Source organism: Pseudomonas marginalis (assembly GCF_001645105.1).
Taxonomy (GTDB): domain Bacteria; phylum Pseudomonadota; class Gammaproteobacteria; order Pseudomonadales; family Pseudomonadaceae; genus Aquipseudomonas; species Aquipseudomonas petroselini.
Window position 1 is genome coordinate 57,672 of the sequence record NZ_LKEG01000049.1, and the last position, 49,212, is coordinate 106,883.

General features: G+C 59.4%; 48 protein-coding genes, 1 tRNA gene and 1 pseudogene (1 of these 50 cut by a window edge). 34 read left to right on the forward strand and 16 right to left on the reverse strand.

Annotated features, from left to right (window positions below):
• A protein-coding gene (locus AO064_RS21525; protein ID WP_064054602.1) for an enoyl-CoA hydratase-related protein crosses the window boundary here: on the forward strand, positions 1-392 show its 3' portion. 358 nt of this gene lie to the left of the window's left edge; only the last 392 of its 750 coding nucleotides appear in the window; the start codon falls outside the window, past its left edge; its stop codon occupies positions 390-392.
• 180 nt (positions 393-572) lie between these two features.
• Here AO064_RS21525 and pyk read toward each other — a convergent pair whose 3' ends face one another.
• Positions 573-2,024, reverse strand: coding sequence for a pyruvate kinase (gene pyk / locus AO064_RS21530; RefSeq protein ID WP_015885642.1), 1,452 nt, complete (start codon positions 2,022-2,024; stop codon positions 573-575).
• A gap of 173 nt (positions 2,025-2,197) precedes the next feature.
• Here pyk and AO064_RS21535 point away from each other — a divergent pair, with 173 nt between their 5' ends.
• On the forward strand, positions 2,198-2,572 hold the full coding sequence (locus AO064_RS21535) for a tol-pal system YbgF family protein (RefSeq protein WP_015885641.1): 375 nt from the start codon (positions 2,198-2,200) through the stop codon (positions 2,570-2,572).
• Positions 2,573-2,798: 226 nt separating this feature from the next.
• Positions 2,799-3,158, forward strand: a complete 360-nt coding sequence (locus AO064_RS21540) for a PilZ domain-containing protein (RefSeq protein ID WP_015885640.1) — start codon at positions 2,799-2,801, stop codon at positions 3,156-3,158.
• Between the two features lie 77 nt (positions 3,159-3,235).
• Here AO064_RS21540 and AO064_RS21545 read toward each other — a convergent pair whose 3' ends face one another.
• Genes AO064_RS21545 through AO064_RS21570 form a run of 6 tightly spaced genes read right to left on the reverse strand, consistent with a single transcriptional unit; the run spans position 3,236 to position 9,918 of the window.
• The gene (locus AO064_RS21545; RefSeq protein ID WP_064054603.1) at positions 3,236-4,567 is read right to left on the reverse strand and encodes a DUF58 domain-containing protein; all 1,332 of its coding nucleotides are present in this window, start codon (positions 4,565-4,567) and stop codon (positions 3,236-3,238) included.
• Between the two features lie 7 nt (positions 4,568-4,574).
• Complete coding sequence (locus tag AO064_RS21550) at positions 4,575-5,570, reverse strand: AAA family ATPase (protein ID WP_064054604.1); 996 nt, start codon at positions 5,568-5,570, stop codon at positions 4,575-4,577.
• Positions 5,567-6,736: a DUF4350 domain-containing protein gene (locus AO064_RS21555; RefSeq protein WP_064054605.1), complete on the reverse strand. Its 1,170-nt coding sequence runs from the start codon at positions 6,734-6,736 to the stop codon at positions 5,567-5,569. The genes AO064_RS21550 and AO064_RS21555 overlap by 4 nt, the downstream gene beginning before the upstream one ends.
• The gene (locus AO064_RS21560; RefSeq protein WP_064054606.1) at positions 6,733-8,262 is read right to left on the reverse strand and encodes a DUF4129 domain-containing protein; all 1,530 of its coding nucleotides are present in this window, start codon (positions 8,260-8,262) and stop codon (positions 6,733-6,735) included. The genes AO064_RS21555 and AO064_RS21560 overlap by 4 nt, the downstream gene beginning before the upstream one ends.
• A complete protein-coding gene (locus AO064_RS21565) occupies positions 8,249-9,229 on the reverse strand; it encodes a stage II sporulation protein M (RefSeq protein WP_064054607.1) in 981 nt (326 codons plus the stop codon). The genes AO064_RS21560 and AO064_RS21565 overlap by 14 nt, the downstream gene beginning before the upstream one ends.
• Complete coding sequence (locus AO064_RS21570; protein WP_043205827.1) at positions 9,226-9,918, reverse strand: RDD family protein; 693 nt, start codon at positions 9,916-9,918, stop codon at positions 9,226-9,228. Before AO064_RS21570 ends, AO064_RS21565 begins: the two co-directional genes overlap by 4 nt.
• 167 nt (positions 9,919-10,085) lie before the next feature.
• Here AO064_RS21570 and sbcB point away from each other — a divergent pair, with 167 nt between their 5' ends.
• Positions 10,086-11,513 carry an exodeoxyribonuclease I gene (sbcB, locus tag AO064_RS21575; protein WP_064054608.1) on the forward strand — a complete coding sequence of 476 codons (1,428 nt, stop codon included), beginning with the start codon at positions 10,086-10,088 and terminating at the stop codon, positions 11,511-11,513.
• 90 nt (positions 11,514-11,603) lie between these two features.
• Here the strand turns inward: sbcB and mvaT are convergent, their stop codons facing one another.
• Complete coding sequence (mvaT, locus tag AO064_RS21580) at positions 11,604-11,978, reverse strand: histone-like nucleoid-structuring protein MvaT (RefSeq protein ID WP_005790963.1); 375 nt, start codon at positions 11,976-11,978, stop codon at positions 11,604-11,606.
• A gap of 350 nt (positions 11,979-12,328) precedes the next feature.
• Between mvaT and purU the strand changes: the two genes are divergently transcribed.
• Together purU and AO064_RS30990 are read left to right on the forward strand one after the other, a co-directional pair.
• On the forward strand, positions 12,329-13,177 hold the full coding sequence (gene purU / locus AO064_RS21585; protein WP_015885632.1) for a formyltetrahydrofolate deformylase: 849 nt from the start codon (positions 12,329-12,331) through the stop codon (positions 13,175-13,177).
• An 86-nt stretch (positions 13,178-13,263) separates the two neighbouring features.
• Entirely contained in the window at positions 13,264-13,434 is a 171-nt protein-coding gene (locus AO064_RS30990; protein WP_015885631.1) for a hypothetical protein, read from the forward strand.
• 13 nt (positions 13,435-13,447) lie between these two features.
• Here AO064_RS30990 and AO064_RS31890 read toward each other — a convergent pair whose 3' ends face one another.
• Positions 13,448-14,212: a methyl-accepting chemotaxis protein gene (locus AO064_RS31890; RefSeq protein WP_370636119.1), complete on the reverse strand. Its 765-nt coding sequence runs from the start codon at positions 14,210-14,212 to the stop codon at positions 13,448-13,450.
• A 93-nt stretch (positions 14,213-14,305) separates the two neighbouring features.
• Positions 14,306-15,337: pseudogene (locus AO064_RS31895) on the reverse strand (HAMP domain-containing protein); the annotation flags it as partial.
• A gap of 204 nt (positions 15,338-15,541) precedes the next feature.
• Between AO064_RS31895 and AO064_RS21595 the strand changes: the two are divergent.
• A complete protein-coding gene (locus tag AO064_RS21595; RefSeq protein WP_064054621.1) occupies positions 15,542-17,020 on the forward strand; it encodes a helicase HerA-like domain-containing protein in 1,479 nt (492 codons plus the stop codon).
• A gap of 4 nt (positions 17,021-17,024) precedes the next feature.
• On the opposite strand, the gene AO064_RS21600 is transcribed toward AO064_RS21595, so the two are convergent.
• Entirely contained in the window at positions 17,025-17,480 is a 456-nt protein-coding gene (locus AO064_RS21600; protein WP_015885628.1) for a DUF721 domain-containing protein, read from the reverse strand.
• Positions 17,481-17,785: 305 nt separating this feature from the next.
• Here AO064_RS21600 and secA point away from each other — a divergent pair, with 305 nt between their 5' ends.
• From secA to AO064_RS21615, 3 genes are all read left to right on the forward strand, one after another.
• Positions 17,786-20,521 carry a preprotein translocase subunit SecA gene (gene secA / locus AO064_RS21605; protein ID WP_043205822.1) on the forward strand — a complete coding sequence of 912 codons (2,736 nt, stop codon included), beginning with the start codon at positions 17,786-17,788 and terminating at the stop codon, positions 20,519-20,521.
• A 123-nt stretch (positions 20,522-20,644) separates the two neighbouring features.
• On the forward strand, positions 20,645-21,862 hold the full coding sequence (argJ, locus tag AO064_RS21610) for a bifunctional glutamate N-acetyltransferase/amino-acid acetyltransferase ArgJ (protein WP_064054609.1): 1,218 nt from the start codon (positions 20,645-20,647) through the stop codon (positions 21,860-21,862).
• Between the two features lie 20 nt (positions 21,863-21,882).
• Positions 21,883-22,827 (forward strand): Nudix family hydrolase, encoded by a 945-nt coding sequence (locus AO064_RS21615; protein ID WP_046035280.1) that lies wholly within the window; start codon positions 21,883-21,885, stop codon positions 22,825-22,827.
• A gap of 162 nt (positions 22,828-22,989) precedes the next feature.
• On the opposite strand, the gene AO064_RS21620 is transcribed toward AO064_RS21615, so the two are convergent.
• The 3 genes from AO064_RS21620 to AO064_RS21630 are packed head-to-tail and all read right to left on the reverse strand — an operon-like array spanning position 22,990 to position 26,571.
• The gene (locus AO064_RS21620; RefSeq protein WP_015885624.1) at positions 22,990-23,568 is read right to left on the reverse strand and encodes a cob(I)yrinic acid a,c-diamide adenosyltransferase; all 579 of its coding nucleotides are present in this window, start codon (positions 23,566-23,568) and stop codon (positions 22,990-22,992) included.
• 2 nt (positions 23,569-23,570) lie between these two features.
• Positions 23,571-25,607 (reverse strand): sensor histidine kinase, encoded by a 2,037-nt coding sequence (locus AO064_RS21625; protein ID WP_064054610.1) that lies wholly within the window; start codon positions 25,605-25,607, stop codon positions 23,571-23,573.
• A gap of 46 nt (positions 25,608-25,653) precedes the next feature.
• Entirely contained in the window at positions 25,654-26,571 is a 918-nt protein-coding gene (locus AO064_RS21630; RefSeq protein ID WP_064054611.1) for a putative 2-dehydropantoate 2-reductase, read from the reverse strand.
• A gap of 123 nt (positions 26,572-26,694) precedes the next feature.
• Between AO064_RS21630 and AO064_RS21635 the strand changes: the two genes are divergently transcribed.
• Together AO064_RS21635 and AO064_RS21640 are read left to right on the forward strand one after the other, a co-directional pair.
• Positions 26,695-27,180 carry a YajQ family cyclic di-GMP-binding protein gene (locus AO064_RS21635; protein WP_003209785.1) on the forward strand — a complete coding sequence of 162 codons (486 nt, stop codon included), beginning with the start codon at positions 26,695-26,697 and terminating at the stop codon, positions 27,178-27,180.
• A gap of 135 nt (positions 27,181-27,315) precedes the next feature.
• Positions 27,316-28,158 carry a mechanosensitive ion channel family protein gene (locus AO064_RS21640; protein ID WP_064054612.1) on the forward strand — a complete coding sequence of 281 codons (843 nt, stop codon included), beginning with the start codon at positions 27,316-27,318 and terminating at the stop codon, positions 28,156-28,158.
• A 192-nt stretch (positions 28,159-28,350) separates the two neighbouring features.
• On the opposite strand, the gene AO064_RS21645 is transcribed toward AO064_RS21640, so the two are convergent.
• Complete coding sequence (locus tag AO064_RS21645; protein WP_015885620.1) at positions 28,351-29,643, reverse strand: OprD family porin; 1,293 nt, start codon at positions 29,641-29,643, stop codon at positions 28,351-28,353.
• Between the two features lie 872 nt (positions 29,644-30,515).
• Here AO064_RS21645 and AO064_RS21650 point away from each other — a divergent pair.
• Both AO064_RS21650 and AO064_RS21655 read left to right on the forward strand, forming a co-directional pair.
• Entirely contained in the window at positions 30,516-30,941 is a 426-nt protein-coding gene (locus AO064_RS21650) for an HIT domain-containing protein (RefSeq protein ID WP_064054613.1), read from the forward strand.
• Positions 30,942-30,944: 3 nt separating this feature from the next.
• Positions 30,945-31,151, forward strand: a complete 207-nt coding sequence (locus AO064_RS21655; protein ID WP_015885618.1) for a SlyX family protein — start codon at positions 30,945-30,947, stop codon at positions 31,149-31,151.
• Between the two features lie 69 nt (positions 31,152-31,220).
• Here AO064_RS21655 and AO064_RS31520 read toward each other — a convergent pair whose 3' ends face one another.
• Entirely contained in the window at positions 31,221-31,823 is a 603-nt protein-coding gene (locus AO064_RS31520; RefSeq protein WP_025854767.1) for a cold-shock protein, read from the reverse strand.
• 413 nt (positions 31,824-32,236) lie between these two features.
• Here AO064_RS31520 and AO064_RS21665 point away from each other — a divergent pair, with 413 nt between their 5' ends.
• The 20 genes from AO064_RS21665 to nadA all read left to right on the forward strand — a co-directional run bounded on the left by AO064_RS21665 (position 32,237) and on the right by nadA (position 49,093).
• Positions 32,237-32,710: a Dps family protein gene (locus AO064_RS21665; RefSeq protein ID WP_003193874.1), complete on the forward strand. Its 474-nt coding sequence runs from the start codon at positions 32,237-32,239 to the stop codon at positions 32,708-32,710.
• A gap of 180 nt (positions 32,711-32,890) precedes the next feature.
• A complete protein-coding gene (locus AO064_RS21670) occupies positions 32,891-33,235 on the forward strand; it encodes a ribbon-helix-helix domain-containing protein (protein WP_064054614.1) in 345 nt (114 codons plus the stop codon).
• Positions 33,236-33,558: 323 nt separating this feature from the next.
• Complete coding sequence (locus tag AO064_RS21675) at positions 33,559-33,780, forward strand: FmdB family zinc ribbon protein (RefSeq protein WP_003193872.1); 222 nt, start codon at positions 33,559-33,561, stop codon at positions 33,778-33,780.
• 107 nt (positions 33,781-33,887) lie between these two features.
• A complete protein-coding gene (gene aspS / locus AO064_RS21680) occupies positions 33,888-35,663 on the forward strand; it encodes an aspartate--tRNA ligase (RefSeq protein ID WP_064054615.1) in 1,776 nt (591 codons plus the stop codon).
• 150 nt (positions 35,664-35,813) lie between these two features.
• A complete protein-coding gene (locus AO064_RS21685; protein ID WP_064054616.1) occupies positions 35,814-36,560 on the forward strand; it encodes a YebC/PmpR family DNA-binding transcriptional regulator in 747 nt (248 codons plus the stop codon).
• A gap of 157 nt (positions 36,561-36,717) precedes the next feature.
• The gene (gene ruvC, locus AO064_RS21690; RefSeq protein WP_015885612.1) at positions 36,718-37,242 is read left to right on the forward strand and encodes a crossover junction endodeoxyribonuclease RuvC; all 525 of its coding nucleotides are present in this window, start codon (positions 36,718-36,720) and stop codon (positions 37,240-37,242) included.
• A gap of 67 nt (positions 37,243-37,309) precedes the next feature.
• The gene (gene ruvA, locus AO064_RS21695) at positions 37,310-37,921 is read left to right on the forward strand and encodes a Holliday junction branch migration protein RuvA (protein WP_003175802.1); all 612 of its coding nucleotides are present in this window, start codon (positions 37,310-37,312) and stop codon (positions 37,919-37,921) included.
• Positions 37,922-38,980: a Holliday junction branch migration DNA helicase RuvB gene (gene ruvB, locus AO064_RS21700; protein WP_015885611.1), complete on the forward strand. Its 1,059-nt coding sequence runs from the start codon at positions 37,922-37,924 to the stop codon at positions 38,978-38,980.
• 151 nt (positions 38,981-39,131) lie between these two features.
• Positions 39,132-39,587 carry a tol-pal system-associated acyl-CoA thioesterase gene (gene ybgC / locus AO064_RS21705; RefSeq protein WP_015885610.1) on the forward strand — a complete coding sequence of 152 codons (456 nt, stop codon included), beginning with the start codon at positions 39,132-39,134 and terminating at the stop codon, positions 39,585-39,587.
• A 1-nt stretch (position 39,588) separates the two neighbouring features.
• On the forward strand, positions 39,589-40,284 hold the full coding sequence (tolQ, locus tag AO064_RS21710; protein ID WP_015885609.1) for a protein TolQ: 696 nt from the start codon (positions 39,589-39,591) through the stop codon (positions 40,282-40,284).
• 23 nt (positions 40,285-40,307) lie between these two features.
• Positions 40,308-40,760 carry a protein TolR gene (gene tolR, locus AO064_RS21715; RefSeq protein WP_162276129.1) on the forward strand — a complete coding sequence of 151 codons (453 nt, stop codon included), beginning with the start codon at positions 40,308-40,310 and terminating at the stop codon, positions 40,758-40,760.
• Complete coding sequence (gene tolA / locus AO064_RS21720) at positions 40,760-41,833, forward strand: cell envelope integrity protein TolA (protein ID WP_015885608.1); 1,074 nt, start codon at positions 40,760-40,762, stop codon at positions 41,831-41,833. Before tolR ends, tolA begins: the two co-directional genes overlap by 1 nt.
• 17 nt (positions 41,834-41,850) lie before the next feature.
• A complete protein-coding gene (gene tolB, locus AO064_RS21725; RefSeq protein ID WP_043205819.1) occupies positions 41,851-43,131 on the forward strand; it encodes a Tol-Pal system beta propeller repeat protein TolB in 1,281 nt (426 codons plus the stop codon).
• A 57-nt stretch (positions 43,132-43,188) separates the two neighbouring features.
• Positions 43,189-43,689 carry a peptidoglycan-associated lipoprotein Pal gene (gene pal / locus AO064_RS21730; RefSeq protein WP_003193861.1) on the forward strand — a complete coding sequence of 167 codons (501 nt, stop codon included), beginning with the start codon at positions 43,189-43,191 and terminating at the stop codon, positions 43,687-43,689.
• A gap of 6 nt (positions 43,690-43,695) precedes the next feature.
• A complete protein-coding gene (gene ybgF / locus AO064_RS21735) occupies positions 43,696-44,532 on the forward strand; it encodes a tol-pal system protein YbgF (RefSeq protein ID WP_046035282.1) in 837 nt (278 codons plus the stop codon).
• Positions 44,533-44,696: 164 nt separating this feature from the next.
• A complete protein-coding gene (queE, locus tag AO064_RS21740; RefSeq protein ID WP_064054617.1) occupies positions 44,697-45,344 on the forward strand; it encodes a 7-carboxy-7-deazaguanine synthase QueE in 648 nt (215 codons plus the stop codon).
• A 16-nt stretch (positions 45,345-45,360) separates the two neighbouring features.
• On the forward strand, positions 45,361-46,035 hold the full coding sequence (queC, locus tag AO064_RS21745) for a 7-cyano-7-deazaguanine synthase QueC (RefSeq protein ID WP_015885604.1): 675 nt from the start codon (positions 45,361-45,363) through the stop codon (positions 46,033-46,035).
• A 63-nt stretch (positions 46,036-46,098) separates the two neighbouring features.
• Positions 46,099-46,174 (forward strand) — tRNA-Lys (locus AO064_RS21750).
• Between the two features lie 316 nt (positions 46,175-46,490).
• Positions 46,491-47,777, forward strand: coding sequence for an OmpP1/FadL family transporter (locus tag AO064_RS21755; RefSeq protein ID WP_064054618.1), 1,287 nt, complete (start codon positions 46,491-46,493; stop codon positions 47,775-47,777).
• Between the two features lie 257 nt (positions 47,778-48,034).
• Positions 48,035-49,093 carry a quinolinate synthase NadA gene (gene nadA / locus AO064_RS21760; protein ID WP_064054619.1) on the forward strand — a complete coding sequence of 353 codons (1,059 nt, stop codon included), beginning with the start codon at positions 48,035-48,037 and terminating at the stop codon, positions 49,091-49,093.
• The last annotated feature ends 119 nt before the right edge of the window (positions 49,094-49,212 follow it).

A 49,212-nucleotide genomic window follows, 5' to 3' on the forward strand; every position in this document is an offset into this window, starting at 1 on the left:
GCCACGATGCGCGGTTGCGCATGCCGTTCGTCAATTTGGGACTGTGTCCCGAATTTGGCTCGAGTTTGATCCTGCCGCGCTTGTTGGGGCATGCCAAGGCGGCTGAGTTGCTATTGCTGGGTGAGGGGTTCACCGGTGAACAGGCGGCTGCCTGGGGCATTGCCACCGAGGCGTTGGGCAGTGGTGAGGCGGCGCTGGCCAAGGCGCGGGAAGTGGCCGAGCGTTTTGAAACCCTGGCGCCGGGGGCGGTGCAGGTGACCAAGCAGTTGATGAAAAGCGTGGACCGCGAACAGTTGCGGCAGGTGATCGAGGAGGAGGGGGCATTGTTTACCCAGCGGTTGAGGTCGCCTGAGGCGATTGCGGCGTTGTCGGGGTTTATCAGCAGTCGCTGAAGGTAAGTCGATTGGTCTGGCCTCATCGCGGGCAAGCCCGGCTCCCACAGTTGACCGCGTTCCAATGTGGGAGCCGGGCTTGCCCGCGATGAGGCCCTGAGAGCCAGCAGGTCACTCTGATCTGAAATGCAAAAAGCCCCGCCATTCACAGGGCGGGGCTTTTGTTTTTCAGCGTGTCACTCAGACCATTGGGTCGCCAACGTGCAGAATCTTCATGCCGTTGGTACCGCCGATGGTGTGGTAGCTGTCGCCCTTGGTCAGGATGACCCAGTCGCCTTTCTCTACAACGCCACGCTTGATCAGCTCATCAATGGCAGCCTGGCTGACTTCGTGCGGCGGCAACGAGGCCGGGTCGAACGGGACGGTGTACACGCCACGGAACATGGCCGCGCGGGCCTGGGTTTCGCGGTGCGGGGAGAACGCGTAGATCGGCACCGACGAACGGATGCGCGACATGATCAATGGCGTGTAGCCACTTTCGGTCAACGCAATGATCGCCTTCACACCTGGGAAGTGGTTGGCGGTGTACATGGCCGCCAGGGCGATACTCTGGTCGCAGCTTTCGAACTCTTTGCCGATACGGTGGCTGGAGGTCTTGCTGGTCGGGTGCTTTTCAGCGCCGATGCAGATACGCGCCATGGCTTGCACGGCTTCCAGCGGATACGGGCCGGCGGCACTTTCAGCCGAGAGCATCACGGCGTCGGTGTAGTCGAGCACGGCGTTGGCCACGTCGGACACTTCGGCGCGGGTCGGCATCGGGTTCTGGATCATCGACTCCATCATCTGGGTCGCCACGATCACCGCTTTGTTGTGGCGGCGTGCGTGCAGGATGATCTTCTTCTGGATACCGATCAGCTCGGCATCACCGATTTCCACGCCGAGGTCGCCACGGGCAACCATCACCGCGTCGGAAGCCTTGATCAGGCCGTCGAGGGTTTCGTCGTCGGCCACGGCTTCGGCGCGTTCGATCTTCGCGACCAGCCAGGCGGTGCCGCCGGCTTCGTCGCGCAGTTTACGGGCGTATTCCATGTCGGCGGCGTCGCGCGGGAAGGACACGGCGAGGTAGTCCACTTCCATTTCGGCGGCGAGCTTGATGTCAGCCTTGTCTTTTTCCGTCAATGCCGGCGCCGTCAGGCCGCCGCCACGACGGTTGATGCCTTTGTGGTCGGACAGTGGGCCGCCGATGGTCACGGTGCAGATCAGCTCGGTGCCGGTGGCGGTGTCGACGCGCATGACCACGCGGCCATCGTCCAGCAGCAACTCGTCACCGACGCCGCAGTCCTTGACCAGGTCCGGGTAGTCGATACCCACGACGTGCTGGTTGCCCTCGGTCAGCGGGTGGCTGGTGGAAAAGGTGAAGGTGTCACCGATTTTCAGCTCGATCCGCTTGTTGGCGAATTTGGCGATACGGATCTTCGGGCCTTGCAGGTCACCCAGCAGGGCCACGAAGCGGCCGTGCTTGGCAGCCAGTTCACGCACCAGCTTGGCGCGAGCCTTGTGCTCGTCCGGGGTGCCGTGGGAGAAGTTCAGACGGGCAACGTCCAAACCAGCCAGAATCAGCTGTTCGAGGACTTCCGGCGAGTTGCTGGCCGGGCCAAGGGTGGCGACGATTTTGGTACGACGGACGGACATGCACAGACTCCTGAGTTCAAGCGCTGAGGAAGGCTACTATGCTCTTTCGTTGTAGTCATTGTTCGTTTGCACTACTTATCGATGATTGACTTGTTTTCGCTGCGGTGGAATACGAACATCCTTGAAGATTTTCGACGAGGGGTCGATACACTGCACAAGACAGGAGAACCCTCATGCGAATTTTGCTCATTGCTGCCCTGGCCGTCAGTGTTGTCGGCTGCACCCGTTGGTCGATGGACCACCATTTGAACAACGCCTACCGCGCCTACAAGGTCGGTGATTGTGAGCGTGTCACCCTGGAGTTGTCCCAGGTCGACCGCGAAAGTCGCACCCGACGTTATGTGCAGCCAGAGGTTTCGATGTTGCGCGGGCAATGCCTGGAGCGGCAAAAGCTGTTCGTCGATGCGGTGCAGACCTACCAATTCATCATCAATCAGTACCCCTCGAGTGAGTACGCCTATCGTGCGCGTGCGCGGCTCGACACCCTGCAACAACTGGGGCATTACCCTGGCGCAAGCGTCGCTCGGCCGCGTCCAGCTTCGTTATGATGATATTCGTCATTTCATAACTGGCCCGTTGCCAGTCTTGGGCTATCCTTTAGATGTTCGTTTGTACAAGTTTCAAGCGCAAACGGATGTGGGGCCCGGACTCGGCCGCTGTTTAGCGGCAAAATATTGCCTGTTATCACACCGAGATCCAGGGAGAGCGGGCGTTTTGGCCTGTTCCGAATCACTGGCACGGCCGCAGTAATGGCCATTGGATGGCGATCTCACCATGTTTACCGACCGACGGATCGAGCGGCATCAGCTACCTTATTTTCTGCAAGTGTTTAACCGCCTCACCGATAAGCCCATCGGTTTTCTAGGCAATGTCTCGGAAGACGGACTGATGTTAATCAGCCAATTGCCCATGATGGTCGACGTGGATTTCGAGCTGCGCCTGAAAATTCCCGGTGCTGACGGCACCTTCCATCCGATTGATCTCACGGCAACCTGTTTGTGGAGCCACGAAGATATCAACCCGCAGCATTATGATTCCGGATTCAGCGTGCTCAAGGCCTCCGAGGAATATGGGCAGTTGATCAGCGTCTTATTGCACTACTTCAGTTTTGATCCCTTACAGGCGTCGGCCTGAATCACAGCGCCTGGTCGACCCGTTCCGGGGTAGTGCAGCCCCTGTTGTGGCCGTGCGCTGTTTAAAGGGGGCTTTTGTCAGAAAGCCCCGGCTTTCTTCCAGCCCAGGTAACGTGTCACCAGGGCCGGTCCCAGTTCAGACGGCAAGGTGTCCAATACGGATAACCCTTGGGCGCCGAGGCGGTCGTGCAGCTCATCGCGGGTATTGAGGTAGTCGATGGTGCCGCTGTAGGCCAAGGCTTCGGACAAGGTTTGCACGGGAGCCTGGCGCAATTGATCGAGCACTTCCTCGCGTAAACTGGCCACCATCACCCTATGCTGTCGGCTGATGCGCTTGACGGCCGTCAGCAGCGCCTCATCGTCCTCATCCCGCAGGTTAGTCACCACGACCACCAATGCACGGCGCTTTTGCCGAGCCAGCAGTTGGCTGGCCGCAGCCTGATAATCGGCAGTCCGTCGAGTGGTGTCCAGGTCGTATACCGCGTTGAGCAACAGGTTCAACTGGCTACTGCCCTTCACTGGCGCGAGGTAGCGCGGCTGGTCACTGGCAAAGGTGCACAGTCCCACCGCATCACCCTCACGCAAGGCGACGTAGCTGAGCAACAGGCAGGCATTGAGGGCATGGTCAAAATGCGACAGCTCGTCATCCTGGCTGCGCATGCGTCGGCCACAATCAAGCATGAACACGATCTGTTGGTCGCGTTCATCCTGGTATTCACGGGCGATGGGGGTGCGCTGCCGCGCGGTGGCCTTCCAGTCGATTTGCCGCAGGCTGTCGCCGTCGCGAAACTCGCGCAACTGATGAAAGTCCAGCCCCAACCCTCGGCGTTGACGTTGACGCACACCCAGTTGGCTCAGCCAGTTGTCCACGCCCAGCAGCTGTGCGCCGTAGAGTCGGGCGAAATCCGGGTAGACGCGGGTGGCATCGCTCACCTCGATAAAGCGCCGCGCTGACCACAGCCCCATTGGGCTGGGCAGCAGAATTTCACAGCGGCTGAAACTGAAGTGTCCCCGCCGCAGTGGGCGCAGACGATAACCCAGCTCACTGCGTTCACCGGGGCGCAGGGTTATGGACTGGGGCATGTTTTCCACGGTCAACCCGTCGGGGACATGATCGAATACCTGCACTGTCAGCGGCTGTGGGAAGTCATGCTCCAAGGCCAGGCGTACCTCGCCCCACCGTCCAAGTGCCAGGCTTGTGGGCATCTGTCGGTGTACGCGGGGAGATGGGCGACGACGCAGGCGCATCGCATCCAGCATGGCCAGCAGCAACAGCGCCAGGAGCAATCCCCACGTCACGGAGTGCAAGGTGTCGGGCACTTTGAACTGCAATGCTGCTGCAGTGCCCAGCAGGATGCCCAGGCCCAGCAATACGCCGAGCCAGTTCAACAGCAGACGGGTCGGTTTCATGGGCGAGTCATTGCCGGGGAGCCGGGATCTGATCGAGCAGTTGCTTGAGCACCTGGTCGACCTCCAGCCCCTCTATATCCAGCTCGGGCGCGATACGCACCCGATGGCGCAGTACTGCCAGTGCACATCCCTTGATATCGTCCGGGGTGACGAATTCACCGCCGCGCAACAACGCACGGGCGCGGGCGCCGCGTACCAGGTCGATCGAGGCACGAGGCCCGGCGCCGATCGCCAGCCCCGGCCAGCTACGGGTGGCCCGTGCCAGGCGTACGGCATAATCGAGCACGTGTTCGTCCAGGGCCAGGTCACTGGCAATCTGCTGCAACTGCAGCACGTCCTCGGCCTGCAACACCGTGCGCAATGGGTGTACGTCCAGCATGTCGGCCCGCGACGAGCGCGTGACTTCGCGCACCATGTCCAATTCCTGCTGCGCGTCGGGGTAATCCATGCGCACCTTGAGCATGAAACGATCCAGTTCCGCTTCCGGCAGGGGGTAGGTGCCTTCCTGTTCGATGGGGTTCTGGGTCGCCAGCACCATGAACGGTTGGCCGATGGGCAGCGGCTCGCCTTCGAGGGTGACCTGCCGCTCCTGCATGGCCTCGAGCAAGGCTGCCTGGGTCTTCGCCGGCGCGCGGTTGATTTCGTCGGCCAGCAACAAGTGGGTGAACACCGGTCCCTTGCGTAGCTTGAACTGTTCGGTGTGAAGGTCGTACACGGCGTGGCCGGTGACATCGCTGGGCATCAGGTCCGGGGTGAACTGGATACGCGCGAAATCGCCATCAAAGCAACGCGCCAGGGCTCGTACCAACAAGGTTTTGCCCAGCCCTGGCACACCTTCCAGCAGCACATGGCCGCCGGCGATCAGTGCGGTCAAGACATCGTCGATCACCGCGTCCTGGCCAATCACCGCCTTGCGTAACTCAGTGCGTAGGGCCTGGGCTTGTCCGCTGGCGCGTTGCAAGGTTTCGCGGGGCAAGGCGGTGGCGCTTGGAAATTCGCTCATAGGGCATTCCTGAGGGTTTGCAGGCATGCCACCTGCCGGCTGAAATCGGCGCTGGAGAGCCGTTTTGCCGGGAGTGGGCCAAGGGCCTGGCCGATCACGTGAGAAGGTTGACGCGTCAGGTGTTCAAGCACCCGCCACTGTTCTGCGTTGTCGAGGTGTTCAAAACCTGGGTGACGGCGCCGTGCGGTGCGCAAGATATCGCGCTGTAGGGCATGCAGCAGCGTGCCATGGCCGCTACGGCGCAACAGGAAGTCGGCGCTGGCTTTCAGGTGTTCCTGCAATTGGCGACGGGCGTTGGAGGCGGGTGGTTGGACCGGGCCATGACGCATACCGGCCCGCCAAAGTGCCAGGGCAACCAGGGCAATGAGTGCCACCAGGGCTTGGGGGAAATACCGTAGCAATAAGGTGAACAGGTCGTCGAAGTCACTGTTGAACAGCAAGGTCACGGCGGTGCCCTGGTTCAGGTACCACAGCAGCCAGGCATTATCGTGCTTGCCTATGTTCGGGGTTTTCCACAGGTCGCTGTCGGTGATGACCGTGACGCTGCCTTCCCCGAGGTGGAGTTGCATCAGGTGAGTCGACTTTGCGCTATTGGCGGAAAATTGCGCCAGATGCTTGGGGTCGGTGAGGTTGAAGTCCGTGTCGAAACTGAAATACACCGGTGAGGTTTCATTGTCGACATAGAGCTTGGTCAGGTCCGGGGCTTTCTTTTTAGGCGGCTTTTCACGGGTGGGGGCGAGCTCGTCAGGCTCGTCACTCAAGGTCTGGTGGATAGGCAGACGATCGAGCAGCAGGTCGCCGCTTTTGCCGGTCTCTTCATCCCAGAGTGCCTCGGCCACCAATAGCAGGTGGCCGCCGGATTTTGCCCATCCCAGCAGTTGCTCCACCTGGCGGGGCGACATGTTACTGCGTTCGCTGAGCAGCAATAGGCTGTTGCCCTTGGCCGGCAGGGCCGTCAGCCGTTCCAGGCTATTGGCCTGTTCAACTGTCAGGCCTTGTTGGCGCAGAAAGTGTTCGGCCGCCAGGTAGGGGTTGGCCAAGGCTTCCGGGGAAGGGCCACGGTCCACGACTTCATCGTAGGGAATCGCCTTGCTCCAGGCGTAGTAACCACCCGCTCCAAGCAGGCACGCCAGCAATAACCCAACCCACAGTAATGGCCGGTTCATGGCTGGCTCCCTGAGTTGAACAGGGTGCGCCAGTCACTGCACAGTTTTTGCTGGGCGGTGAGGGGGGGAAGGCGATGGCCATAGGCGAGGTTTTGCCAGTGCCGAGTCAGCTCATCGCTGAAAGCCAGCAATTGCGGCTGCTGCAATTGGTTTACACGTGCCAGGACCTGACCTTCGGTGTCAGCGCTTTTCAGCGGCAGGCTGAAGTCATGCAGCAGTCGGCTGAGAAGGCCCCGATACAGCAGGCCGAGGGCTTCCCTGGGTTGGGTGGCCCACAGCTGTTCCGCAGCGCTGGCGACATCGTCGGGCAGGGTCTCGACGCCCAGTTCAAGGCCGAACAGTTGCGCAGGTAGGGGGGCGACGGTTTTCGGTTTGCGAGGCCCCCGCCGAGTGACGAAGGTGCGCAACCATTCGCGATACCGCCACGCGAGCATGATCAGGCTACCGATCAGAAGCCCCCACAACAGGACTTCCAAACCTTGGGCGATGTGTTTGAAGGTATTGCTGTTGAGGTTGTCCAGCAGCGCCTTCAGCCAGGCCGGAAGTCTGCCATCACTGTGAGCCTTGTTTTTAGTGGCGGGTTGTTCTTCGCCGAAGCGATAGCGGGTGACGGTTTCCGGGTTTTTGAAGGGCGGCTTGTCCAGTATCACCTTTACGGACTGGCTCGCACTCTGGGTGCTCAGCGGCTTGGGTGGACTGGAAGGATCGGCCATGACGGGCTGACTGAATGGCAGCAACGTTAACCCGATCATCAGTAATAGCAACGGCACCACACTGCTCAGGCGTTGGCGAAGACGTCGGAAGACCAACTCCAAGTCCCAGGCTTCCAGTGCGGTGCGGCGGTTAAGGTAGAGGCTGAAACCGCAGGCGACGTAGATCGGCTCCCAAAACACCAGGATCAAGGCATAGAAGGCGTTGCCCAGGTGTTCCAACCAAAGCCCTTCCGCGCTTGTCGCCAGTGCCAGGCGTTGCCAGTCCCAATCCGTCTCGATGTTTTGGGGAATAAAGAAATAGAACAGCGCCATGCAACCAAACCACAGGCCGATTTCCAGGTGCACCCCGACGGTGGTCAGCCAACGTGCGGCGCCGGCGTTGCGTTGCTGCAGTACGCCCAGGCGTTTTTGGCGTGCTGGGCCATCCAGGCCTTCGAGTTGGCTCACAGGCATTAAAAAGCTTCGGCTCAGGCTGAGCCGTCGCCAGGTCAGGCTGGCCAGCAGCTGGCCTTTGAGCAGGCTTGGCCACTGGCGCACCGCCTGCTTGACGCTGGGCGTTTCGCCAAACAAGGCCTTGGACAGGATGTACAGCGGCAAGCGGTCAAAGGCGGGCTTGAGCCACCAGAACAGGAATATCGCCGTAGACGGGTACTGCCACAGCAGGGCAGTGAGTAAGGCAAACACTGGCAGGGTGACCAACGCCCAACTGCTCATCAATAGCAGGCGGTGTTCCCGTGCCATTAGTACGCCAAGGTCCATGGCCTCCCAGGCAGTACGGGGGCGGATTACCACGCTGGCATCACTCAGGCGCATGGTGGGTCCTTCCGGCAACGCTCAGGTAAACGATCACCAGCAGCCACAGGACAGCGCCCACCAGGTATTTGACCCAAGGGGTTATCGCAGTGGTGGATGACCAGTAGGCCTCGATGAAGGCAGCGATCAGTAGGAAGATCATGACGCCGCACAACATTTGCACGCTCTTGCGCGCCGCCAGCCGTAAGGATTCACCACGGGTCAACTGTCGCGGAGCGATCAGCGCCCAGCCCAACTGCAAACCGGCGGCACCGGCGAGGGCGATCGCGGTCAGTTCGAATGCGCCATGGCCGATGACGAATGACCAGAAGGTCTGGCCATAGCCGATTTCGGTCAGGTGCCCGGAGACTGCACCGATGACCAGACCGTTGAAAATCAGAAAGAACACGCTGCCCAGGCCGAACAATAAGCCGGCGGCAAATGTCTGGAACGCGATACCGATGTTGTGCATCACGTAGTAGCCGAACATCATCCAGTCTTCGCTCGATGCTCGCTTGGCGGCGCGGCCCAGGCGGCTGGCGTCGGGGTCATACATGCCCTGCATCTCGGCCACTTGCTGGGGGCTGACGATGCTGTAGATCAGGTCCGGAAACAGGTACACCAGCAGCGCGATACCGATCAGGCTGCCAAAGAACAGCAGGCTTGCTATCAGCACGAAACGCCACTGTTCCCGCACTAACCGAGGAAAATCGGCGAGTACGAACCCCAGTACATTGGCCGCCAATTGGCTGCGATGGCGGTAAAGTTGTTGATGGCCGCGCAGGGCCAGTTGCTGCAGTGGGTCTACCAGATAGCTGCTGTAGCCACGCTCCTGGGCCAGGGCCAGGTGCTGGCACAGGCGTCGGTACTGATGGGGGAAGTCAGCCACGTCGTCGGGCTTGGCCTTACCTTGCTCCAACTGTTTCAGGTGTTCGGCAAAGGCTTGCCATTGGGGCTGGTGGCGGCTTTCGAAAAGGCTCTGCTTCATGTTGGCCCCAACAGGCCACGGGCCACGCCGTTGAGTTGCTCTACAGCGCGAGCCGGGGATACCTGCAAAGGGGTGGCGAGAATCGAAGCCAGCTCGTGAACGCGCTCGGTGGACAGTTCAGTCTGGCGTTCCGCGAAGGCAAGGATGGCCCGTTGTTCGCTCAAGTCCAGGGCAAAGGGCAGGCGCAAGGCTGCAGCTTGAGGTATCTGGGGGCGCTCCAACGGCTGCTCTCGGTAAATCACCAGTGTGCCGGCGGCCAGGTCGCCCAGGCGCTTGAAGTGGACATGCTGCAGGCAACTGATAGCGCCGAGGAAATAGCCGAATGGCAGCATGTCGACAAATCGCAGCAGGTTACGGATCAGTGACGCGGACCAGCTAATCGGGGTGCCGTCATCTTGTACGACACGTAACCCCATGACCTGTTTGCCGGGCGAGCATCCCTGGTTAAGCACCTCGAACAGCACCATGTACCACCAACTGATCAGGAACAGCAGCAGCGAGCCCAGGCCGATACCGACGTTGCCCAGCAAGGCCAGCGGTACCAACAGAATACCCATGATGACTCCGCGCAAACCCAAGTCAAAGGCGAAGGCCAGCACGCGTGGCACCAGGCCGGCCGGGCGCAGTGGCAGGTCGATGCCCTCCGGGGTCTCGATCTGGTAGCGGGTGTCCAATGGGGCTGACGGCATCGCGATCCTTGGCAGTGCAGAGTGGCTGGAAGACACGGATGCTAGCAGTGTCGGCGATGGAAGCAACCATTCAAGGTTTTGCTGGATGTTTGTACAGTGCATTTGGTGCTGGTCGCGGGGGTTGTTCAACGCCTAGACTTTGACGATCTTCAGTACAGGAAAAGCCCGTGACCTCCATTTTCTGGTACGACTATGAAACCACCGGTATCAACCCGCGCAGCGACCGCCCACTTCAGGTAGCCGGCATTCGTACGGACCTCGAACTCAACGAGATCGGCGCGCCGGTCAATCTTTATTGCCAGCCCAGCGACGATATCCTGCCCCATCCTGTCGCCTGTGCGATTACCGGTATCACCCCCGCGATACTCGCGGAAAAAGGCTTGGCCGAGGCCGACTTCATGACGCGGGTGCACACTGAACTGGCCGCCCCGGGGACCTGCGGCGCGGGTTACAACACCTTGCGGTTCGACGATGAAATGACGCGCTACAGCCTGTATCGCAATTTCTTTGATCCTTACGCACGGGAATGGCAGGGCGGTAACAGTCGCTGGGATTTGATCGATGTCGTCCGCACGGCCTACGCCCTGCGCCCCGAGGGGATTGAATGGCCACAGCAGGATGGGCGCGTCACGCTCAAGTTGGAACGCCTGACCGAAGCCAACGGTATCGACCATGGTCAGGCGCACGATGCGTTGTCCGACGTACGCGCCACGATTGCCCTGGCTCGACGGGTTCGTGAGAAACAACCCAAGCTGTATGAATGGTTGTTTCAGCTGCGCAGCAAGCAACGGGTGATGGACCAGGTGCGCTTGCTGCAACCGATGGTGCACATCTCCGGGCGCTTTTCCGCCGAGCGTCATTACCTGGGGGTTGTGCTGCCGCTGGCATGGCACCCGCGCAATCGCAATGCCTTGATCGTCTGCGACCTTGGGCTCGACCCGCAAGGGTTGCTGGACCTTGATGCCGACACGCTGCGCCAACGTCTTTATACCCGCCGTGAAGCGCTGTCGGAGGGCGAACTGCCGGTACCGCTCAAACTGGTGCATATCAATCGCTGCCCGGTGGTTGCTCCCCTGAATGTGCTACGGGCAGAAGATCGTGAACGCCTGCACTTGGACATGAATATTTATCAGGAGCGAGCGCTGCGGCTAACTGACGCACAGGAAGTTTGGCGCGATAAGTTAGCGGCCATTTACGCCGAAGAGGATTTCGCGGCGAGTGCTGACCCGGAACAACAGCTTTACGACGGTTTTATCGGGGACCGGGATCGGCGTTTATGTGAACAAGTCCGCACGGCCGAGCCTGCGCAATTAGCACGCCAGCAGTGGCCATTTGATGATCACCGTTTGCCTGAATTATTATTTCGCTACCGTGCACGTAACTTCCCCGATACCTTGAACAGCGAGGAGCAACAACGCTGGAAACTTTTTTGTCAGCAACGTTTGTCCAGCCCGGAATGGGGCGCACCGAATACCCTTGACGCATTTAATCAGGCTCGGCAGGAGTTTGCCGTTAGTGCGACGTCGTTTCAGCATGGGGTGCTGGAGCAATGGCAGGAATATGCGGACACTCTCGCCGCGAGGATGAATCTGTAATCGGGGTTCACAGAATAGACAGGCAATAAAAAACGCCAGCAGGCTGGCGTTTTTTAATGTGTCGCGTATCAGGCGCGAGCCTGGCGAGGCTTAGCCCAGCAGGGTAGCCCAACCTTCAACCACGTCACCGCCCCACTTGGCTTTCCACTCTTTCAGCGTTTTGTGGTTGCCACCTTTGGTTTCAATCACTTCGCCGTTGTGCGGGTTCTTGTATTGTTTGACCTTGCGAGCACGCTTGGTGCCGGTAGTTTTCACAGCGCCGCGCGGTGCTTTAACTTTCGACTCTGGATCCAGCAGCGCGATGATGTCACGCAGGGATTTGGAGTATTCACCCATCAGGGTGCGCAGTTTGCCTTCGAATTCCAGCTCGGTTTGCAGTTTGTCGTCTTGGGACAGGTTCTTCAAACGGGCTTGCAGCTCTTTGATAGCTTCTTCGGTGGCACGGTATTCGTTGATCAGAGACATGTGGACTACCTTATGTAGAGCGCTGATTGACAGGGATAGTGGCCCAATAATAGTCAGGCGGTATGCCCAAGTAAACATTTAAGGTCGCATTTATGTGAATTACTTTAAATGTTTGTAGCAATGCTATGCATTCGAGTTAATTACAAGGGCGTAGACCTAAAGACAATTCTCCTGAAATGCGCGGAACAACCGTAGGGTGGCGAAATAGATTCATATAAAGGTGGTAAAACCTTAGCTTCTTAAGGGGCAAGGCGTGGGCCGGCGATCAGAATAAGCGTTAACGGATACTGCAGTTTTCCTGCGCAATCGCTAGAATGGCGGCCTTTGCGAAGTTCTGGAGTTTCCCCCTAATGCGCACTTTTCGGCTGGTGATTGCTTGCCCGGACCGGGTCGGCATCGTTGCCAAAGTCAGTAACTTTCTGGCGTCCCACAACGGTTGGATCACCGAGGCGAGTCATCACTCGGACAATCTCAGTGGTTGGTTTTTCATGCGTCATGAGATCCGTGCCGATACGCTGCCCTTCGGCCTTGAGGCTTTCCGCGAGGCATTTGCGCCGATCGCCGAAGAGTTTTCGATGACCTGGCACATCACCGACACCGAGCAGAAAAAACGCGTGGTGTTGATGGCCAGTCGCGAATCCCACTGCCTGGCTGACCTGCTGCACCGCTGGCACAGTGATGAACTGGATTGCGAGATCGCTTGCGTGATTTCCAACCACGACGACCTGCGCAGCATGGTTGAGTGGCATGGCATCCCGTATTACCACGTGCCGGTCAACCCGCAGGACAAGGAGCCGGCCTTCGCCGAAGTCTCCCGCCTGGTCAAGCAGCACGAAGCCGATGTCGTGGTGCTTGCGCGCTACATGCAAATCCTGCCGCCGGAGCTGTGCCGCGAATACGCCGGCAAGGTGATCAACATTCACCACAGCTTCCTGCCGTCGTTCGTGGGCGCCAAGCCTTACCATCAGGCTTCCCTGCGTGGCGTGAAGCTGATCGGCGCGACGTGCCACTACGTCACCGAGGAGCTGGACGCCGGTCCGATCATCGAGCAGGACGTGGTGCGTGTCAGCCACAGCGACAGCATTGAAGACATGGTGCGTTTCGGCCGTGACGTCGAGAAGATGGTGCTGGCCCGTGGCCTGCGTTACCACTTGGAAGACCGCGTGCTGGTGCACGGCAACAAGACGGTGGTGTTCTGACCGACCTGTTGTGATTGAAGAATGAAGGGCCTGGGCGTTAAATCGTCCCAGGCCCTTTTTCTTTGCGTGCCGTTGAGGAGTGAGCAATGAGTGATCCGCTGGACAAAGCCACATCAAAAGCCCCGGCGACGGTGGGCGAGGGGTGTTTGAGTCGATTTGATCCGGATGACTTGGACAGTGAGGACGGCACCGATTTTCCCGGTGCCGCCCAATTGTGGGAGCGGGAGCAGCGTAAACCCGAGCCCGAGGGCGAGTAACTGCCCGCCAGGATCAGATTCGGAAGCTACCGACCAATTGCTTCAATCGCGCGGCCTGTTGCTCGAGGTCGGCACAGGCGCGCAGCGTGGACTGCAGGTTTTCCACGCCTTCCTGATTAAGGGTGTTGATCTCGGTGATGTCCATGTTGATCGACTCGACCACCGAGGTTTGCTCTTCAGTGGCGGTGGCGACTGACTGGTTCATGCCATCGATCTCGCCGATGCGCTGGGTCACACTGTTCAGGCGTTCACCGGCCAGGTTGGCGATGTCTACACTGTCGAGGCTGTGACGCTGGCTTTCACTCATGGTGCTGACCGATTCCCGGGCACCGACTTGCAGTTCCTCGATCATCTTTTGCACTTGTTGCGCTGATTCCTGAGTGCGATGCGCCAAGTTGCGCACTTCGTCCGCGACCACCGCAAACCCACGTCCGGCTTCGCCTGCGCGAGCCGCTTCAATGGCTGCGTTCAGCGCCAGCAGATTGGTTTGTTGGGAAATACTGGTGATCACCTCAAGAATCTGTCCGATGTTCACGGTTTTGCTATTGAGCGCTTCGATGTTGCTGCTGGAAGCACTGATCATCGCTGACAGCTGGTTCATCGCCTGGATATTGCGCTCGACCACGTGCTGGCCGTCTTCAGCCAGATGCCGTGCATCGCTGGCTTGATGGGAGGCTTGCGCGGCATTGCGCGCGATTTCCTGGGCCGCAGCCCCCAATTCGTTGATGGCAGCGGCGACGCTGCTGGTGCGGTTGGCCTGCTCGTCGGAGTTGACCATCGACGAGTTGGAGGCACTGACCACGCGCAGTGCCACCTCATTGACCTGTTCAGTGGCCGAGGATACTTCGCGGATCGACGTATGAATCCGCTCCACGAAGCGGTTGAAGGCGTTACCCAGCGTGCCGAATTCATCGTGATTCTGGATCGTCAGGCGTCGGGTCAGGTCGCCTTCGCCGTCGGCGATGTCCTGCATGGCGCGGGTCATCACATGCAGTGGTTGCAACAGGATGCGGATCAGCATGCCGAGCAGGGCGATGATGATCACCACGGCAATGAGCGTGGCGATGACCGCCGAAGTGCGGAATTCGCTGAGCATGGCGAAGGATTTGTCTTTATCCACTGCAATGCCGAGGTACCAGTTCACGGAAGGCAGGCCCTTGATCGGTATAAAGGTCACGATAGTGTCCTTGCCGTTGGCCTCGACTTCGCTGAAGTCCGGGCTGATCTTCGGGGTGTTTTTTGGATACACGTCGGCCAGGGTCTTCATCACCAGGTTTTTGTCCGGGTGTACCAATACTTTGCCATCGGCACTGACCAGGAACGCATAGCCCATGCCGCCGAAATTCAGCGCGCCGATGTTATCCACCAGGGTTTGCAGGCTCAGGTCGCCACCGACCACGCCGATGCTCTGGGTGCCTTGGGTGCTGGGAGTGGCAACGGAAATGATCAGCTTGCCGGTGGCGGCATCGATATAGGGTTCTGTCAGGGTTGAGCCGTTGCTGCTCTGGGCGCCCTTGTACCAGGGGCGGACGCGCGGGTCGAAGCCGTCTGGCATTTTGGTATCAGGGCGGATGGTGAAGGCGCCTTTGCTGTCGCCGACGTAGGTCGCCATGAAGGCAGAGGTCAGCGCTTTCTGTTCCAGCAGGCCGGCAACCACGGAAGGCTCGGGGTTGATGGCGATGTTTTGCGCGGCGTTTTCCACCAGGGCAATGCGCCCTGTCAGCCAGGTTTGAATGTTGCTGGCGGTGACATCACCCATTTCATGCAGGTAGTTGTTGAGGTCGTCGCGAATGGCGTTGCGTTGCAGGTAGTCGTTATAGAGGGTAAACAGCGCGAATGCGGCGATGACGATAAGGGAGGCTGCAAGCAGGATTTTATGGCTGAAGCGCAGATTTTTATTCATGGCTTGTAGGGTCCGCTAAGGTCTTAATATCCGAAGCGCGTCCTTATGGGATGCGCAAAATGGCAGCGTCAAAAAAGGTGTGATACTTCTTGTGATAGTTCTGTGGGTCCCTGTAGGAACTACCTGACCTATTTTTGGACTTTGTGGGTCTCACATAAGCCTGTATCGACTTGGCGATACTAAAAATTAACCATGGGTGACGAAATGCTTGACTCCACGCAACTCCTTATCGGTGCAGACCTTTCCGGCCAGCCCATCGCCCAGGCCATGCGCCTGGCCAACCGTCACGGGTTGATCGCCGGCGCCACCGGCACGGGCAAGACCGTCACGTTGCAACGCCTGGCAGAGGCCTTCAGTGATGCGGGCGTGGCGGTGTTTGCCGCGGACATCAAGGGTGACCTGTGCGGCCTGGGTGCTGCGGCGAACCCTCAAGGCAAGGTTGCCGAACGTATCGCCGGCATGCCGTTCCTCAATTACACCGCCAAGGCTTATCCGGTCACGCTGTGGGATATTCACGGGCTATCCGGTCATCCACTGCGCACCACCATCAGCGAAATGGGCCCGTTGTTGCTCGGCAGCCTGCTGGAACTCACCGACAGCCAGCAGTCGGCCCTTTATGCCGCGTTCAAGGTGGCGGATCGCGAAGGCCTGTTGCTGCTGGACCTCAAAGACCTCAAGGCACTGCTCAACCACCTGCGCTATCACCCGGAGTTGTTGGGGGAAGACGCGGCACTGATGACCACCGGTTCCAGCCAGGCACTGTTGCGCCGCCTGGCGGTGCTGGAACAGCAGGGTGCCGAAGCGTTGTTTGGCGAACCGGCCTTGCAGTTGGAAGATATCTTGCAGCCCACCAGTGACGGGCGCGGGCGCATTCATCTGTTGGACGCCAGCCGCCTGGTGCACGAGGCACCCAAGGTGTACGCGACGTTCCTGCTGTGGTTGTTGGCGGAATTGTTCGAGCAACTGCCCGAGCGCGGTGACGCCGACAAACCGCTGCTGGCGCTGTTTTTCGATGAGGCGCATTTGCTGTTCGCCGACACGCCCAAGGCGTTGCAGGATCGTCTTGAACAGGTAGTGCGGCTGATTCGTTCCAAAGGCGTGGGTGTGTATTTTGTCACCCAATCGCCCGGCGACCTGCCGGACAGCGTACTGGCCCAGCTCGGCCTGCGTATCCAGCATGGCCTGCGGGCGTTCACCACCAAAGAGCAAAAATCCCTGCGCGCCGTGGCTGAGGGTTTTCGACCAAACCCGGCATTTGATGCGTTGTCGGTATTGACCGAATTGGGCACGGGTGAGGCCTTGGTGGGCACTTTGCAGGAAAAGGGCACGCCGGAAGTCGTGCAGCGTGTATTGGTCGCACCGCCGCAATCGCGGATCGGGCCGCTCAGCGACGCCGAACGCGCCGCGTTGGTGGCCCGTTCACCGTTGCAAGGGCGTTATGACAAGCCGATCGATCGTGAATCTGCCTATGAAGTGCTGATGTCGCGCAAGGAACTGGGGCCGACCGAGGACGCCAAATCGGCCAGCGACGAGCCGAGTTTCACCGACAAGGCGGGAGCGTTTCTGGGCACCACGGCCGGCAAGGCCCTGAAGTCAGCGATGCAACAAGCCGCCAACCAGATGGGGCGGCAACTGGTGCGGGGTTTGTTGGGGTCGCTGTTGGGCGGTAGCAAGCGAAAATAGCGCGTCAGGGCTTGGGCTTGGCGTGGGCGGCGAGCCTTTCAAGCGCCGCGCGCAAGCCCGGGTTGCTGATGCCCTCGGCCGTTGCCTGAATGGTTTCGGCCGCATTCGTCGATAGATCGTGAGTATGCTCGGCCACCGCCGGCAGCGTAGTGGGCGGTTGTACTTTGAACTGGACCCGGGTCAGGCCGGCAAATTCATCAAACGCCATCAATTGACGTTGCAGGCGTTTTTGCTGATAGCGCAAACGCGTTGCCCAGTGGCCATCTGTGACAATTAGCAGCAGGTTGCCTTCGCGCCAGGACGCCACGCGGCAATGTTCGCGCGCAGCCGGTTGCAGCTGGCTTTCGAGCAGGCGTTGCAGATGGCCCAAGCGTTGCGCATGGCCAAAGATGGCTTTCAACGGCTTGGCATCGCGAAGCAACACGGCAGGAGCGCGGGCTGTCAGGGGGCGAAATGCCATTATTGGACACCTAAAGTAACAGAGCGGCCATCTTAGCAGAAAGCACCTCTACGCCCCCACGCCATGCCTTTCTGGGGTTTTGTTCGTGAAATCAATTGGTAACTTCTGCCCTCCATGGGTTGAAGTTCCAGCAAAAGCCCTTATTTTAAACAAGCCCTCTCACCGCCTCATGCCAGCATCAGGGAATAACGCCACTTTCCTCACCCACGATTCCGGGTAGAATGCGCGTTCGCATGCGGCCGTGAGGGCTGCTCGGGCCACTGACGGTGCGCCCTCCATCCCTATGTGTGGAAGAACCTGCCGATATGTTTGCGCCTTTGTTAAAGAAACTTTTTGGAAGCAAGAATGAGCGCGAAGTCAAACGCATGCTCAAGACGGTGCAGCTGGTCAATGCCTTCGAAGAGCAGATGGTTGCCCTTTCGGACGAGCAATTGCGCGCCAAGACCGAAGAGTTCAAGGCCCGCATAGCTAAAGGTGAGACCCTCGACAAGCTGCTTCCCGAAGCCTTTGCGGTCGCCCGTGAAGCCGGTAAGCGTGTCATGGGCATGCGCCACTTCGACGTCCAGTTGATCGGCGGCATGACCTTGCACGAAGGCATGATTGCCGAAATGCGTACCGGTGAAGGCAAGACCCTGGTAGCAACCTTGGGTGTTTACCTCAACGCACTGTCCGGCAAGGGCGTGCACGTTGTGACGGTGAACGACTACCTGGCTCGCCGGGATGCCAACTGGATGCGCCCGCTGTATGAATTCCTCGGCCTGACCGTCGGCGTGGTAACGCCGTTCCAGCCGCCGGAAGAGAAGCGCGCGGCCTACGCCGCCGACATCACCTACGGTACCAACAACGAATTCGGTTTCGACTACCTGCGCGACAACATGGCGTTCAGCATGGAAGAAAAATTCCAGCGCGAACTCAACTTTGCCGTGATCGACGAAGTCGACTCCATCCTCATCGACGAAGCCCGTACCCCGCTGATCATCTCCGGCCAGGCCGAAGACAGCTCGCGCCTGTACACCGAGATCAACAAGTTGATCCCGCGTCTTGAGCAGCACATCGAGGAAGTGGAAGGCGTGGTGACCAAAGAAGGTCACTTCACCATCGACGAGAAGACCCGCCAGGTCGAGCTCAACGAAGCCGGTCACCAGTTCGTCGAAGACATGCTGACCCAGATCGGCCTGCTGGCTGAAGGCGAAAGCCTGTACTCGGCCCACAACCTGGGTCTGCTGACCCACGTGTATGCCGGCCTGCGTGCGCACAAGCTGTTCCATCGCAACGTCGAGTACATCGTGCAGGATGGGCAGGTGGTGCTGGTTGACGAACACACCGGCCGTACCATGCCGGGTCGTCGCTTGTCCGAAGGCCTGCACCAGGCCATCGAAGCCAAGGAAGTGCTCAACATCCAGGCTGAAAGCCAGACGTTGGCCTCCACCACCTTCCAGAACTACTTCCGTCTGTACAACAAACTGTCCGGCATGACCGGTACGGCCGACACCGAAGCGTTCGAATTCCACCAGATCTACGGTCTGTCGGTCGTGGTTATCCCACCGAACAAACCGCTGGCGCGTAAAGACTTCAACGACCTGGTGTTCCTGACCGCCGAAGAGAAATACGCGGCGATCATAAACGACATCAAGGATGGCATGGCCCAGGGGCGCCCGATCCTGGTAGGTACCGCCACTATCGAAACGTCCGAGCACGTGTCCAACCTGCTCAATAAGGAAGGCATCGAGCACAAGGTCCTCAACGCCAAGTTCCACGAAAAAGAAGCCGAAATCATCGCCCAGGCCGGTCGCCCAGGCGCACTGACCATCGCGACCAACATGGCCGGTCGTGGTACCGACATCCTGCTGGGCGGTAACTGGGAAGTGGAAGTGGCCTCCCTGGACAACCCGACGCCTGAGCAGATCGCCCAGATCAAGGCTGATTGGCAGAAACGCCACCAGGCCGTGCTGGAATCAGGTGGCCTGCAGGTGATCGCTTCCGAGCGTCACGAATCGCGCCGTATCGACAACCAGCTGCGGGGTCGTGCCGGTCGTCAGGGTGACGCCGGTTCCAGCCGCTTCTACCTGTCGCTGGAAGACAGCCTGATGCGCATCTTCGCCTCGGACCGCGTGAAGAACTTCATGAAGGCCCTGGGCATGCAGTCCGGTGAAGCGATCGAGCACCGCATGGTGACCAACGCCATCGAGAAGGCGCAGCGCAAGGTTGAAGGCCGCAACTTCGACATCCGTAAGCAACTGCTCGAGTTCGATGACGTCAACAACGAACAGCGTAAAGTGATCTATCACATGCGTAACACGTTGCTGGCCGCCGACAACATTGGCGAAACCATCGCCGATTTCCGTCAGGACGTGCTCAACGCCACCGTCAGCGCGCACATTCCGCCACAGTCCCTGCCTGAGCAGTGGGATGTTGCCGGCCTGGAAGCCGCGTTGAAGAACGACTTCGGTGTCGAGTTGCCGGTTCAGCAGTGGCTGGACGAGGACGATCACCTCTACGAAGAGACCCTGCGCGAGAAGCTCATGACCGAGCTGCTGGCGGCGTACAACGAGAAAGAAGAGCAGGCGAGTGCCGAAGCACTGCGCACCTTCGAGAAGCAAATCGTACTGCGCGTGCTGGACGACCTGTGGAAAGACCACCTGTCGACCATGGATCACCTGCGTCACGGCATCCACCTGCGTGGCTACGCCCAGAAGAACCCGAAGCAGGAGTACAAGCGCGAGTCGTTCACGCTGTTCTCCGAACTGCTGGATTCGATCAAGCGCGATTCGATTCGCGTGCTGTCCCACGTTCAGGTGCGTCGCGAAGACCCGATCGAGGAAGAAGCCCGCCTGCGCCAGGAAGCCGAGGCACTGGCTGCTCGCATGCAGTTCCAGCACGATGAAGCACCGGGTCTGGACGCTCCTGAAGTATTGGGCGAAGAGATCGATGTGGCCCTGGCTCAAACCCCGGTTCGCAACGATCAGAAGCTGGGCCGTAACGAGCTGTGCTATTGCGGTTCGGGCAAGAAGTTCAAGCACTGCCACGGCCAGATCGAATAAGATTTCCGCCTGACGCTGTAACACCCCGCGCCGCGACCGGCCTCTGCCGTCGCGGCGTTTTGCCATTAATTTCACCGTCGCTCACGACGGCACAGACATCACCTATTTTTAAGGAGCGCATTCATGGCTGTTGGTCTTGGTCCTTTGCCCACGTTGCACCCGGTTGCCGGTTTTGAACTCGGTATCGCTTCGGCCGGCATCAAACGCCCGGGGCGCAAGGATGTGGTGGTGATGCGCTGTGCCGAAGGCTCGACCGTCGCCGGCGTGTTTACCCTCAATGCGTTCTGCGCCGCGCCGGTGATCCTGGCCAAGCAACGCGTGGCCGGCACGATCCGTTACCTGCTGACCAACACCGGCAATGCCAACGCCGGCACCGGAGAGCCGGGCCTGGTAGCTGCCGCGCGCACCTGCGCCAAGCTGGCCCAGTTGACCGGCGTGGACGCCAGCCAAGTGCTGCCGTACTCCACCGGTGTCATCGGTGAGCCGCTGCCGGTGGAAAAAATCGAAGGCGCACTGCAAGCCGCGCTGGACGACCTGTCTGTGGATAACTGGGCCGCCGCCGCCACCGGCATCATGACCACCGACACCCTGCCAAAAGGCGCGAGCCGCCAGTTCGTGCACGATGGCGTGACCGTCACGGTCACCGGCATCAGCAAGGGCGCGGGCATGATCCGCCCGAACATGGCCACCATGCTCGGTTACATCGCCACCGACGCCAAAGTCTCCCGCGATGTGCTGCACAGCCTGATCCTGGACGGTGCCAACAAGTCGTTCAACCGCATCACCATCGATGGCGACACCTCGACCAACGACTGCTGCATGCTGATCGCGACCGGCCAGGCCAACCTGCCGGAAATTACCTCCTCCAGCGGCCCGCTGTTCGCGGCGTTGAAGCAGGCCGTGTTCGAAGTGTGCATGGACGTGGCCCAGGCCATCGTGCGTGACGGCGAGGGCGCGACCAAATTTGTGACGGTTGAAGTCAACGGTGGCGGCAACCATCAGGAATGCCTGGACGTGGGTTACACCGTGGCTCACTCGCCGCTGATCAAGACTGCGCTGTTCGCCTCTGACCCGAACTGGGGCCGTATCCTGGCAGCCGTCGGCCGTGCCGGCGTGCCGGACCTGGACGTGAGCAAGATCGACGTGTTCCTCGGTGATGTGTGCATCGCCAGCCGTGGCGCCCGTGCTGAGACCTACACCGAAGTGCAGGGCTCGGCGGTGATGCAGCAGGAAGAAATCACCATCCGCATCGAGCTGGGTCGCGGCGAGTGCAGCGAAACCATCTGGACCACCGACCTGTCCCACGAGTACGTGAAGATCAACGCGGAATACCGTACCTGACAGACAAGAGGAAAATCGCGGTGAAACGAGTGCATGTAGCAGCAGCGGTGATCCGCGGTGTCGACGGCAGGATTCTGCTGGCGCGCCGCGCCGATACCCAGCACCAGGGCGGTCTCTGGGAGTTTCCCGGTGGCAAGGTGGAGGCCGATGAATCGGTCGCCAGCGCTCTGTCCCGCGAACTGCAGGAAGAGCTGGGTATCCAGGTCACCACGGCACGGCCGCTGATCAAGGTGCAGCATGACTACCCGGACAAGCAGGTGTTGCTGGATGTCTGGGAGGTTTCGGCGTTTACCGGCGAACCGCAGGGTGTCGAAGGACAACCGCTGGAGTGGGTTGCCCCTCGGGACCTCATCAACTATGAGTTTCCGGCGGCCAATGCACCGATCGTTGCGGCGGCGCGCTTGCCTGCCGAGTACCTGATCACGCCAGGCGAGCTGGAAACCCCGGCGTTGTTGCGTGGCATCCAGAAAGCCATCGCGGGTGGCATCAAGCTGGTGCAACTGCGGGCGCCCAACGGTTACGACCCCAAATACCGCGACCTCGCGGTCGACGCGGTGGGCCTGTGCGCGGGCAAGGCCCAACTGATGCTCAAGGGACCGTTTGAATGGTTGGGGGACTTTCCTGCAGCCGGCTGGCACATGACGGCGGCGCAACTGCGTAAATACGCGAGTAAGGGCCGCCCACTGCCGAAGGATCGCTGGCTGGCGGCTTCGTGCCACAACGCTGAAGAGCTGGCGTTGGCGCAAATGATGGACGTGGATTTTGTCACGCTGTCGCCGGTGCAGCCGACTCAGACCCATCCTGACGCGCAGCCGTTGGGTTGGGCGCAGGCGGCGGAGTTGATCCGTGGGTTCAGCAAGCCGGTGTTTCTGTTGGGCGGGGTAGGACCTGCCGAGCGGGAACAGGCTTGGGAAGCTGGCGCTCAAGGTGTGGCGGGAATTCGCGCGTTCTGGCCGCAAACTTAACGCGGACCTGTAGTGAGCGGGCTTGCCCCGCGCTGGGCTGCGAAGCAGCCCCAAAAAGGCTGCCGCGTAGGCTCAGACACAACACGCTGTGTGGTTTTGGGGCTGCTTTGCAGCCCAGCGCGGGGCAAGCCCGCTCACTACAGGTTTGGCGTTTTTATTGGGTTAGTGGGGCTTCGCTGCTGCCTGCCACAACACTTCGGCTACACCCTGGCGCTTGGCGATTACCCTGGCGGCCACAAAGAGTAAATCCGACAACCGATTGATATACGCCAACCCCACGCCTTCCAGCGGCTCCAGCGCATTCAACTGCTGACACCGACGCTCCGCACTGCGCGCCAGGCTACGGCACACATGGGCTTGGGCGATCAGCGCCGAGCCACCCGGCAGGATGAAGTTCTCCAGCGGCCCCACTTCTTCATTCCAGCGATCAATCGCCGCTTCCAGCCGATCCACTTCCGCCGCATTCAAGGCTTTGTACTCTGGCATCGCCAGCTCGCCGCCCAGATCGAACAATCGATGCTGGCAAGGCGTCAGTACCTCGATCACGTCCTGCAAGCCCGGATGCTGTCCGCCGAGTGCTTCGAGATAGGCCAGCAGCAAGCCGAGCTGACTGTTCAGCGTATCCACTTCGCCAATGGCTTCCACGCGTGGGTGGTCCTTGGGCACGCGGCGGCCGTCGCCCAGGCCGGTTTCGCCCTTGTCGCCGGTGCGCGTGTAGATTTTCGACAGGCGAAAGCCCATGGTCATTGCTCCAGTTGGGTAAGTTCGTAAGGCGGCAGTTGGCTGCCGGCCAGGGGCAAGCGCAAGGTAAAGCAAGTGCCTTGGCCGAGGGTGGAGTGCACTTCCATCTGGCCCTTGTGGTTATTGGTGATGATGAAATACGACACCGACAGCCCAAGCCCGGTGCCCTGGCCGATTTCCTTGGTGGTGAAGAAGGGCTCGAATGTACGTTTGCGCACGTTCTCGCTCATCCCGATGCCATTGTCTTCCACCTGGATCTCCGCCCACGGTGGGTTGAGGCGGGTGCGCAGGATAATGCGCCCCGGCTCGCTGTCGTCTTCGCGCAGGTGGATGGCCTGGGCGGCGTTTTTAAGCAGGTTGAGCAGCACCTGTTCCAGTTCGTTGGCGGTGCCGGGTACCGGGCCCAGCTGCGGGTCGAATTGACGGATGATCGCCTGGCCCTTGAAGTCAAAGCCGATGGCCAGGTCGAAGTCGTTACCGGCGATTTCCACCGCCTGGTCGATCAGCGCCGGCAAGTCGCACGGTGCCATCTGCCGGTTGCTGCGGCGGCTGAAGCTGAGCATATGGGTGACGATCTTCGCCGCCCGTGCCCCGGCCTGCTGGATACCATCGAGCAGTTGCGGCACTTCACGACTTTGCAGGTAGCGGTTGACGGTTTCCAGCTCGATGCCCGCCTGTTCGGCGTGTTCCAGGTTCTTGGGCAGGTCGGGAGACAACCGGCGGCGGATGTTCTGCACGTTATGCAGGATTGCCCCCAGCGGGTTGTTGATCTCATGGGCCATGCCGGCGGCCAAGCCACCCACGGAGAGCATCTTCTCCGATTGCACCATCATTTCTTCCAGGGACAGCCGTTGAGTGATGTCATCGATACGGATCACCACGCCCCGCCCGGCGCCGCCCATCAGTGGGTAGAACGTCAGGGCGTAATGCTTGGGTTCATCTTCCTTGAACCACGTGACACGTTCGATGCGCTCCACGGTGTGTTGCTCGACCGCCGCCCTGATCTGCGGCAGATACGGCTTGAGTGGCAGGAAGGCGAGGTAGATCGGCTGGTTCAGGGCTTCATCCAGTCGCGTGCCGGAAAGCGCGCTGGCCTCCTGGTTCCACTGCGTGACGTAGAGCTGTTCATCCAGGGCGATCAGTGCCGAGGGCATCGAGTCGATGATGCTGTTCAGGTAATTCTGGAAGCCGGTGAGTTTTTTCTCGATCTTGCTGCGCACCTGGACTTCCAGTTCCAGCTTGCGGTTGGTGTGGCGTGTCTCTTCGGCCAAGCCTTGGGCCTGATCGTAGGCGGCCTGGGAGTCGTCACGTGCACGCTTGAGCTGATGCTCGCGGGCTTCGATGCGCGACAGCATGGTGTTGAAGGCTTCTGCCAGGCTGCCGATTTCATCGTGGTTGCCACGACCGGCGCGCAGGGCGTAGTTCTCTTCACGGGTGACTTGGCGCGACAGCTCTTCCAGTTCATGGATCGGCCGGGTGATCAGGCGTTTGATCTGGCGGGCGATGATCAGCCACAGCAACACGCTGAAAATCAGGATGCCCAGGCTGGCGGTCAGCGTGCCGGTGTAGAACGCCACCGGCAGCTCGCTGCTGGCCACCAGCAGCAGATGACCGGACGGCTGGCCCGCACGGGGCAGGGTGATGACCTGGTTGCTGCGAAACTCGGTCACGCGCCACGCTTCGATATGCCGGTAGTTGTCGGGCAGGTGCAGGCGGTCACCGTGTTGCATCTGCGCCAGGCGGTTGCCTTCGCCGTCGTACAGGGCGGCGGCGCGCAAGGGTGAATAGCTGGTCAGCTCATTGAGCAGGGCGTCAGCTTTGGCGGGTGATTCGAGGGCCTCGGCGGCGAGCGCGGGGTTGGACACCAGGCGACCAATGGCCTGCAAGGCCTGGGGGGCCATGCTTTCCTGGGAGATCCAGTAGGCGGCGCTGATAAAGGTCAGGTTGGCCACCAGCAATACAGTGGTCAACAGCACCAGCAGGGCGGCCAGCAATTTCTGCCCGACGGGTAGGTTTTCAAGACGCTGGCGCAGCGGCATCAGGGTTTTCCCAGGTGATAGACAGGCGGGCAGGGTAGCGCGTGGCTCAGTCGCGGGGCAATCCGCGTGCGAGCAGCTGCTCGACCAAGCGTACTTGCAGCTGGTTTAAATGCGGCAGGTTCAGCTGATGACGGGCGGCCGCCTGGCAAGCATAGCCCAATAGGTAGCTGATTTCGGTGCGGCGGCCGGCGGCCACGTCCTGGTACATGGAAGAGTAATTGGCCGCCGTGGCCAGGATCACCCGTTCCACTTCGTGCTGCAGATCCAGCGCGGCGGCAGGCTGGCCGCAGCATTCCAGCAGTTCACCGAGTTCAGCGCACAGGGTGGCGACTTCGCAGTGATGGGCTTGCAGCTCGCCATTACGGCACTGATACAGCACGCTCAGTGGGTTGATGGCGCAGTTGAGCGCCAGCTTGCGCCACAACCGCGTGAGGATATCGGCGCTCCAATCGTGGGGAATGCCAGCCGCCTGCAAGTCATCCAGCCAGAGTGGCGGGGTAGGGTGGCTCGCGTCCCCCAGCCAGGTGTAGCCATGGCCGGCAAACACCACGCGCCAGTCGCCGTCGCGAAACGCGCCTTCGGTGCTGGAGGCAAAGATGCAACGGGCCTGGGGCATTTGCGCAGCGACCGCGTCCTGGCTGCCGAGGCCGTTCTGCAGCAGGATCAGTTCCGCGTCGGGCGCCAGTCGCCGTTGTAACTGTGCGACGGCGCTTTGGGCGTCGTAGGCCTTGCACGCCACCAGCAGGCGATGAATCGGCTCCGGGCTGTCAGGCGTTTCTGCGATCACCGGGTAGGTCTGTGCTACACCGTGCTCTACCAAGGTCAGACCCTGGGTGGTCTGGTAGTTGGCCAGACGCGCCTCATCACGCAGGATCAACCTGACAGGGAGGCCCGCGCGCGCCAGGCGCGTGGCCCAGAGTGTGCCCAGGCTGCCGGCGCCGAGAATATGCCAGGTGGTCGACATCAGTTTGTGCTCCGTGGGGTCGCTCACAGTGAATGGGGCGAAAGAACCGCTATAATGCCCCGGCATTTTAGCTCGGGCGCGCTCCATCTCTACTGAGCCCGCCCCTTATATTGGAGAAATGACATGCCTTCGTTCGACGTGGTATCCGAACTGGACAAACACGAAGTCACCAACGCCGTCGAGAACGCCGTCAAGGAACTGGACCGTCGCTATGACTTGAAAGGCAAGGGCAGCTTCGAATTCAAGGAAAAGGAACTGACCGTCAACCTGACCGCTGAAGCCGATTTCCAGCTGGAAGCGATGATCGAGATCCTCAAGCTGTCGCTGGTCAAGCGCAAGATCGACGCGCAGTGCCTTGAAATCAAGGACGCCTACGCCTCCGGCAAGCTGATGAAGCAGGAAGCCGTGCTCAAGGAAGGTATCGACAAGGAGCTGGCGAAGAAGATCGTTGCCCACGTCAAGGATGCCAAGCTCAAAGTCCAGGCCGCCATCCAGGGTGAGCAGGTGCGTATCACGGGCAAGAAACGTGACGACCTGCAAGAGGCGATTGCGGCATTGCGCGCCAAGACGTTCGACATGCCGCTGCAGTTCAATAACTTCCGCGACTGATGGCACTTTGGGGAACCTGGGGGTGTTTTCGACGTCCCACGCCCCAGCACCTGCTCCCACGATTGAGCCCTACGGGGCTCAATTGCATTTATGGCCACTCAATACACCGAACATCCGGTAAACAGGAGAATGTAGATGGATTTGAACGCTGAAATGGATCACCTGATCAAGACCTCAGAGTCGTGGCTCCCGATGATCATGGAATACGGCAGCCGGTTTTTGCTGGCCATGGTCACCCTGGTCATCGGTTGGTGGCTGATCAACGTGTTGACCCACCGGGTAGGGCGCTTGCTTGCACTGCGTAATGCCGACATGGCGCTGCAACATTTCATTACCAGACTTGCGAACATTGCGCTCAAAATCATGCTGGTGGTCAACGTGGCTTCGATGATCGGTGTGGCAACCACCTCGTTCATTGCGGCGATCGGTGCCGCCACCCTGGCCATCGGCATGGCATTGCAAGGCAGCCTGGCGAACTTCGCCGGTGGCGTGCTGATTCTGTTGTTCCGCCCGTTCCGCCTTGGTGACTGGATCGAAGCCCAGGGCACTTCGGGTACCGTCGATAGCATCCAGATCTTCCACACCGTGCTGCGTACCGGCGACAACAAGACCGTGATCGTGCCGAACGGCATCCTGTCCAACGGCATCATCACCAACACCAACCGCCAGCCGACTCGCAAGGTGGTGTTTGACGTGGGTGTGGACTACGAGGCCGACCTGCAGAAAGCCCGTGAGGTGTTGCTGGAACTGTCGAAAGACCCGCGTGTGTTGGCAGACCCGGCCGCTGTGGCAGTGGTGTCGACCTTGGGCGACAGTTCGATCACCGTATCCCTGCGTTGCTGGACCAAGACGTCGGATTATTGGGACGTGGTGTTTATGCTGAACGAACTTGCACGTGATCGTTTAAAAGCGGCGGGGATTGATATTCCATTTCCGCAGCGGGTTATTCGTGTGATGCAGGAAACAGTCGCCAAGTAATGGGAAGTCATAGTCTTGAACTTGGCCGTTAGGTCAGGTTCAAGGTGCACAGGTTAATCTCGTTAGTTAGCTTGCTAGTTATTTTGCCGCTGAAACAATACAGCCATAAAAAAGCCGCTCCCTTGTTAAACAAAGGAGCGGCTTTTTATTTAAGGCCGAGGCCTCAAGTCATCGTTGTAATCAAACCGTCAATTACAAGATGTTCAGCGGGTATTGCGCGATCAGACGCAGTTCGTCGAGAGAACCCGAGTAAACCTGATCAGACGAGCGATAGGTCGCTTGACGTACGCGCAAGCTCAGGTCTTTGGCTGGGCCGCTCTGGATCACGTATTTGGCTTCGATATCGCGTTCCCACTCTTTACCGTTGTTAGTGGTAGAGGTGTTGGCGCCGGTACCTTTCACATAACGAGTCATGAAGCTCAGGCCCGGAATGCCAAAGGTTGCCATGTTCAGGTCATAGCGAGCCTGGTAGGACTTCTCGTCTTCAGCGTTGAAGTCGGAACGAGCGATGGAGTTGGCCAGGAAAATCGTGCCGCCGCCGTCTACGCCATAACCGTATTGGCCGTCGCCGCTGACTTTCTGCGCCGCCAGGGTGAAGGTGTGAGCGCCAATGGTGTACGCGCCTTGCAAGCTGAACGCACGGTTGTCGAGTTTGGTCGTGCTGTCTTTGTCAGCACGTACCAGGCCGGCGCCGTCGCTCTTGGTGTCGTAGATGTTGAAGTCGACAGCCACGGATTGGTCATCGCTAAGTGCGTGGGTCCAGTTCACGTTGGCGTAGAGCTTCTTCCAGTAGTCTTCCACTTTGGAGTAGTAGAGGCTGGTGGTGATCTCTGGCGTCCAGCTGTAAACGCCGCCCACGAAGTTGGCGTCACGCAGGCCACGTTTCGAGCCTGGTTCGGAGCTGCCGATACTGTCGCGGTAGGTTTGATCCTGGGCAACGATCGAGGTGAAGTGACCGGCTTCCAGTTTCAGGTCTTTGATTTCGTTGCTGGTGATGGAAACGCCTTGCGGCAGTTCCGGCAGCAAGCGGCTGTCATCGGAGGCGAACACTGGAGCGGTAGTGTATTGATCACCGACCTTGAGGACCGTATTGGAAATACGGAACTTCACGGCAGCGCCTGCTTTGGAATAGTCGTCCTGCGAACGGCCGTCGGAACCCTCTGGGAACAGACCGGTACCGGCGCGGCCCTTGCCGCTGTCGAGTTTGACGCCCAGCAGGCCGATGACATCGACACCGACACCGATGGTGCCTTGGGTGTAGCCCGAGCTGAAGAGACCGTGGAAGCCCAGACCGGTTTCTTCGATACGGCTTTGCTCCGCACCTTGGTTACGGCGGTCACGGCTGAAGTACAAGGCACGCGTCAGAATGCTGGCGGTACTGTCTTCGATAAAGCCCTTGGAATCGTCCTGGGCGGACGCCATTGCGAACTGCGAGGTGCCTGCTGAAACAGCCAGGGCGATCATGCTCCACTTCATCACGCGCATCGTGATTTGCTCCTTTGGTTTTAGGAAGAGTACTGCCGTCCCACCTGTATTTTTGTCTGGGCGGCTCTTTCTTTTTGTGTCGGCGCAAAGTTATATCACGCTGACAATATTGGCGATACTTGCCCAACTTTCCTTTCAGCTTCTTTACGAGCTTGTCGTAGATTGCTATATCCATGTCGCAAATTCACAGCCTCACTGTAACGAGACTGACAACTTCAATACTGTTTCTAAACCGTTAAAAGAGCGTAAAAAACGTTACTTTAAAAGTTTGAAATCGTCCTTGGCGCGCATTGAACCGCTGTTGTTTTCATCGCGAAACACCTGATTCCCTTCTGGTGCCGTTGCCGACGATAAGAGGATGAATGCAGCAAGCGTGCCCAAACCGCAAACCGAATGTCATTTTTTCGTGAAAAACGTCGTCGCTCCGTGAAAACCGCATAAGCACGGGGTTTTTACGCCGATTGGTTTGGCCCGGACGCCCATGCTCCGCCTCTGTGTAGAGGTGCGCACATCCTGAATCTGGAGAAAACGTTACCCATTCACCCCAGTCGGTGGGTAGACGGCGGATCTCTTTGAGGCATAAATGGGTCATTTTGGTGCAGGCCCCCAGATATCGCTTGATTGCGGTGATGGCTCAATGCCTTGTTTCTTGAGGCCTCTGTGTCGCGGGTCTCGCCATAATCTTTTGATCAGTGTTTGGCCAATCGCAGCAGGATTGGTCATTCAGCGTAGTTGAAATATTCGTCTGTCTCTAAATGGTGCATTTTTTTTCATTGCGCCATGTTCATGCGCGCAGGCGCTGGTGTGAAGCGTGGGCGATTCGCAGGTATGCTGGGGGCCTTGAACCTGACCTGCCGAACGGAGTGCCTGCGGTGTTCGCTTTAGATCAACGCCTTCAACAAGACACGCTGGTCATGGGGGATTTCCCCCTGTGCCGCCTGCTGCTGTCCAATGACTCGAATTACCCTTGGTTCATTCTGGTGCCGCGTATCAACGCTATCAGCGAAGTGTTTCAGCTGGATGTCGCCGATCAGCAGCGGTTGTGGCAAGAGACGACGGCCCTGGCCCAGTCGCTGAATGGCGGTTTCTGCGCCGACAAAATGAACATCGGCGCCCTGGGCAATGTGGTCAGCCAGCTGCACGTGCATGTGATCGTGCGCAAGCGTGACGATGCCGCCTGGCCGGCGCCGGTATGGGGCAAACATCCGGCGCAGTCTTACACCGATGCGCAAGTGGCAGCCATCCGCGGCCGTCTGCGCGAGTTGTTGCCCGCCGACTTCATCTTTACCCAGGGTTGAATCATGGATCTGCAAGACCGCGTCACCGACCTGGAAAGCCGCCTGGCCTTCCAGGACGACACCATTGAGACCCTCAATGACATCCTCGTCACCCAGCAGCGTGCTGTCGAGCGCCTGCAATTGCAGATGACCGCGCTACTTAAACGCCAGGAAGAAATGGGCGGCCAATTCGAAACCTCCGAAGAAGAAGCGCCGCCGCCTCATTATTAACAGGCGTGCATAAAAAAACCGCGACCCAGCCAAGCTGGATCGCGGTTTTTTTTGCTGCGAGCGCGGGTATCAGCGACGCGGCAGTGCAGCGATCACGTCTTCGGCCTGCAGGCCTTTGTCGCGATTCATGACGGAGAATTCCACGCGCTGGCCTTCCACCAGGACGCGATGGCCTTCGCCGCGAATGGCCCGGAAGTGGACGAAAATGTCGTCGCCCGAATCACGGGAAATAAAGCCGAAGCCTTTGGAGGTGTTGAACCACTTGACGGTACCGGTATCCCGATTGGTCATGTCGTAGGTTTGCGACGAGGCCGCAGGGGAGGAACGGTAGAAGCTGATGGCCAGGTGAAGAACGATGGCGACCACAGCAATCACCAGGCTGAGCAGGATGGCCGGGTGGCCGCCGACTTCAGGCATAGGTGCCAGGAGGGTGAGGGTTTGTACGACCACGGTCAGTACCAGCAGCGCGCTGACCAGGTTTTGCAGTTGATGACGTGTGCCTTTGTTCCAGTAAGGGATCACCGGTGCCAGCGTCAGGTTAAGAAGGCCGAACAAGGCCAGGTACAGAGCGTCGTGTTGTTCCAGGTAGGGAGGGCTTCCCTGTTGCAAGCTCGGTATAAAGGACAGCAGCAACGCTGCAACGCCCGTTAGCAGGTGGACGATTTTCAACATTTTGATTAACTCACTTTAAGACGGATCACGAGGAAGAGCTGACTGGCACGGTTCGCTTCTGAACAATGGGAGGCGTTGGGCACGTGCGCGGGGTATCAGCCTATGCCGCTGCCGCAGAAAGTAACGGCGACGACACGCCGCCTATTTAACAGCAAAGGCTGTGCCTACTCAAATCAAGCATTTCGGGGTGTTGCAAGGATGACGGCATTTCTGTGTCAAACGCTTGTCCTAGACACGTGCAGGCTTTTCAAACGGATTGCAGGGATATTTCCTACTTGGGCCAGAGGCCCGGCCGCACCGTTTGACCGGCCACGCCGGGGCGAATTGCCGCGCCGGGCTGCGCATCACCGGCACTCTTGCTAGAGTGGTCCTGCACCTGATCAATGAATGCTTGTCAATTGAAGGGGATAAACATGGCAATCGATATCGGTATCAGTGAAGAAGATCGTAAATCCATCGTCGACGGGCTTTCACGGCTGCTTTCCGATACCTATGTACTGTATCTGAAGACCCACAACTTCCATTGGAACGTCACGGGCCCCATGTTCCGTACGCTGCACTTGATGTTCGAGGAGCAGTACAACGAACTGGCGCTGGCAGTGGACTCCATTGCCGAACGTATCCGTGCCCTAGGTTTCCCGGCACCGGGTGCCTATTCCATCTATGCCCGTCTGTCTTCCATCAAGGAAGAAGAAGGCGTGCCCAGCGCAGAAGAGATGATCAAGCAGTTGGTGGCAGGCCAGGAAGCGGTCACTCGCACCGCACGTGGCATCTTCCCGCTGCTCGACAAGGTCAGCGATGAGCCGACGGCCGACCTGCTGACCCAGCGTATGCAGGTTCACGAGAAAACCGCGTGGATGCTGCGCTCCCTGCTCGAAAATCAGTAGACACCTGCCCTGAGTGGCGCCTTCCTGGCGCCGCTCGCTTGTTTCCGCGCGTTTCCTGGCGTTGTCCTACGTCTATCAACTCCCCGTCTTCTGGCTGCCTGCCTCTGCCTGCGGTTTTATAAGGCCATCGCCCAATGGGACAACCCATGGGCTGCTGTTTGGCAATGGAGTGTCAGGTGTATGTCACGCGGAGTGGGTAATGGAGTGATGGAAACCGCTGGTTTTCATAGGATAAAGATCGACCCTTTTGCGAAAGGGTTCGATATGGGGCTGGCCAAGCCATTGTCCCGGTCGGTAAGGCTCAACGGGTTTTCCACCTGCCTGCGATTGGAGCAGATCTACTGGAATATCCTCACGGAGATAGCCAGGATCAACGCCTGTTCAGTCAGTGCGTTGCTGTCCTATGTCGACCGGGAAGTGCACTTGCGTTATGGCGGTGTGAAAAACTTCAGTGGGTTGGTCAGGGTGGTCTGTGTGGTTCACGCCTTGAAAGGGGGTGTTGAGCCATCCTGTTCACCGGAATAGTGCATTGAGCACCGGCACCTGCCCTTGTAGTGAGCGGGCTTGCCCCGCGCTGGGCTGCGTAGCGGCCCCCAACCAGGCGACCTTAGGCCTATCCTGGACCTCACAGTGTCCTTATTGGGGTGGCTTCATTGGGGCGGCTTCGCCACCCAGCGTGGGGCAAGCGCGCTCACTACATGGTCGTACGCTGAGGTGGGCAAGGCTCCGGCAGAAAGCCGGCTGCGCTGCCTCGATTTACCAGATATAATCCCGCGCTTTGCTACGCATGCTGCGGAACCCGTAGGGCAGGCGTGGCGCAGTAACGATCTGATCGCCGAGACATCTCCATGCCCATGTACGACTATCAATGTGCTTCCTGTGGTCATCAGTTGGAAGCCATTCAGAAGATCAGCGCCGCGCCGCTGGTCGATTGCCCTGCCTGCCAGGCACCGGAGCTCAAGAAGATGTTGTCCATGCCGGGCTTCCGCCTGAGCGGCAGCGGCTGGTATGAGACCGACTTCAAGACCGGCGCCAAGAAGAACCTCGCCGGCGGCGACAAAGCAGACTGAGTTGAACTCTACGCGCAGGCTCCTGCATTATCCGTCCCCTGCTTTAATGTACGGTGACGAGGCAGGCCTCCACCGAATTTCGAATTACGAGAAGTGAAACCACTACCATGATGCGCAGCCATTATTGCGGCCAACTGAACGAGACCCTGGAAGGTCAGGAAATCACCCTTTGCGGATGGGTTCACCGTCGCCGCGACCACGGCGGGGTGATCTTCCTCGATATCCGTGATCGTGATGGTCTGGCCCAAGTGGTGTTCGACCCTGACCGCGCCGAGAGCTTCGCCGCTGCTGACCGCGTGCGCAGCGAGTACGTCGTGAAGATCACCGGTAAGGTTCGCCTGCGTCCGGCGGGTGCCGTGAACAAGAACATGGCGTCCGGCGGCATCGAAGTGCTGGGTTACGAGCTGGAAGTGCTGAACGAATCGGAAACCCCGCCGTTCCCACTCAACGAATACTCCGACGTGGGCGAAGAAACCCGCCTGCGCTATCGCTTCCTGGACCTGCGTCGTCCGGAAATGGCCGAGAAGCTGCGCCTGCGTTCGCGCATGACCACCAGCATCCGTCGTTTCCTCGACGAGAACGGCTTCCTGGATGTCGAAACCCCGATCCTGACCCGGGCCACCCCGGAAGGCGCGCGTGACTACCTGGTGCCTAGCCGTACCCACCCCGGTTCTTTCTTTGCCCTGCCGCAATCGCCGCAACTGTTCAAGCAATTGCTGATGGTGGCCGGCTTCGACCGTTACTACCAGATCGCCAAGTGCTTCCGCGACGAAGACCTGCGCGCCGACCGCCAGCCGGAATTCACCCAGATCGACATCGAGACCAGTTTCCTCGATGAAAAAGAGATCATGGGCCTCACCGAACAAATGATCCGCAACCTGTTCAAGGAAGTGCTGGACCTGGAATTCGGCGACTTCCCGCACATGACCTTCGAAGAAGCCATGCGCCGCTACGGTTCCGACAAGCCAGACCTGCGTAACCCGCTGGAACTGGTAGACGTGGCCGACCAGCTCAAGGACGTCGACTTCAAGGTGTTCAGCGGCCCGGCCAACGACCCGAAATGCCGCATCGCCGCCCTGCGCGTGCCTGGCGGCGCGAGCATGCCGCGCAAGCAGATCGACGACTACACCAAGTTCGTCGGTATCTACGGTGCCAAGGGCCTGGCGTACATCAAGGTCAACGAGCGCGCCAACGGTGTTGATGGCCTGCAATCGCCGATCGTGAAAAACATTCCGTTGGACAACCTGAACGCGATCCTCGACCGCGTCGGTGCAGTCGACGGCGACATCGTGTTCTTCGGCGCCGACAAGGCCAAGATCGTCAGCGAAGCCTTGGGCGCGCTGCGGATCAAGCTGGGTCACGACCTGAACCTGCTGACCTGCGAATGGGCCCCGATGTGGGTCGTTGACTTCCCGATGTTCGAAGAGAACGACGACGGCAGCTTCAGCGCCTTGCACCACCCGTTCACCGCGCCGAAGTGCTCGCCGGCCGAGCTGGAAGCCAACCCGGCCGGCGCCCTGTCCCGCGCCTACGACATGGTGCTCAACGGCACCGAGCTGGGTGGCGGTTCGATCCGTATCCACCGCAAAGAGATGCAGCAAGCGGTCTTCCGCCTGTTGGGCATCAACGAAGCGGAACAGGAAGAGAAGTTCGGCTTCCTGCTCGACGCCCTGAAATACGGCGCGCCGCCGCACGGTGGCTTGGCGTTCGGCCTGGACCGCCTGGTGATGTTGATGACCGGCGCCCAGTCGATCCGTGAAGTGATTGCCTTCCCGAAAACCCAGAGCGCTGCGGACGTCATGACCCAGGCTCCGGGTGTGGTGGATGCCAAGGCGCTGCGCGAGCTGCACATCCGCCTGCGCGAGACGCCGAAGGCTGAGTAAGGCTGCTGCGTGAAAGCGCACTGAGGTTTACGCAGTCTAAAAAGGCGCATCTTCGGATGCGCCTTTGCGTTACAAGGGTTGTGTTTTAAAGAGAGAAGTCCTGCCTGGGGCGGGATTGATAAGGTTTCTACAGAATTTCGGAGTTGTGTTATGGCTGGCCATTCCAAGTGGGCGAACATCAAGCACCGCAAAGAGCGTCAGGATGCCAAGAAAGGCAAGATCTTCACCAAGTGGATCCGCGAACTGACCGTCGCCGCGCGCCAAGGTGGGGGTGACCCAGGCTCCAACCCGCGCCTGCGCCTGGCGCTGGACAAGGCCCTTGGCGCCAACATGAGCCGCGACATCATTGATCGCGCCGTGGCCCGTGGCGCCGGTGCCGCCGACACCGACGACATGGTCGAACTGACCTACGAAGGCTACGGCCCGGGCGGGGTGGCGGTGATGGTCGAGTGCATGACCGACAACCGTAACCGCACCGCGGCAGCCGTGCGCCATGCGTTCAGCAAGTGCGGCGGTAACCTCGGTACTGATGGTTCGGTGGCCTACTTGTTCGAGCGCAAGGGGCAGATCTCCTTCGCGCCGGGCACGGATGAGGATGCACTGATGGAAGCCGCAATGGAGGCCGATGCCGACGACGTGGTGACCAATGAAGATGGCTCCATTGATGTATTCACGTCGTTTGCCGGGTTCTATGCCGTGCGCAATGCGTTGGAAGCCGCCGGTTTCAAGGGTACCGACGCAGAAATCGTCATGCTGCCGACCACCAGTGCCGAGCTGGACCTGGACGGCGCGCAGAAAGTGCTGAAGATGCTGGACATGCTTGAAGACCTGGATGATGTTCAGAACGTGTATTCCAACGCCGACATCCCAGAGTCAGTAGCCGAACAGCTAGGCTGAAGGGCGATGTAGATCAAAAAGTGGGAGGGGGCTTGCCCCCGATGACAGTGTGTCAGTTACGTATAAATCGACTGATTCACCGCTATCGGGGGCAAGCCCCCTCCCACATGGGGTCTTCTCTGTATCAAAAATTGTTTTTACCCAACCCGCAGGCGTTATGACTTTAATCCTAGGTATCGACCCCGGTTCGCGCATCACCGGTTTTGGCGTGGTGCAACAGACCCCGCGCGGCTGTGTCTACGTCGCCTCGGGCTGCATCCGCACGGGTGCGGGCGAGTTGGCCGAGCGCCTGCAGATCGTCTATCGCGGCGTGCGTGAAGTGATCCAGACGTACGGGCCGGTCACTATGGGCATCGAAAAGGTGTTTATGGCGAAAAACGCGGACTCCGCCCTGAAGCTGGGCCAGGCCCGTGGTGCCGCCATCGTTGCCGGCGCCGAAGAGGGCATGGAAATCGCCGAATACACTGCGACCCAGGTCAAGCAGGCCGTGGTTGGCACCGGTGCCGCCAACAAAGAGCAAGTGCAGATGATGGTCATGCACATGCTCAAGCTCACCTCAAAACCGCAGATCGATGCGTCCGACGCCCTGGCCATTGCCATTTGCCATGCGCACACCCGCTCCAGCCTGCTGCCGCATGGCCTGGGGGCGGCACGCAGTCGTGGCGGGCGCCTGCGTCTCTGATAGCATCAGCGCAATCGTTATTTCCGGTCAGGCCTTGATCTGACCCCAAGCTTTAAGGATCTGAACCGTGATTGGACGTTTGCGCGGCACTCTGGCTGAGAAACAGCCGCCGCACCTGATTCTGGATGTGAACGGGCTGGGGTATGAGCTGGAAGTGCCCATGACCACCCTGTATCGCCTACCGTCGGTCGGTGAGCCGATAACGCTGCACACGCACTTGGTGGTGCGCGAAGATGCGCAACTCCTCTATGGTTTCATTGGCAAGCGCGACCGCGACTTCTTCCGCGAGCTGATCCGCCTCAATGGCGTGGGCCCGAAATTGGCCCTGGCGTTGATGTCGAGCCTGGAAGTTGATGAGCTGGTGCGTGCCGTCTCGGCCCAGGACACCTCGGCGCTGACCAAGGTGCCGGGCGTCGGCAAGAAGACCGCCGAGCGCCTGCTCGTGGAGCTCAAGGACCGTTTCAAGGCATGGGAAGTTGTACCAAGCATGTTTGCCCTGGTGCCGAATCAGCCAGATATGCCGGCGGGCCAAGTGGCCAGTGCCGAAAGCGATGCGGTCAGCGCGCTGATCTCCCTGGGCTACAAGCCGCAGGAAGCCAGCAAGGCCGTGTCGGCCATCAAGGACAAGAACCTGAGCAGTGAAGACATGATCCGCCGCGCCCTGAAGGGAATGATTTAAGTGATTGAAGCAGATCGTCTGATTGCGGCCACCGGCCCGCGAGATCGTGAAGAGGTCCAGGACCGGGCCATTCGCCCCCTGAGCCTGGCCGACTACATCGGCCAGCCCACCGTGCGCGAGCAGATGGAACTGTTTATCCAGGCTGCCCGGGGGCGCAGTGAGTCCCTGGACCACACGCTGATCTTCGGCCCGCCGGGTTTGGGTAAAACCACGCTGGCCAATATCATTGCCCAGGAAATGGGCGTGTCGATCAAGTCCACCTCGGGTCCGGTGTTGGAGCGTCCGGGTGACCTGGCAGCGCTGCTGACCAACCTTGAGCCGCATGACGTGCTGTTTATCGACGAGATCCACCGGCTTTCGCCGATCGTCGAAGAAGTGCTGTACCCGGCCATGGAAGACTTCCAGCTCGACATCATGATCGGCGAAGGCCCGGCGGCCCGTTCGATCAAGCTCGACCTGCCGCCATTCACCTTGGTAGGTGCGACCACCCGTGCCGGCATGCTGACCAACCCGCTGCGAGACCGTTTCGGCATTGTTCAACGTCTAGAGTTCTATAGCACTGCGGACCTGGCGACGATCGTCAGCCGTTCGGCGGGCATCCTGGGTTTACCGCTGGACCCGGAAGGCGCGTTTGAAATCGCCCGTCGGGCCCGTGGCACGCCGCGGATTGCCAACCGTTTGCTGCGTCGCGTGCGGGACTTTGCCGAAGTGCGTGCCAAGGGGCATATCACCAAGGCCGTGGCCGACCTGGCCTTGAACCTGCTGGACGTGGATGAGCATGGCTTCGATCACCAGGATCGACGTCTACTCTTGACCATGATCGAGAAGTTCGACGGTGGCCCGGTGGGTGTCGACAGCCTGGCGGCGGCCATCAGCGAAGAGCGCCACACCATTGAAGACGTGCTGGAGCCGTACCTGATCCAGCAGGGCTACATCATGCGCACGCCAAGGGGGCGGGTGGTGACGCGGCACGCCTATCTGCACTTTGGGTTAAACATTCCGTCACGATTGGGCGAGATGCCTGTAGTAGACGAATTCCTCGATGCAGTGGACGATTAAAAGCTTCACGCCAGACGATTTATCCGAGGTTTGTGCTGTCCTAGTGGCTGGTGTCGTCTTTCAGTCAGTAGAAATATTCTTCAGGATGAAGAGTGATAATGAAAAAACAGTTGCGGGCCGGATTGGCAACCTGAGGAGTAAGCACTAGAGTATGCGCGCGCAAAACGGGGATCAGTCGTTCGCACATCGCTGTCGCGTTTATTACGAGGACACCGATGCCGGCGGCATCGTGTATTACGTCAATTACCTCAAGTTCATGGAGCGGGCTCGAACCGAGCGGCTACGGGAGCTGGGCTTTGCCCAATCCCAGCTGGCAGGGGAGGACCTGTTGTTCGTCGTGCACTCCAGCGAGGCGCGGTATCACGCGCCGGCGCGGCTGGACGACGAGCTGTTGGTCAGCGCTGAAGTAATCGAATTGAACCGTGTCAGCCTGCGTTTCAAGCAGCAGGTCAGGCGGGCAACGGATGCAACGCTGCTCTGTGAGGGGCAGTTCCTGGTGGCCTGTGTGCGCACCAATAGTTTGAAACCCCGGGCCATTCCCGAAGCTCTACGTGCGGCCTTTGCCGACGTAAGCGGCGCGGGTAAACAATCAAAGCAGGAGATTTAGCGTGGAACCTACCGTCGTCGACCATTCCTCCATGTGGAGCCTGGTCAGCAATGCCAGTGTTGTGGTTCAACTGGTCATGCTGACCCTGGTAGCCGCATCGGTTACCTCTTGGGTCATGATTTTTCAGCGCAGCAATCTGCTGCGTGCCGGTCGACGTGCCCTGGAGAGCTTTGAAGAGCGCTTCTGGTCGGGTATCGACCTGTCCAAGCTGTACCGCCAGGCCGGCAGCAACCCGGACCCTGATTCGGGCGTAGAGCAGATCTTCCGTGCCGGCTTCAAGGAATTCTCCCGTCTGCGCCAGCAGCCAGGCGTTGACCCTGAAGCGGTCATGGAAGGCGTGGCCCGCGCCATGCGCGTCGCCATTTCCCGCGAAGAAGAAAAGCTTGAGCAAAGCCTGCCTTTCCTAGCCACCGTAGGTTCCGTCAGCCCGTACATTGGTCTGTTCGGTACCGTCTGGGGGATCATGAACTCCTTCCGCGGCCTGGCTCAGGCCCAGCAAGCGACCCTGGCCACCGTGGCCCCGGGTATCGCCGAAGCCCTGATCGCTACGGCGATCGGCTTGTTTGCCGCTATCCCCGCAGTAATCGCCTACAACCGCTTCGCTGCCACCAGCGAAACGTTGATCGGCCGTTACTACACCTTCGCCGATGAGTTCCAGGCGATCCTGCACCGTAAAGTGCACACCAGCGAAGAATAAGCAGGTAATTCCCAATGGCTTTAATCGCTCGAGCTCGCAAAAAGCGCAAGCCGGTCGCCGAGATGAACGTAGTGCCTTACATCGACGTGATGCTGGTGCTGCTGGTTATCTTCATGGTGACCGCGCCGATGCTCAACCAGGGCGTGAAGGTTGATCTGCCCAAGGTTTCAAGTGAAGCCTTGCCGCAAGACAACAACACTCAAGTCCTGACCATTTCGATCAAGTCTGACAAGACCTATTACTGGAACCTTGGCAGCGAAGTCGACACGCAGAAGCAGCAAGACAAGGCCCTGACCTTGCCCGCGATGACCGATGCCGTGACCAAGATCATTCGCTCCGGCAACGAAGGCGGCAAGCACACCCAGGTGTTCATCCGTGGCGACAAATCGGTCGACTACGGCTCTGTCATGGGCGCCATGGGCGGGCTGCAGAAGGCCGGCGTGGGTAACGTTGGCTTGATTACCGAGGCGCCCTGATGCAGCAACAGCGAGAGCCGTCCGCCTCGGAAAGCTTCTTCTGGCCTAGCGTCTGGGCGATTGCCCTGCACGTCCTGGTGTTTGGCATGCTGTTCGTCAGCTTTGCCATGACCCCGGACCTGCCGCCAGCCAAGCCGATCGTGCAGGCGACCCTGTATCAGCTGAAATCGAAAAGCCAGGCCACCACCCAGACCAATCAGAAGATTGCGGGTGAGGCCCAGAAGTCGGCTGCGCGCCAGACTGAAGTCGAACAGATGGAACAGAAGAAGGTCGAGCAGGAAGCGGTGAAAGCTGCTGCGGAACAAAAGAAAGAAGAGGCGGCTCAAAAGGCCGAGGAATCGAAAAAGGCAGACGAAGCCAAGAAGGCCGACGAGGCGAAAAAGGCTGATGAAGCCAAAAAGTCCGAGAAGGCTGCCGAAGCTAAAAAAGCCGAAGAGAAACAATTGGCTGATATAGCCAAGAAGAAATCTGAAGAAGAAGCCAAGAAAGCTGCTGAAGAAGAGGCCAAGAAAAAGGCCGCTGAAGACGCCAAGAAGAAAATAGTCGAAGACGCGAAGAAGAAAGCCGCCGAAGACGCCAAGAAAAAAGCTGAAGCAGACGAGGCGAAGAAGAAAATCGCCGACGACGCGAAGAAGAAAGCTGCCGCCGACGCCACCAAGAAAAAGGCCCAGGAAGCAGCGCGTAAATCCGCCGAAGAGAAAAAGGCCCAGGCCTTGGCAGATTTGCTTTCCGACACGCCTCAGCGTCAGCAAGCCTTGGCCGATGAGCAGGGCGATGATGTCGCGGGCAGTTTCGACGACCTGATTCGGGCGCGGGCAGCAGAGGGTTGGACACGTCCACCTTCGGCGCGTAAAGGCATGACAGTAGTGCTGCAGATCGGCATGTTGCCGGACGGTACGGTGACTTCGGTCAGCGTGGCCAAGTCCAGTGGTGACGGTTCGTTCGACAGTTCGGCGGTTGCCGCGGTCAAGAACATTGGCCGGTTGACCGAGATGCAGGGAATGAAACCAAGCGACTTCGCTCCCTATCGTTCATTCAAGATGACATTCACACCTGAGGATCTAGCCTTGTGAGAAACCTTCTTCGAGGAATGCTTGTCGTTATTTGCTGTATGGCAGGGATAGCGGCGGCGGATGAAAAGAACATCCTGGTCACCAGCGGTAGCGATCGGGCCACTCCGATCGCCGTTGTACCGTTTGGCTGGCAGGGCGGCAGCGTGCTGCCGGACGACATGGCCCAGATCGTCAGCGACGACCTGCGCAACTCCGGCTACTACGCGCCGATTCCGAAAGGCAACATGATCAGCCAGCCGAACCAAGCCAGCGAAGTCGTGTTCCGTGACTGGAAAGCGGTGGGTGCGCAGTACCTGATGGTCGGCAACATCACGCCGGCCGGCGGTCGCCTGCAAATCCAATACACCTTGTTCAACGTGGCCACCGAGCAGCAGGTCTTGACCGGCAGCGTGTCGGGCACCGCCGAACAACTGCGGGACATGGCTCACTACATCTCGGACCAGTCGTTTGAGAAGCTCACCGGTATCAAGGGTGCTTTCTCGACGCGTCTGCTGTACGTGACCGCTGAACGTTTTTCCGTAGACAACACTCGTTACACATTGCAGCGCTCGGATTACGACGGTGCACGGGCTGTGACCTTGCTGCAATCGCGTGAGCCAATCCTGTCGCCGCGCTTTGCGCCGGACGGCAAGCGTATTGCCTATGTGTCTTTCGAGCAGCGTCGTCCGCGTATCTTCGTCCAGCACATTGATACTGGCCGTCGTGAGCAGATCACCAACTTCGAAGGCCTCAACGGTGCGCCAGCCTGGTCGCCGGATGGTTCGCGCCTGGCATTCGTGCTGTCCAAGGACGGCAACCCGGACATCTACGTGATGAACATGGCTTCGCGCCAGATCTCCCGCGTAACCAGCGGCCCGGGTATCAATACCGAACCGTTCTGGGGCAAGGATGGTTCGACCATCTACTTCACCTCTGACCGAGGCGGCAAGCCGCAGGTTTATAAGGCGAACGTGAATGGCGGTGGTGCGGAGCGTGTTACTTTTATCGGTAACTACAACGCCAACCCTAAGCTTTCGGCTGATGAAAAGACGTTGGTGATGATTCACCGTCAGGATGGTTTCACTAATTTCCGGGTTGCGGCCCAGGATTTGCAGCGCGGAACCGTAAAAATCCTCACAGATACCAACCTTGATGAGTCAGCCACTGTTGCGCCCAACGGCACCATGGTAATCTACGCCACCCGCCAGCAGGGCCGGGGAGTCTTGATGCTCGTGTCCATTAATGGACGCGTAAGGCTCCCGCTTCCTACCGCACAAGGCGAAGTCAGAGAACCATCCTGGTCCCCTTACCTGAACTGACGCGGCGCTACAAAAAAAGATTTGCTTAACACACTGGGGTTCATTAGGAGTTTCACGATGGAAATGCTGAAGTTTGGTAAGTTTGCTGCTCTGGCTCTGGCTCTGTCCGTAGCCGTTGGTTGCTCGTCTAAAGGCGGCGACAATGCCGGTGAAGGCGCAGCTGTTGATCCAAACGCTGGTTACGGCGCTAACACTGGTGCAGTTGACGGCTCCCTGAGCGAAGAAGCTGCTCTGCGCGCTATCACCACTTTCTACTTCGAATACGACAGTTCGGACCTGAAACCAGAAGCCATGCGCGCTCTGGACGTTCACGCGAAGGACCTGAAAGCTAACGGCGCTCGCGTTGTTCTGGAAGGTAACACTGACGCCCGTGGTACTCGTGAGTACAACATGGCACTGGGCGAGCGTCGTGCGAAAGCCGTTCAGCGCTACCTGGTACTGCAAGGTGTTGCTCCAGGCCAACTGGAACTGGTTTCCTACGGTAAAGAGCGTCCAGTTGCAACTGGCAACGACGAACAGTCGTGGGCTCAAAACCGTCGCGTCGAACTGCGTAAGTAATTCGTCATGCGAACGTGCCGTCGTGCTCTAACTGTATTGGCTCTCAGTCTCGCACCGCTCGCGGTGTGGGCTGCGGTTCCTGTGGAAGATAGCAACTCTGGCTATAACAATAGCGGGAGCAGTTATCCGCCAGCGGGTTATGGCACGAACGGCGCCTATGCTGGGGGGGCGGCTACGTCCGCCCCCTCCGCACAGGGCGAACTGTTCAACCAGCTGCAACGCATGCAGGATCAACTGGCGCAGCAACAAGGCGCGATTGAAGTTCTGCAGAACCAAGTGAACCAGCTGAAGCAAGAAGGCCTGGAGCGATACCAGGATCTTGATCGACGCATTGGAGCCGGCGTTACACCTGCCGCAACTCCTGATAATTCTTCTGCCGGTGGCGCGCCCAGTGCCGCTGCCGGTGGTGCAGCAGCGGGGGCTGCGGCGGCAAGCCAAGCCCCTGCCGCGAGCAGCGAACCGGGTGATCCGGCGAAGGAAAAACTGTATTACGATGCAGCCTTCGACCTGATCAAAGCCAAGGATTTCGATAAGGCCAGCCAGGCATTTACCGCTTTCCTGCGTAAATACCCGAACAGCCAGTACGCGGGCAACGCCCAATACTGGTTGGGCGAGGTCAACCTGGCAAAGGGTGATCTGCAGGGGGCAGGCCAGGCATTTGCCAAGGTCAGCCAGCTGTACCCCAAGCACGCCAAGGTGCCGGACTCGCTGTATAAACTCGCTGACGTAGAACGCCGCCTGGGTCATACCGACAAGGTCAAAGGCATTCTGCAGCAGGTTGTGGCCCAATATCCGGGTACCTCGGCTGCCCAGTTGGCCCAACGGGACCTGCAGCGCTTGTAAGCGAAGCAGCCCGTTTAGAAGAAACCCGCGCCTGGCGCGGGTTTTTTCGTTAGAATCCACGCCCTTTTATGAAACACGCTTTTTGGGGCCTGCGCGTTGGCGGGGTCCCTTAAAGTGCCTGACGGAGGCGGACAGCCTGTTTAGCTGTTACGCCCGTGGCGACTATGCAAGACATATTACGTATTACCGAAGTTTTTTACTCGTTGCAGGGTGAAACGCGAACGGCCGGCCTGCCCACAGTCTTTGTGCGCCTCACCGGTTGCCCCTTGCGTTGCCAGTACTGCGACAGCGCCTACGCCTTCAGTGGCGGCACCGTGCGCACCCTCGATGACATCCTGGAGCAGGTGGCCGGCTACAAGCCGCGCTACGTCTGCGTAACCGGCGGTGAACCGCTGGCCCAGCCCAACGCCATCCCATTGCTCAAGCAGCTGTGTGACGCCGGCTACGAGGTTTCCCTGGAGACCAGTGGTGCGCTGGATATCTCGGCAGTCGATCCCCGTGTAAGCCGCGTGGTCGACCTCAAGACCCCAGGCTCCAAGGAAGCGCACCGTAACCGCTACGAGAACATCGAGCTGCTGACGGCCAACGATCAGGTCAAGTTTGTCATCTGTTCGCGCGATGACTACGACTGGGCGAACTCCAAGCTGATTCAATACGGGTTGGACCGACGCGCCGGCGAAGTGCTGTTCTCGCCAAGCCACCATGACTTGAACGCCCGTGACCTCGCCGATTGGGTGGTTGCGGACAATCTACCGGTGCGCCTGCAATTGCAGTTGCATAAATACCTTTGGAACGACGAGCCAGGACGCTGATATGACTGAACACACCATGGATCAAAAACGCGCGGTAATCCTGCTCTCCGGCGGCCTCGACTCCGCTACGGTGGTGGCTATGGCGCAAGCGCAGGGCTACAGCTGCTACACCATGAGTTTTGACTACGGCCAACGTCACCGTGCCGAGCTGAACGCCGCCGCCCGTGTCGCCCGTGACATGGGCGTGGTGGAGCACAAGGTGATCGGCCTGAACCTCAACGGCATCGGCGGCTCCGCCCTGACCGACAGCAGCATCGACGTGCCAGAAGCCCCCAGCGAAGGCATACCGGTGACTTATGTGCCGGCACGCAACACCGTGTTCCTGTCCCTGGCCCTTGGCTGGGCGGAAGTGCTCAACGCTCGAGACATCTTTATCGGCGTCAACGCGGTGGATTACTCCGGCTACCCGGACTGCCGCCCTGAATTCGTCGAGTCGTTCGAACGCATGGCCAACCTGGCCACAAAGGCCGGTGTAGAAGGGCAAGGCTTCCGCATCCTGGCGCCACTGCAAAACCTGAGCAAGGCCGATATCGTGAAGGCTGGCGTAGGACTTGGCGTCGATTACTCGCTGACTGTTTCCTGCTACCAGGCAGACGATGACGGCCGTGCTTGTGGGAAATGCGACAGCTGCCGACTGCGTGCAGAAGGCTTCCAAGCCGCCGGAATTGCTGACCCAACGCGTTATTTCTGATTTATTTCAAATAAGGTGTTGAATAATCCTTAGAAATCAGTATTATACGCGCCACCACACAGCGGGTCGTTAGCTCAGTTGGTAGAGCAGTTGGCTTTTAACCAATTGGTCGTAGGTTCGAATCCCACACGACCCACCATTTTTGGCGGTTTAGAAAATCCGGAAGGCCCACGCAAGTGAGGATTTCCGGGTTTTTTTTGCCTGTTTGAAAACACAGCGAGCCCCAGGCCAACCAAAGCCTGGGGTTTTTTTGTATCTGCGCGAAGCTGCCGTTGTCGCCAAAACCCATGGGTCACAATCGGGTCTTAAGGTCATTGCTGGAGACAAAAATACGGCCAAAGTCTTTGAAATCCATAGGATTGTCCGACAATTTCGCGAATGAAAAACTCTTCATAAAACACCCGCTCGAACGTTGGTAGCTTCCTCATCGCTGCCCCATCATTCGAGTCCTAATAATGAATAACAAAACTCTTAAAGGCGCCTTGGCGCTTGCCGTTTCCCTGGCCTCAACCCAGCTGTTCGCCGGTGGTTTCGCATTAAATGAACAAAGCATCAGTTCAATGGGTACGGGCTACGCTGGTCGCTCCTCTTCGGCCGAGGACGCGAGTACGGTGTTCGGCAACCCCGCCGGCATGTCCCGCTTGAAGAAGAACGAAGTCAGCCTCGGCGCGACCTACCTTGATGCCAAAACCGATATCAAAGACGCCAGTTCCTCGCAGTTCGGTGCCAACAACCCAGGCACCAACAAAGGCGACATGGTGCCGGGCATTGCCGTGCCGATGGGCTACTTGGTCACGCCCATCGATGAGCACTGGGCGTTCGGCCTGGGCATCTACGCGCCGTTCGGCCTGGTGACCGACTATGAGCACAGCTTCCAGGGCAATGCTTTTGGCAGTAAGAGCAAGGTGTCGGTCATCACCGTGCAGCCAACGGTCAGCTACGCCTTCAACGACAAAGTGTCGGTGGGCTTTGGCCCGACTTTCAACCGCATCGACGGCGAGCTGGATTCCAACGTGCCCCTGGGTGGTGGCGCCAGCGAAAGCGTGAAGGTCAAGGGTAACGACAACGCCGCGGGGTTCAACGCCGGTATCCTCGTGCAGCCTCTCGACAACACGCGCATCGGTGTGACCTACCACTCGCAGGTGGTGTATCACCTCAGCGGCAAGACCCATGCGTCCGGCCTGATTTCCGATACCTTTGACGGTGGGCCGCAGAAGTATGACGCCAGCCTGGACCTGACAACCCCTTCGTCGGTGGATTTCTCGGTCACCCAGCAACTGAATGACGACTGGACCCTCTACCTTGGCAGCACGTACACGCGTTGGAGTCAGTTGAAGAAGATCACCATCAACAACGACGGTGTGTCCGGCCTCACCGCTCAATTCGGGGGCCTAGGTTCGATCACCGAGCAACAGCACTGGCATGACACCTGGTCCCACGCCATCGGCGCGGCCTATCGGGTCAACAAAGAACTGGTGCTGCGGACCGGTTTTTCGGTGGACCAGACGCCGACCAACAACACTGACCGATCCGTGCGGATTCCGACGGGTGATCGCACGGTTTTCAGCCTGGGCGCGGGCTGGACGCCAGTCGACAACCTGACCTTCGATGTGGCGTATTCCTACCTCAAGGAAGAGCCGATCAAGGTGCGGCAGAACCTTTCCCAGGTAGGCCTCACCTACGATGCCAAGTATGAAAATAGCGCCGATGGCTTTGGTGGGTCGGTGACTTACCGCTTCTGATGTTCGCGCAACGCACAGCGTCGGTTGTAAAAACGGGAAACCCCAGCCTTGGGGTTTCCCGTTTTTTTACAACCGACGGATGCACCCGCGAATGCCAGATTAGGCTTTTGAAACCATTGGATATTCTGTAGCCTTGCGCAGCTTCATCGCTAACCGTGCTTGATGAACACAATCACTTCGTCCGGCGGCGCCCGAAGGGCTCCAGAGCCGGTGGTACACTCGACTTTCGCGCAACGGCGCCTGCAGGTCTTGCGAACATGACGCAAATTTCCGAACGCCTTCTGGTTCAAGCTCACCTCGACGCCAAGCAGCCCAAGGCGCTCAGCGCCGATGAAGAGGCTGGCCTGCGTAGCGCCATCGCCGCTGAGCTCAAAGCGCAAGACGCGGTGCTGGTTGCCCACTTCTACTGCGACCCGGTTATCCAGGCCCTGGCCGAAGAAACCGGCGGCTGTGTCTCCGACTCCTTGGAAATGGCCCGCTTCGGCGCCGCCCACCCGGCCAAGACCGTGTTGGTTGCCGGTGTGCGTTTCATGGGCGAGACCGCCAAGATCCTCACACCCGAAAAACGCATCCTCATGCCCACCCTGGAAGCCACCTGCTCCCTGGACCTGGGTTGCCCGGTGGAGGAGTTCTCGGCGTTCTGCGACCAGCACCCCGAACGCACCGTGGTGGTGTATGCCAACACTTCGGCGGCAGTCAAAGCCCGGGCGGATTGGGTGGTGACGTCGAGCTGCGCGCTGGAAATCGTCGAAAGCCTGATGGACAACGGTGAAACCATCATTTGGGGACCTGACAAGCACCTGGGTACCTACATCCAGCGCCAGACCGGTGCCGATATGCTGTTGTGGGACGGCGCCTGCATCGTCCACGAAGAGTTCAAGTCCAAGCAGTTGGAAGACATGAAGGCGCTGTACCCGGACGCAGCCATTCTGGTGCACCCTGAGTCGCCGACTGCGGTGATCGAACTCGCGGATGCCGTGGGCTCGACCAGCCAACTGATTGCGGCTGCCCAGCGCCTGCCAAACAAGACCTTTATCGTCGCCACCGACCGCGGCATCTTCTACAAGATGCAGCAGCTGTGCCCGGACAAGGTCTTCGTCGAAGCGCCTACCGCCGGCAACGGGGCTGCGTGCCGTAGTTGCGCGCATTGCCCGTGGATGGCGATGAACACGCTGGAGCGCACGCTGCAGTGCCTGCGTGAGGGCACTAACGAGATCTTCGTCGAGCCGTCCGTGATCCCGCAGGCGGTGCGCCCGCTCAAGCGCATGCTGGATTTCACCCAGGCCGCACGCCTTAAACTCGCCGGCAACGCCTGACTCAAGGCGGGCTCAGTAAAAAATGTGGGAGGGGGTTTGAACTGGTCAAGTAATCTTGGACACTGATTACGGTTCACGCCGCCAACCTTTCCTTCACGACCGGCGACCTGTAGTCGTTA

Coding starts and splice junctions, on each gene's coding strand:
- pyk (WP_015885642.1), bottom strand. CDS start 2,024: ATGTCCGTCCGTCGTACCAAAATCGTCGCCACCCTTGGCCCGGCCAGC.
- AO064_RS21535 (WP_015885641.1), top strand. CDS start 2,198: ATGCGAATTTTGCTCATTGCTGCCCTGGCCGTCAGTGTTGTCGGCTGC.
- AO064_RS21540 (WP_015885640.1), top strand. CDS start 2,799: ATGTTTACCGACCGACGGATCGAGCGGCATCAGCTACCTTATTTTCTG.
- AO064_RS21545 (WP_064054603.1), bottom strand. CDS start 4,567: ATGAAACCGACCCGTCTGCTGTTGAACTGGCTCGGCGTATTGCTGGGC.
- AO064_RS21550 (WP_064054604.1), bottom strand. CDS start 5,570: ATGAGCGAATTTCCAAGCGCCACCGCCTTGCCCCGCGAAACCTTGCAA.
- AO064_RS21555 (WP_064054605.1), bottom strand. CDS start 6,736: ATGAACCGGCCATTACTGTGGGTTGGGTTATTGCTGGCGTGCCTGCTT.
- AO064_RS21560 (WP_064054606.1), bottom strand. CDS start 8,262: ATGCGCCTGAGTGATGCCAGCGTGGTAATCCGCCCCCGTACTGCCTGG.
- AO064_RS21565 (WP_064054607.1), bottom strand. CDS start 9,229: ATGAAGCAGAGCCTTTTCGAAAGCCGCCACCAGCCCCAATGGCAAGCC.
- AO064_RS21570 (WP_043205827.1), bottom strand. CDS start 9,918: ATGCCGTCAGCCCCATTGGACACCCGCTACCAGATCGAGACCCCGGAG.
- mvaT (WP_005790963.1), bottom strand. CDS start 11,978: ATGTCTCTGATCAACGAATACCGTGCCACCGAAGAAGCTATCAAAGAG.
- purU (WP_015885632.1), top strand. CDS start 12,329: ATGCGCACTTTTCGGCTGGTGATTGCTTGCCCGGACCGGGTCGGCATC.
- AO064_RS30990 (WP_015885631.1), top strand. CDS start 13,264: ATGAGTGATCCGCTGGACAAAGCCACATCAAAAGCCCCGGCGACGGTG.
- AO064_RS31890 (WP_370636119.1), bottom strand. CDS start 14,212: ATGGTCAACTCCGACGAGCAGGCCAACCGCACCAGCAGCGTCGCCGCT.
- AO064_RS21595 (WP_064054621.1), top strand. CDS start 15,542: ATGCTTGACTCCACGCAACTCCTTATCGGTGCAGACCTTTCCGGCCAG.
- AO064_RS21600 (WP_015885628.1), bottom strand. CDS start 17,480: ATGGCATTTCGCCCCCTGACAGCCCGCGCTCCTGCCGTGTTGCTTCGC.
- secA (WP_043205822.1), top strand. CDS start 17,786: ATGTTTGCGCCTTTGTTAAAGAAACTTTTTGGAAGCAAGAATGAGCGC.
- argJ (WP_064054609.1), top strand. CDS start 20,645: ATGGCTGTTGGTCTTGGTCCTTTGCCCACGTTGCACCCGGTTGCCGGT.
- AO064_RS21620 (WP_015885624.1), bottom strand. CDS start 23,568: ATGGGCTTTCGCCTGTCGAAAATCTACACGCGCACCGGCGACAAGGGC.
- AO064_RS21625 (WP_064054610.1), bottom strand. CDS start 25,607: ATGCCGCTGCGCCAGCGTCTTGAAAACCTACCCGTCGGGCAGAAATTG.
- AO064_RS21630 (WP_064054611.1), bottom strand. CDS start 26,571: ATGTCGACCACCTGGCATATTCTCGGCGCCGGCAGCCTGGGCACACTC.
- AO064_RS21635 (WP_003209785.1), top strand. CDS start 26,695: ATGCCTTCGTTCGACGTGGTATCCGAACTGGACAAACACGAAGTCACC.
- AO064_RS21640 (WP_064054612.1), top strand. CDS start 27,316: ATGGATTTGAACGCTGAAATGGATCACCTGATCAAGACCTCAGAGTCG.
- AO064_RS21645 (WP_015885620.1), bottom strand. CDS start 29,643: ATGCGCGTGATGAAGTGGAGCATGATCGCCCTGGCTGTTTCAGCAGGC.
- AO064_RS21655 (WP_015885618.1), top strand. CDS start 30,945: ATGGATCTGCAAGACCGCGTCACCGACCTGGAAAGCCGCCTGGCCTTC.
- AO064_RS31520 (WP_025854767.1), bottom strand. CDS start 31,823: ATGTTGAAAATCGTCCACCTGCTAACGGGCGTTGCAGCGTTGCTGCTG.
- AO064_RS21665 (WP_003193874.1), top strand. CDS start 32,237: ATGGCAATCGATATCGGTATCAGTGAAGAAGATCGTAAATCCATCGTC.
- AO064_RS21670 (WP_064054614.1), top strand. CDS start 32,891: ATGTCACGCGGAGTGGGTAATGGAGTGATGGAAACCGCTGGTTTTCAT.
- AO064_RS21675 (WP_003193872.1), top strand. CDS start 33,559: ATGCCCATGTACGACTATCAATGTGCTTCCTGTGGTCATCAGTTGGAA.
- aspS (WP_064054615.1), top strand. CDS start 33,888: ATGATGCGCAGCCATTATTGCGGCCAACTGAACGAGACCCTGGAAGGT.
- AO064_RS21685 (WP_064054616.1), top strand. CDS start 35,814: ATGGCTGGCCATTCCAAGTGGGCGAACATCAAGCACCGCAAAGAGCGT.
- ruvC (WP_015885612.1), top strand. CDS start 36,718: ATGACTTTAATCCTAGGTATCGACCCCGGTTCGCGCATCACCGGTTTT.
- ybgC (WP_015885610.1), top strand. CDS start 39,132: ATGCGCGCGCAAAACGGGGATCAGTCGTTCGCACATCGCTGTCGCGTT.
- tolA (WP_015885608.1), top strand. CDS start 40,760: ATGCAGCAACAGCGAGAGCCGTCCGCCTCGGAAAGCTTCTTCTGGCCT.
- tolB (WP_043205819.1), top strand. CDS start 41,851: ATGCTTGTCGTTATTTGCTGTATGGCAGGGATAGCGGCGGCGGATGAA.
- pal (WP_003193861.1), top strand. CDS start 43,189: ATGGAAATGCTGAAGTTTGGTAAGTTTGCTGCTCTGGCTCTGGCTCTG.
- ybgF (WP_046035282.1), top strand. CDS start 43,696: ATGCGAACGTGCCGTCGTGCTCTAACTGTATTGGCTCTCAGTCTCGCA.
- queE (WP_064054617.1), top strand. CDS start 44,697: ATGCAAGACATATTACGTATTACCGAAGTTTTTTACTCGTTGCAGGGT.
- queC (WP_015885604.1), top strand. CDS start 45,361: ATGGATCAAAAACGCGCGGTAATCCTGCTCTCCGGCGGCCTCGACTCC.
- AO064_RS21755 (WP_064054618.1), top strand. CDS start 46,491: ATGAATAACAAAACTCTTAAAGGCGCCTTGGCGCTTGCCGTTTCCCTG.
- nadA (WP_064054619.1), top strand. CDS start 48,035: ATGACGCAAATTTCCGAACGCCTTCTGGTTCAAGCTCACCTCGACGCC.